Below are 57,450 nucleotides of genomic sequence, written 5' to 3' on the forward strand. Positions count from 1 at the left end.
TCGGCCTCTGGTTTTATGGGCAGGCAGATCAAGAGCCATCCGTTTTTCTGTAGGAGCGAGGGGGACGCCTAGTTCTTGCTCGCGAAGAACCTGAGGGCACCGCGGTGATTCAGGGAGCCAGCGTCATCGTTAACGACCATCGCGAGCAAGCTCGCTCCTACAGGTGGCAGTGGGTCCGCTCTTGCTTTTCACCACTCAGGTCGGCTACCAGGCCGCCGTGCTTTTGCTTTTGCTTTTGATCTAAGGCGCCCCGTTAACCACGATGGCTGAACGCAGGCATTGATCCGTGGGTAAACCGGCAGGACGCCGGTTTAGCCGCGCTGGGCCAAGGATGGCCCATCGCGGCGGCCCACGGAGCAATGCCGGAGTGAAGGCATGCCGAGCCTAGGCGAGGCACCAAGTGGTGGGGCAAGAGCCTTTTGGTTACTTTTGGGCTCTTTTCAAAAGTGACACGCCGTAAGGGCGTAACCCTAAGCCGCCCTGACTAAAATAACGGATATGTACCCAACCCAACCCAACCCAACCCAACCCAACCCAACCCAACCCACAGGGTTTTGCATTAGCATCCGGGAATACTCAAGGCCGATATAAGTGCGCATGACCTGCGCGATACAACGATGACTCGCTGAAACCGTCACTGGCCAACACCCGGCCCACCACAATCAACGCCGTCCGCCTGAACCCCTTGGCCGCTACCTTTTCGGCAATATCCGCCAACGTACCGATAACCCAATCCTGATCTGGCCAGGTTGCACGATGCACCACGGCAATCGGGCAGTCGGGGCCGTAGTGAGGCAGCAGTTCAGCGACGATCTTCTCCAGATGATTGACCCCCAGATGAATCGCCATAGTCGTACCGTGGCTGGCCAGACTACTAAATGACTCTCCCGCCGGCATCGCAGTTTTATCGGCATAGCGGGTCAGGATCACGCTCTGGGCGATATCCGGCAGGGTCAGTTCAGCCTCCAGCAGCGCCGCACAGGCGGCCACGGCTGTCACGCCCGGAATGATCTGGAAGGGAATGCCCAGCTCCCGCAGCCAGCGAATCTGCTCGCCAATCGCACCATACAAGCTAGGGTCGCCGGAATGCACCCGTGCCACGTCCTGGCCGTTTTCGTGGGCGGCCTTGATCAAACCGATGATCTGCTCAAGGTGTAGTTCGGCGCTGTTGATCACCTGTTCGGCCTGATGACCTTCCAGCACGGCGGCCGGTACCAGCGAGCCCGCATAAATGATCACCGGGCAGCTGCGAATCAGCCGCTGGCCCTTGACGGTAATCAGTTCGGGATCGCCGGGGCCCGCACCGATGAAAAAGACGGTCATGACGGTTTCCTATGCAAAAAAACAAGCGTGCAAGGCTTCAGATGAAGATTGCTCATGATCAAGGCTGGCGATTATCGAGATTTTAGCCGCAACTGGCTAACGCAAAGGTGGCCTGGGCGTTTTTCTGACGAGTGATCAGCAGCCTCGCCGACCCCTGGGCCAAGTGTTCAGCCAAGGCCAGGGCGGCACTTTCGGCAACGCCATGGCAGCCCGTATGGGCGAAGGCGATAGCCGACTTGTGGCTCAGCCGGGGTTCATACAATACCAATTGCCCGGCACTGAAAAACTGCAGCGGCAGGTTCAAGGCCTTGGCCAATGCCAACAGCCCTGGTTCATCCTGTTTGAGATCAATACTGGCCAGTGCAGTGATGCGTTGGCGATCGATGCCGCCCTCGTCGAGGGCCTTGTTGAACAGGGCAAGCAGGGTGTCAGTGTCGCAGCCACGCTGGCAACCCAGGCCGACCACCAGGGTCGGCGCTGTGTTGTCAGTGGTCATGCCGAGTATTGATCGTCACGGTTACGGCGAAACAGCCAGGCGCTGATCAGGCCCAGGGCCAGCCAGAAGGCAACGTTGGTCAATTGCGAGGCAATCTTGAACTGCGCTTCCAGCGCTTCAGGAGCCAGCATTGAATGGGCTTCCGGTTGCGGCGCGCCAATCACATGGGGCACCGCCAGGATTGCCACGCCCAACACTTTCAGCAGCCAGTTGCGACCGAACACGATCAACGCAATACCGGCGGCAGTGGAACCGGCCGTGCCGATCCACCAGATTTGCCGTTGCGCCAGGTCAGCCGCAGCAGTGCCCGGCAGTTCCGGTGGCAGGCCAAGGGTTGGCGCGAGGACGAAGGTTGCATAACCCGCCAGGCCCCACAGCAGGCCTTGAGCGGTGCGGGTTGGCGCACGCAAGGTGTAGAGGCCGGCCAGCATCAGCGCGAAGCCGACCGCGACCACCAGGTTGCCGCCCGTGGTGGACAGTACGCGCTGCCAGCCGTTTTCCGGCTCCCAGGCTTCGGCGTCGTGGCTGTGAGCGGCAGCGGTGCCGTTGGCATGCTCATGCACCTGGGTAGCCGCGGGGGCGTTTTCGAAGGTTTCCGCCTGGAGAATCAGCGGCGCGACCCAGAAGCTTTGCAGCAGGGTCAGCAACAGGGCAGCCAACAGGCCAGTGAAACCTGCGGTTTGGGCAATTCGCTTGATCATGTTGGCAGGTCTCAATGGCACGGGAACGCGGCGCTGTGGCGGGTATCGTGGGCGGCGTTGTGCACGGCCTCAATATGGGAGAAACCGGCGAAATACACCAGGCACGCGCCCAGAATCGACGCACCGATGGCGGCGGTCAGGCGTTGGCTCAAGGTGGCGGTGTTGCTTGCGGTATGCGAGGTGCTGCTGATGATCGACATGGCACGTCCCTTTCGAGTGTCAGGGTGAAACGAGCGCATGAAAACCCTGCGAGCCAGGCACGCAGAGTTCTGAACAGCGCCCGCCCACCGCGGGTTTGTTATTTGATTGATCGGGCCGGTCTCCGGGCTTGCGAGGGGGCTCTTGAAAAGAGTCGACCTAAAAGCATCGCCTTCCCATGCCATCTCGGCACAGTGGATCTGATGCTTCGCTCGCTTACCGTTGCGGGGGCAGCACCGGACTGGTCATGGCTTGAGTCAAGCACATGATTTACCGGTTTCCCGTTTCACCCTGTGAAGGGCACCCGAAACAAGATGTGTAGGAGAGCATGGGTGAGGGATGGTAGTCAAATTGACCGAGCCCCTGTAGCCTTGCGCCTTCGAGGTTCTTCGGCCCAGGTCGAAGCTAAGAAGGGAACGCGGTTGATGCCGCGGCTGCCCCCGCAACTGTAAAGGGTTGATCTGACTGCCACGCCACTGCCTGAACAAGGCGGGAAGGCGCAGCCAGCGCCAGTCGCAAGACCGGCAAGCCCCAAGCCAGGAGACCTGCCTCGCTACGATTCTCAACTTTCAACCGGGCGGGGTGATCCGGTGGCGAAATGGGCTTCTGCGCGCCGCCGCAGGGCCAATCGTCCCGTCTGCCCGCCACCTTGCCAAAGGGCATCCGATGAAAACACTGGCCAAACTCCCCGTCACCATCGTTACCGGCTTTCTCGGTTCGGGTAAAACCACCTTGTTGCGCCATATGCTCGACAACGCTCAGGGCCGCCGCATCGCCGTGATCGTTAACGAATTCGGCGAGCTGGGCATTGACGGTGAAATTCTCAAACAGTGCTCCATCGGTTGCACCGAAGAAGAAGCCAACGGCCGCGTGTATGAACTGGCCAACGGTTGCCTGTGCTGCACCGTCCAGGAAGAGTTCTTCCCGGTAATGCGCGAGCTGGTAGCCCGTCGCGGCGACCTCGACCACATTCTCATTGAGACCTCGGGCCTGGCCCTGCCAAAACCGTTGGTCCAGGCCTTCCAATGGCCGGAAATTCGCAGCGCCTGCACCGTTGATGCGGTGATCACCGTGGTCGACAGCCCGGCCGTGGCTGCTGGCACCTTCGCTGCGTTCCCGGATCAGGTGGATGCCCAGCGCAAACTTGACCCGAATCTGGACCACGAATCGCCGCTGCACGAGCTGTTCGCCGACCAACTGGCCAGCGCCGACCTGGTGATCCTCAACAAATCCGACCTCATCAGCGCCGAAGACCTGGCCCGCGTGCGCCTGGAAGTGGCTGAAGAGTTGCCGCCAGCGGTGAAGATCATCGAAGCCAGCAGCGGTCGCGTGCCATTGGACGTGTTGATTGGCCTGGGCGCCGGTTCCGAAGAACACATCGACAGCCGCCACAGCCATCACGATCATCATCACGAAGGTGAAGACGACCACGACCATGACGCCTTCGACTCGATTTCCATCGAGCTGCCACAAGCCGACGAAAGCCTGCTGCTCGATGCCTTGACCCAACTGGTGGTCCAGCACGGCATCCTGCGGGTCAAGGGCTTCGCCGCAGTCCCCAACAAGCCAATGCGCCTGCTGATCCAGGGCGTGGGCACCCGTTTCGACAAGCACTTCGACCGCGCCTGGCGCGCCGATGAGCCGCGCGCCACACATCTGGTGCTGATCGGCCAGGAACTGGACGCCACCTTGCTCGAAGCGCAATTGCGCGCTGCCCTCAGCGTTTAAGCCATGCACCTGCTCAGGACCCAGCCCGGCGGTTTCGTCTCGGATGACAACATTGCCGACCTTGGACAAACCCCCGCCGAACTGGTGATCCTGTGCAGCGGCGACTCCAGCCTGGCGCTGCTGGCCGAAGCTGCCCAGCAGTTGCCCGAGGATTACCCGAGCCTGCGCCTGGCCAACCCGATGCAGGTGCAGAACCACGCCTCGGTCGACCTGTATGTCGATGAGGTGCTGCGCCACGCCAAGGTCATCCTGATTTCACTGCATGGTGGGATCGGTTATTGGCGTTACGGTATCGAGCGTTTGGTGCAGTTGGCCGAGCGCGGTGTGCAACTGATTTTGGTGCCGGGTGACGACCGTCCAGACCCGGAACTCAGCGGCCTGAGTACCGTCAGCGCGCAAGAGCGCGATCGGCTCTGGCACTTCCTGCGCCAGGGCGGCTTGGGCAATGCGCTGGATTTCTATCGCTGCCTGGCCAACGGGTATCTGGGGCGCGACTATGGCTGGTCCGAGCCGCAAATCCTGCCGCGTACGGCGATCTATCATCCCCATAAAGCCAACGCGTGCCTGAGTGATTGGCAGGCCGACTGGCAGCCCGATCTTCCCGTGGCAGCAGTGCTGTTCTACCGCTCCCATTTGCAGGCAGCCAATACCGGCTTTATCGATGTGTTCTGCCAGCGCCTGCAGGCAGCGGGGTTGAACCCATTGCCCATGGCTGTGGCCAGTTTGAAAGAGCCCGGCTGCCTGACGGTGGTCGAGGACTTGCTGGATGAGGTGCAGGCTTCGGTGATTCTCAATACCACCGGTTTCGCCCAATCCAGCCCCGAAGCGCCGCACTTGCGACCGTTTCGCCGCAATATCCCGGTGATCCAGGCCATTTGCGCCCAGGACAACGAACCCGCCTGGCAGGCCAGCGAGCAAGGCCTTGGCCCCCGTGACCTGGCAATGCACATTGCGTTGCCGGAGCTGGACGGGCGGATCATCAGCCGCCCCATCAGCTTCAAGGACCTGGCTTGGCGCAGCGAGCGCAGCCAGTCGGATGTGGTGTGCTACCGGGCGCAACCTGAGCGCATGGACTTCGTCGCTAACCTGGCGCGGCGCTGGGTCGACCTGGCGCGGGTGCCGAATGCTGAAAAACGCATCGCCTTGATTCTCGCCAATTATCCAACCCGTGATGGCCGCATCGGTAATGGCGTAGGCCTCGATACCCCGGCCGCCGCGCTGAATATCCTGCGGGCGTTGCAGATTGAAGGTTATCCGCTGCCGGACGTGTTAGCGCAAAGTGGTACGCAACTGATCCAGGATTTGCTGGGCGGTATCACCAACGACCTCGACAGCCTCGACCTGCGCCCCTGCCATCAAAGCCTGGGCCTGGACGACTACGAGGCAATGTTCAACCGCCTGCCTGAAAGCAATCGGCAGGCGGTGCTCGCACGCTGGGGTTCGCCGCACACCGACCCGATGTTCCGCGACGGCCGCATGATGATCGCCGGGCTGCGCTTGGGCTTGACGTTTATCGGTATCCAGCCGGCCCGGGGTTATCAGGTCGACGCCAGCGCGGTGTATCACGACCCGGACCTGGTGCCGCCCCACGGTTACCTGGCGTTCTACTTCTGGTTGCGCCAGACCTACGGCGCCCACGCAGTGATTCACGTTGGCAAGCACGGCAATCTGGAGTGGTTGCCCGGTAAAGGCGTCGGGCTTTCGGAAAATTGCTGGCCGGATGCATTGCTTGGCCCGCTGCCGAATATCTATCCGTTTATCGTCAATGATCCGGGCGAGGGTGCCCAGGCCAAGCGTCGCACCCAGGCGGTGATCATCGATCACCTGATGCCGCCGCTGACCCGCGCCGAAACATACGGCCCATTGCGTAACCTGGAACTGCTGGCCGACGAGTATTACGAAGCGCAACTGCTCGACCCGCGTCGAGCCAGAGAGCTGCAAAAGGACATCCTCAAGCTGGTGCGGGAAACTCGCATCGACCAAGAGTTGGCGCTGGACGAAAACCTCGACAGCGACGCCGATGCGGCGATCTGGCTGCCGCGCCTGGATACTTACCTGTGCGATCTGAAGGAGTCGCAGATTCGCGACGGCTTGCATATCTTCGGTGAATCACCCGTTGGCCGCTTGCGCATCGACACGTTGCTGGCTTTGCTACGCATTCCCCGTGGCGATGGCCGTGGTTCGCAATCGAGTTTGCTGCGGGTGTTGGCCAAGGCTTTCGAACTGGGCTTCGATCCGCTGGATTGCGCCCTGGCCGAGCCATGGGCCGGGCCTCGCCCCGAGGTATTACACACGATCGATCCACAGTTGTGGCGCACCGCTGGCGACACCCGTGAGCGCTTGGAACTGTATGCCGCGCGCTTGATTGAACAGGCGCTTGAAGGGCCGGTCGAGCAACTTGAAGAGCCCGGCTGGCACGACGTCAAGGCGGTGATCGAAAGCCTGCGCATCGTCGTCGCTCCGCGCCTGGATGCCTGCGGCCCGGCGGAGATGCGCGGCTTGCTGGATGCCCTGAGCGGGCGCTTCGTCCCCGCCGGTCCCAGCGGCGCGCCCAGCCGTGGTCGGTTGGACGTGCTGCCCACCGGGCGTAATTTTTTCTCGGTGGATGTGCGCAACCTGCCGACCACCACCGCCTGGCGCATTGGTTTCCAGTCAGCCAGCCTGATTCTTGAGCGGCACCTGCAAGACCATGGAGACCACCTGCGTCAGCTCGGCCTGTCGGTGTGGGGCACTGCTACCATGCGTACCGGCGGCGATGACATCGCCCAGGCCATGGCGCTGATGGGCGTGCGCCCTGTGTGGGCCACCGGCAGTCAGCGGGTGGATGACTTTGAAATCTTGCCGTTGAGCCTGCTGGATCGTCCGCGCGTTGATGTCACGCTGCGGGTCTCGGGGTTCTTTCGCGATGCCTTCGCCAACCTGATCCGGTTGTTTGATGCTGCGGTGCAAGCGGTCGCCGCGTTGGATGAGCCCGATGATATGAACCCGCTGGCTGCCAAGGTGCGCAGCGAGCGAGAGGCCTTGCGCTTGTCCGGTCTGGATGAAGAAGCCGCTGCCAAGCAAGCCGGCTGGCGGATCTTCGGGGCCAAACCGGGTGCTTACGGCGCTGGCGTGCAGGGCGCAATCGACGGTCGTCTGTGGCAGAGCCGCGAAGACCTGGCCGAGGTGTACCTCAATTGGGGCGGTTACGCTTATGGCGGCTCCGATGAAGGTACCGCCGCCCGCGAACAGTTCGCCCAGCGTCTGAGCCAGGTCCAGGCGGTGTTGCAGAACCAGGACAATCGCGAGCACGACCTGCTTGATTCCAACGATTACTACCAGTTTCAGGGTGGCATGCTCGCCGCCGTGGAAACCCTGAGTGGCGACAAGGCCGCCAGTTATCATGGCGACCACAGCCAGCCGGACCTGCCGAAAATCCGCACCTTGAAGGAAGAGCTGAACCGGGTGATCCGCGCCCGTGCAGCGAATCCCAAGTGGATCGAAGGGGTCAAGCGCCATGGCTATAAAGGCGCGTTCGAGATGGCGGCAACGGTCGATAACCTGTTTGCCTTTGACGCCACCACCGCGCTGATCGACGATCACCAGTACGCGCTGTTGGCCGACGCCTATTTGCTCGACCCTGACACCCGTGCTTTCGTGCAGCAACATAATCCCGACGCCTTGCGCGACATGACCGAACGCATGCTGGAAGCCCAGCAGCGGGGTATGTGGCAGGAGCCTGGGGCGTACCGCGAGGCGTTGGAAAATTTGTTGTTGGATATAGAAGAAGACAACTGAGTCACAGCACTCACCGAGAACTCGCGATGACTGATACCCCTCATTTCCCGCTGTCCGCCGTTGTCGGCGCCGATGACCTCAAGCTGGCCCTGTGCCTGACCGCCATCGACCCGAAAATCGGCGGCGTACTGATCGAGGGCCCGCGCGGCATGGCCAAGTCCACCTTGGCCCGTGGCCTGGCGGACCTGTTGGCCAGCGGTCAGTTCGTCACGCTGCCCTTGGGCGCCACCGAAGAACGGCTGATAGGCACCCTCGACCTCGACGCGGCGCTGGGCGAAGGCCGGGCACAGTTTTCCCCTGGCGTGCTGGCCAAGGCCGACGGCGGCGTGCTTTACGTCGATGAAGTCAACCTGTTGCCCGATCATCTGGTGGATCTGCTGCTGGACGTGGCCGCCAGCGGCACCAACCTGATCGAACGTGACGGCATTTCCCATCGGCATTCGGCGCGCTTCGTGCTGATCGGCACCATGAACCCGGAAGAAGGCGAGTTGCGCCCGCAGTTGCTCGATCGCTTCGGGCTCAACGTGGCCCTGAGTGGGCAAACCCTGCCTGTCGAACGTGGGCAGATCATCCGCCGCCGCCTGGATTTTGACAGCGATCCCCAAGGGTTCTGCGCACAGTGGGCCGATCAACAGGCGGCGCTGCGTGAGCGTTGCACCCAGGCGCGGGCAGTGCTGGAAAGTATTCCCCTGGATGACCGGGCGTTGGCCGAGATCACTGAGCGTTGCTTTGCCGCTGGGGTCGACGGTTTGCGTGCCGACTTGGTCTGGCTGCGTGGCGCTCGAGCCCATGCCGCGTGGCGTGGGGCTGGCGCTATCAGCGTGGAAGATATCGAGGCCGTGGCTGAGTTCGCCCTGCGTCACCGCCGTCAGGAACACTCCCCGCCGGCGAGCCCGCCTACTACAGGTCAATCATCGAAGCCCGCCGACTCATCGCCTGCCCAGGGCCAAGGGCTGTGGGGCGATATGCCTGCGCCCGCATTGTCGGTCGGGGCTCGGCGGGATGTTCCGACCTGGCCAAAAAAGCCCTAGGCATTCGCCCTCGACCTGACGCGGGGGCGGATGCCCGACCCAAGGCGGGTCGATTGGACAAGGGCAGGCAAGGGCAGGCGCGAACCGCCAACCAGGGCTCGATCAACTGGCCGGGTACCTTGCTTGGCGGGCGACCGCAACGCCGCGAGGATTTGCTGTACCGCCTGCGCAACCGCTCACCCCATGAGTTGTGGCTGGTGATTGTCGATGCGTCGGCATCTACTCGGCGGCATCAAGCGCTGAGCGACGCCAAGGGCTTGCTGGCGCAGGTATTTGATGATGCTTATCGCCAGCGCGCCCGGATGGCGTTGCTGACGGTGAGCGGTCAGTTGCCCAAATGGCAGGTGCAGGGGTTGAAGGCGGCGAAAGGGCTGAGCCGGTGGCTCGACGAGCTCGGCGCTGGCGGCGGCACGCCATTGCTGGCGGCACTTGGCGAGGCCGGAGACTGGTTGGTTGCCCGGCGCAAACGCTATCCGGCGGAGCAGCAGCGATTGCTGGTAATCACTGATGGGCGACTTAAGGATGTGATGGGATTAGCGCAGCTCGACTGTCCGGGATTGCTGGTGGATATCGAGCGGGGGCCGATCAGGCTGGGCCGCGCCAAAGAGCTGGCTCTGGGGTTGAATGTGGATTATCGGCATATCGATAGCCTTTAACGGCGGACTCATTGTTCCTTGTAGCTGTCGAGCCTCGCTGGGGCTCGACAACTGCGGGGCCAATTCCAGATCTCATTCAACCAGCACCCGGCACATTCGGCCAAAGGTCTGCCACCAGAAATAACCGCTCGGCTTCCTCCCAATCGCCGACGCTATTTTCAGCCAGTCGTACCAGCAGTTGCGCCGGCGCTATTGGGTCCAGCTGCGCCAGCCAGCCTTGCATCTGCTCTTCATTCCACACCTGATCAGCCGGGTAATGCGCGGGCGCGAGCCAGGCATGGCGGGGCAAAGGCTGCCAGCGTCCAGGCGGGCTTTGTTTGGCAAACCTTGGCCAGTCCCTCTGATGCAACCAACGCCCATTCAAGTGCTGCGGATGCGCACCAGTCGGAGCCTGGGCAATACCAGGCCACGGATACAGCAAGTACCCGCCCAGCCACAAGTGTGCATCAAAGTGCTGGATACCCAGCGCTGCCAGGGCTTCACGGCTTTCCGGGCGGGCAGAAATTGGCAATTGATGCTGCGCCAGGTGAGCCAGCTTGCGGTCCAGCCGATCGTGACAGCCAGGCCCCAGCCATTGCGCTGTATCGCGGCCGTCACCCTCTGCAGGTCCCAGATACAGCTTGATAGCCAGTTCCAAGTGATGCACGCCATCGCGGTCGCGCAGCAACATGTCCAACTCACCGAGGGTATGCCCGGCCTGGCGGATCGGCAGGTTGGCGGCCAGCAGTTCCACTCCCGGCGCGTGCTGCACGGCGAATTGCCACAACCGCTCGTAATACAAGCCCAGGCGCCGTGTTCGGGCCTGGTTCAACCAGTGCTGCAAGGTGCTGCTGTCCTGGTCCAACTGGCGCAGCCATTGTTCCAACTGGTGCGGCGCCTGCACCCAATCGCTGCCTGCCAGCGGATGGCGTTGCGGCCAGGGTGTTTGCGCCAGCATCGGTGGGGCGAGCATCACCCACGCCAGATCGCGTACCTCGGGGTGGCACAACTGGCGGGGCAGGTTCTGTAAATCAGCGAACAGAGTCATGGTCCGAGCATAGCCTTTTACGCGGGCATACGTGGCTGAGAACCGTTGTCGTCTGGCCCTCGCGGCGACAAAGGATTTTGTCTAACGCCGCCTTTCGCCCATAATCGTTCTTTTTTGCCAGACCCCAACCCTGCAGGAGCCCCATGGAGCAATTTCGCAATATCGGCATTATCGGTCGCCTGGGCAGTACACAGGTGCTGGACACCGTCCGCCGGCTGAAGAAGTTTCTGCTTGAGCGCCACCTGCATGTGATTCTCGAAGACACCATCGCCGAGATTCTGCCGGGCCATGGCCTGCAAACCTCTTCGCGCAAGATGCTCGGCGAAGTCTGCGACATGGTCATCGTGGTCGGCGGCGACGGCAGCCTGCTGGGCGCTGCGCGTGCGCTGGCCCGGCATAACGTGCCGGTGCTGGGGATCAACCGTGGCAGCCTGGGGTTTCTCACCGACATTCGCCCCGATGAGCTGGAAGTCGAAGTGGCCAAGGTGCTCGACGGCCATTACCTGGTGGAAAACCGCTTCCTGCTGCAGGCCGAAGTGCGCCGCCACGGCGAAGCCATCGGCCAGGGCGATGCTCTCAACGATGTGGTGCTGCACCCCGGCAAGTCGACGCGGATGATCGAGTTCGAACTGTACATCGACGGCCAGTTTGTCTGCAGCCAGAAGGCCGATGGCCTGATCGTCGCCACGCCCACGGGTTCCACGGCCTACGCGCTGTCGGCGGGTGGCCCGATCATGCATCCCAAGCTCGACGCCATTGTGATCGTGCCGATGTACCCCCATATGTTGTCCAGCAGGCCCATCGTGGTCGATGGCAACAGTGAGCTGAAAATCGTGGTGTCCAAAGACATGCAGATATACCCGCAAGTCTCCTGTGATGGGCAGAACCATTTTACCTGCGCCCCCGGTGACACCATCACCATCAGCAAGAAGGCGCAGAAACTGCGGCTGATCCACCCACTGGACCACAACTATTACGAAGTCTGCCGGACCAAGCTGGGCTGGGGCAGCCGCTTGGGGGGTGGAGGCGACTGATGCTCGATCCCGCGCGTAGCTACGACCTGATTGGTGACGTGCACGGTTGCGCTCATACCCTTGAGCACTTGCTCGACCTGTTGGGTTACCACAAACAGGGCGGCACCTGGCGCCACCCGTCGCGCATGGCCGTGTTCCTCGGCGATATTATCGACCGTGGCCCGCGCATCCGTGAAGCGCTGCATATCGTCCACGACATGACCGAGGCCGGCCAGGCGCTGTGCATCATGGGCAACCATGAGTTCAACGCCCTGGGCTGGAGTACGCCAGCGCCGCCGGGCAGCAGCAAACAGTTTGTGCGCGAGCGCACGCCACGCCACGCCAGGCTGATCCACGAGACCTTGGAGCAGTTCGAACAGCACCCGGCAGACTGGCATGACTTCCTCGGCTGGTTCTACGACATGCCGCTGTTTGTCGATGCCGGGCGCTTTCGCGTGGTACACGCCTGCTGGGACGACGGTTTTATCGCACCCCTGCGTGCGCACTTCCCTGACGGCTGCATTGACCAGCATTTCCTGCAAGCCGCTGCTGTGCCGGGCAGTTTCGCCAGCAATGCCTTCGACCGTCTGTTGCGGGGCACTGACATGCGCCTGCCGGACGGCTTGACGCTGACCGGTGGCGATGGCCTGACACGGTCGTTTTTCCGCACCAAGTTCTGGGAAGACGACCCGAAGACCTACGGCGATATCGTGTTCCAGCCCGATGCACTGCCGGAACCGGTGGCCGCTACGCCGCTGTCTTCCACTGAAAAGAGTTCCCTGCTGCGCTATGGCGTCGACGAGCCATTGCTGTTCGTCGGCCATTACTGGCGCAGTGGCAAGCCGGCGCCAATCCGTCCCAACCTGGCCTGCCTGGATTACAGCGCCGTGCTCTACGGAAAATTGGTCGCTTATCGGCTGGATCAGGAAAGTCGCCTGGACCCGCACAAGTTTGTCTGGGTCGATGTCGAGCGCCCTGAGGTGATTTCATGAGTACCGTTGCAGTATTGCGCTTGCCCTTGACCGTGGACTTGGGTGGTTTCGTCAAACTGTTGCAGCGCATGCAAGTGCCCCATCGCGTCAGTGAGGAAGCGGGGGAGCAGGTGCTGTGGGTGCCTGATGCCATCAGCGAGGATGTGCGGACCCTGTATCAGCGTTTTCCCGCTGGTGATCCGCAGCAGCAACTGGATATTCCAGAAGAGCCAGTCGCCAAGCGCCCTGGTTTTCTCCAGCAACTGCGCCATAGCCCGCTGACCGCAGCAATTTTGTTGCTCAGCCTGATCGTCGGCGCGGTGACCATGCTTGGCGATAACCTGCAAGCCATGAGCTGGCTGACCTTCCTGGACTTCCATGTAGCCGGCGAGTATCTGTATTTCACACCCCTGGCCGACAGCCTGGCGGCGGGGCAGTGGTGGCGGTTGGTGACGCCGATGCTGATCCACTTTGGCATCCTCCACCTGGCCATGAACGGCATGTGGTACTGGGAGCTGGGGCGGCGCATCGAGTCGCACCAGGGCAGTATCAATCTGCTGGGCCTGACCCTGTTGTTCAGCCTGGTCTCCAACTACGCTCAGTACTATTTCGGCGGTCCCGGCCTGTTTGGCGGGTTGTCCGGCGTGCTGTATGGCCTGCTGGGGCATTGCTGGATCTATCAAATGCTTTCGCCAAACCCGGCGTATCGCCTGCCCCGTGGGGTGCTGGTGATGATGCTGGTGTGGTTGCTGCTTTGCTTGTCGGGCCTGGTCTCGATGATCGGTTTCGGCGAAATCGCCAACGCCGCCCACGTTGGCGGGTTGGTAGTCGGTTGCCTGACCGGCTTGTTGGGCGGGCTGTACAGCCGCCGCAAACAAGCCCTTTGAATATCTCCTAATTAGTTAAGGAAGAGTCTTATGTCCTCTTTTGCTGAAATGATCGAAAACATCACCCCGGACATCTACGAGAGCCTCAAGCTCGCCGTGGAAATCGGCAAGTGGTCCGATGGCCGCAAGCTCACCGCTGAACAGCGTGAACTGTCCCTGCAAGCGGTCATCGCCTGGGAGCTGCAAAACCTGCCGGAAGACCAGCGCACTGGCTACATGGGCCCGCAAGAATGCCAGTCGAAGTCGACCACCGTGGAAAACATCCTGTTCAAGTCGGATGCCATCCATTGATTGAGATTGGCCGTGGTGCAGTCAGCAAGATGTCGGCGCAGTTGGGCTCGCCGACCGTTCAATATGCCTTTCGCCTGGGCGATGCCGAGGTGCCGGTCAATCCGTTGATCGGGACTACCGTGCGCCTGGAATACTTGGGCGCGATCCATTGCAGCCATTGCGGACGCAAGACCAAGACCAGTTTCAGCCAGGGTTACTGCTACCCGTGCATGACCAAGCTGGCCCAGTGCGACCTGTGCATCATGAGCCCCGAGCGCTGCCACTTTGACGCAGGCACCTGCCGCGATCCGGCCTGGGGTGAAAAATTCTGCATGACCGACCACGTGGTGTACCTGGCCAACTCGTCGGGGGTCAAGGTCGGTATCACCCGTGCCACCCAGCTGCCGACGCGCTGGCTGGACCAGGGTGCCAGCCAGGCACTGCCAATCATGCGCGTGGCCACCCGTCAGCAATCCGGTTTCGTCGAAGACGTGTTGCGCAGCCAGGTGGCAGACAAGACCAATTGGCGAGCACTGCTCAAGGGCGATGCCCCTGCAGTGGACCTCAAACAGGTGCGTGACGAGCTGTTTGCTTCCTGTGCCGAAGGATTGTTGAGCTTGCAGGAACGCTTTGGCCTACAAGCCATCCAACCTGTGGCTGACATCGAGCCTATCGAAATCCGCTACCCGGTGGAGCAGTATCCCACCAAGATTGTCAGCTTCAACCTGGACAAGAACCCGATTGCCGAGGGCACGCTGATGGGGATCAAGGGCCAGTACCTGATCTTCGATACCGGCGTTATCAATATTCGTAAATACACGGCTTACCAGCTCGCCGTGCATCAGTAGAAGGATTCGACGCATGCGCACCGAACAACCGAAGATGATCTACCTGAAGGACTATCAGGCGCCTGAGTACCTGATCGACGAGACACACCTGACCTTCGAGTTGTTCGAGGACCACAGCCTGGTCCACGCGCAGCTGGTGATGCGCCGCAATCCTGAACGTGGCGCGGGCCTGCCGCCGCTGGTGCTGGACGGCCAGCAACTTGAGCTGCTGTCGGTGACCTTGGCTGACCAGGAACTGACGGCTGCTGACTACCAGTTGACCGACAGCCACCTGACCCTGCACCCGGCCAGCGATACGTTTACCCTCGACACCAGCGTCAAGATCCACCCCGAGACCAACACCGCTCTGGAAGGCCTGTACAAGTCCAGCGGCATGTTCTGCACCCAGTGCGAAGCTGAAGGTTTTCGCAAGATCACCTATTACCTCGACCGCCCGGACGTGATGAGCAAGTTCACCACCACGGTGATCGCCGAGCAGCACAGCTACCCGGTATTGCTCTCCAATGGCAACCCGATTGCCACAGGCCCCGGCGAAGACGGCCGTCACTGGGCGACCTGGGAAGATCCGTTCATGAAACCGGCTTACCTGTTTGCGCTGGTGGCCGGTGACCTGTGGTGCGTGGAAGACACCTTCACCACCATGAGCGAACGCTCGGTAGCCCTGCGCATCTATGTCGAGCCGGAAAACATCGACAAGTGCCAGCACGCCATGAACAGCCTGAAAAAGTCGATGCGCTGGGACGAAGAAGTCTATGGCCGCGAGTACGACCTGGACATCTTCATGATCGTTGCGGTCAACGACTTCAATATGGGCGCCATGGAGAACAAGGGCCTCAATATCTTCAACTCCAGCGCCGTGCTGGCTCGGGCCGAAACCGCCACCGACGCCGCACACCAGCGGGTCGAGGCAATCGTCGCCCACGAATACTTCCACAACTGGTCGGGCAACCGCGTGACCTGTCGCGACTGGTTCCAGCTCTCACTCAAGGAAGGCTTCACCGTATTCCGTGATTCGGGCTTCTCCGCCGACATGAACTCGGCCACCGTCAAGCGTATCCAGGATGTGGCCTACCTGCGCACCCATCAGTTTGCCGAAGATGCCGGCCCGATGGCCCATGCCGTACGCCCGGACAGCTTTATCGAGATTTCCAACTTCTACACCCTGACTGTGTACGAAAAGGGCTCGGAAGTGGTCGGCATGATCCACACCTTGCTCGGTGCCGAAGGCTTTCGCAAAGGCAGCGACCTGTACTTTGATCGTCACGACGGCCAGGCCGTGACCTGCGACGACTTCATCAAGGCCATGGAAGAAGCCAATGGCGCCGACCTGACCCAGTTCAAACGCTGGTACAGCCAGGCTGGCACGCCACGGTTGGCGGTCAGTGAGACCTACGATGCAGCAGCGAAAACCTACAGTCTTACCTTCCGTCAAAGCTGCCCAGAAACCCCGGACAAGGTGGAGAAGCTGCCATTTGTGATTCCGGTTGAACTGGGCTTGCTGGACGGGAAGGGTGCCGATATCGCCTTGCGCCTGGCGGGTGACGCGGCGGCTGGCAGTACGTCCCGCGTGTTGTCTGTGACGCAAGCCGAACAAACCTTCACCTTCGTCGGCATCGCCGAACAGCCATTGCCTTCGTTGCTGCGGGGTTTCTCGGCACCGGTGAAGCTGAGCTTTCCCTACAGCCGCGACCAGTTGATGTTCCTCATGCAGCACGACAGCGACGGCTTTAATCGCTGGGACGCCGGCCAGCAACTGTCGGTGCAGGTGTTGCAGGAGCTGATCGGTCAACATCAGCAAGGCAAGACACTGGTGCTTGATCAGCGTCTGATTACCGCACTGCGCAGCGTATTGAGTGACGAAAGCCTGGATCAGGCGATGGTGGCGGAAATGCTGTCGTTGCCAAGCGAAGCCTACCTGGCGGAAATCAGTGAAGTGGCGGATGTCGACGCCATCCACGCTGCACGCGAATTTGCTCGCAAGCAATTGGCCGATAACTTGTTCGAAGGCCTGTGGCTGCGCTACCAGGCCAACCGCGACCTGTCCAAGCAAACGCCGTACGTGGCCGCTGCCGAGCATTTTGCCCGACGCGCCCTGCAGAACATCGCACTGTCGTACCTGATGCTCAGCGGTAAGTCCGAAGTGCTGGCGGCGACCCTTGAACAGTTCGAGGCGTGCGACAACATGACCGAACGCCTGACGGCACTGGCGGTGCTGGTCAACTCAACCTTCGAAGAAGAAAAGGCCAAGGCCTTGGCGGTATTCGCCGAAGACTTCAAGAGTAACCCGCTGGTCATGGACCAGTGGTTCAGTGTCCAGGCTGGCAGCGGCTTGCCGGGCGGTTTGGAACGTGTCAAGGCGTTGATGCAGCACCCATTGTTCAATATCAAGAACCCGAACAAGGTGCGGGCCTTGGTGGGCGCGTTCGCGGGGCAGAACCTGATCAACTTCCATGCGGCCGACGGCTCAGGCTATCGCTTCCTGGCCGACATGGTGATCCAGTTGAACGCCTTCAACCCGCAAATCGCCTCCCGGCAATTGGCGCCGCTCACTCGCTGGCGCAAATACGACAGCGCTCGTCAGGCGCTGATGAAGGCTGAGCTGGAGCGGATTCGTTCTTGCGGCGAACTGTCCAGCGATGTGTTTGAGGTGGTCAGCAAAAGCCTGGCGTAACCCTCGTCCCCTGGGTCGACCCATTTTGGTGAGTGGGCCGGCCCAGCCCATCACCTTGGGCCACTGCCCGCTACTGACACTTCCTGGCAGGACTCTTTGCTAAGCTGCGCCGTCTCCCTTTCTTCGAGCGTGATGAGTGTGTCGCGGACCAGCCGTCTATTGACCTTGCTACAACTCCTGCGGGGCAAAAAACGCCCGGTGACCGCCGCCGTGCTGGCCATGGAGTTGGAGGTGTCCGAGCGTACGCTTTACCGCGATATTGCTGAATTGACCGCGCTGGGTGCGCCGATCTTCGGTGAGGCCGGCGTCGGGTATGTGCTGCGCAGCGGGTTGTTCCTGCCGCCCTTGATGCTTAACGCCGACGAGACCGAAGCCATCGTGTTGGGCTTGCGTTATGTCGATCAGCGCGGCGATGAGGTGCTGAGCCAGGCGGCTGCGAATGCACTGGCGAAAATCGAAGCTGTCCTCGATCCCATTGCCCAGGAAGCCATGCGCAATCCCACGTTGCTGGCGGGTCCATCGGGCTATGGTTACCCGGAAAATCGCGTGCCATTGAATGTGTTGCGCAACGCCATTCGTAGCCAGGGCAAGCTGTACATCGATTACGCAGATGCCAAGCAGGCGCCCAGTCAACGCTTGATCTGGCCCCTGGCCCTGGGATTTCTCAATGAAGCGCGGGTGATCGTGGCCTGGTGTGAGTTGCGTGGTGCTTATCGCACCTTTCGCACCGACCGAATCGCCGCCGCCAGCGAGCAGGGGGAACGTTATCCCGGACGTCGCAGCGACTGGTTGCGGGCGTGGCGCAAACTGATGGAACAGAATGAATCTGCGCCTTTCACTCCTGACAAGAACTGACACGTGCCTGCTTTAGGATGAGGCCATAAATCACCAACAAGGAGTTGTCACCATGTCCACGCCTACCCCTGAACTGGCCCCGGCGATTGCCGCTTACATTGCTGCCGCCAATGCCGGTGATACATCAGCTGTGCCTCATTTTTTCGCCGACGATGCCAATGTATTCGATGAGGGGGGACACCAGGTTGGCACCGCCGCCATTGCCCGTTGGATGGAAGATACCGGCCGTCGTTACCAGCCCAGGGTCGAAGTGCTCGATGTTCAGCAGCGCACCGGTAAGGTGCTGGTGAGCAACCTGATCACCGGCAGCTTTCCCGGTAGCCCATTGCAATTGCGCTACATGTTTCGGCTCAATGAGCAGGGCAAGATCTCGCGGCTGGATATTTCCCTGTAGTGCGGTCTTCGAGGCATGGCGCCGCCATGGCATACTGCCTCTTATGACTTTCGACTCGCCACTCGCTGCTTATCAACATGCCCTCCATGAAAACGACTTTGTCCCCGACAAGGCCCAATGGCAGGCTGTGCAAGCCCTGCAACACTGTCACGAAGCCTTGCATCAAGGCCGCACGCCCATCACCGGTGTTTATCTGTGGGGGCCGGTCGGTCGTGGCAAGACCTGGCTGATGGATCAGTTTTACCAGAGCCTGCGGGTGCCGGCGCGGCGCCAGCATTTCCATCATTTCATGGGGTGGGTGCATCAGCGCTCGTTCCAGTTGACCGGCACCCATGACCCTTTGCAGGCTTTGGCCAGGGAGTTGAGCCGAGATGTGCGGGTGTTGTGCTTCGATGAGCTGTTCGTCAATGACATCGGCGATGCCATCATCCTTGGCCGGCTGTTTCAGGTGATGTTCGAGGAAGGGGTGGTGATGGTCTGCACCTCCAATCAACCGCCAGACCAACTCTATGCCGACGGTTTCAATCGTGATCGCTTCCTGCCGGGAATTGACGCGATCAAGCGGCATATGCAAGTGGTGGCGGTAGACGGTAGCGAAGACCATCGGCTGCACCCCGGCGCGGCAGTACAGCGTTACTGGGTTGACCAGCCGCAGGCGCTGGTTGAGCTGTTTCAAGGCATGAGCAATGGGCAGCAGTCCAGCGACGAGCCAGTTATTGTTGGCTACCGTTCGATCGCCGTGGTGCAGTTCAGCGACACCGTGTTGTGGTGCCGTTACGCCGACCTGTGCGAACAGCCATTGGCGGCCATGGATTTCATGCTGCTGTGTGATCGATTCAAGGCCATTTTGCTCGGTGAAGTACCTAACCTGAGTGCGCAAAAACGCCCTGGACGAATCGCTCGCGGCACCGAAGACGGCGCCCTGCGTGTGGATGCTGGAGATCGCCAACTGCCCGAGTTATCGGTGCATGACGACAGCGTTCGTCGCTTTATCGCGTTGGTGGATGAGTGCTATGACCGTAAGGTGGCTCTGTATATCGAAGCCAAGGTGCCGCTGGAAGCGCTCTACACCGAAGGGTATCTGGAGTTTGCGTTCCGCCGCACCTTGAGTCGTTTGCAAGAGATGCAGCTACAGCGCTTCGGCCAGCCGTGAAAGAAGACTCCTGCGCGAAGATGTCGTTAATCTCCTTCATCTAATGCCTGCGCCATGTTTACAATCAGGCTTCCCAGGGGAGGTCATCCCCATCAAGCTGTTATCGAGGAAGGAAATGGACGCCGCAGAAATACTGGTGCTGCAAGCAAGCTATAGCAATCCCGTGCATGCCGAGGCCATTGGCCTGGTGCTCAACCACTACGCGCAAGACCCCATGGGCGGTGGCCAGGGCTTGCCTGCCGATCGACTGCTGCAACTGCCGGCCGAGTTGGCCAAGCGCCCTCACGCTTTCAGTGTCCTGGCCTTTGTCGGCGGCGAGCCAGCCGGATTGGTGAACTGTTTCGAAGGGTTCTCGACCTTTGCCTGCCGGCCGTTGGTCAACGTCCATGACGTGGCGGTCATGGATAAATTTCGCGGTCTGGGCCTGAGTCAGAAAATGCTGCAAAAGGTCGAGGAAATCGCCCGTCAGCGCGGCTGCTGCAAGATCACCCTGGAGGTGCTTGAAGGTAATGCAGTGGCTCAGGGGGCGTATCGCAAGTTTGGGTTCGACGACAATATCTTTGATCCGGTCCACGGTCGAATGTTGTTCTGGAGCAAGGCGCTTTAATGAGTGCGCTATAGCCAGGATTAACTTGGCGTTAACACTTGAGTCGTTTGGTCTAGTTGTTAACTGTCAGAAAGACGTTAAAGTTAGTCATATCGACCAGTGGTAATTTCCAGACATAAAAAAAGCGCCCGATTTCGGGCGCCAAGTTGACCTTCACCATCGGAGCACAATGGCGCAGGGTAGTACGGTTAAATCAGCTATTGGGTTGTTGCGCATCGGTAGACTGCTCGGCCGCACCGGTTTTTTTGCTCTTTGCATCGGTGGAGGCGGTCTGCTCTGTCGTACCGTGGGTTTGTTCCTGGATGAAGCTAAAGTTGTTGTAGAACTCCTTCGAGCGCTCGCCGCCGCCTTCTGCAAGGGCAGCGACGGAGGTCAGGCCCATCAGGCCGGCAAGCATCAATGTCGAAAGTTTCATCGTGTGTGTTCCCATTAAGAGTAATCGGTATCCGCTCCGTCCTTGATCAGATTCATGGGCGTACTCTGCAGCACTTGTATTAAGTGGAAGTTAACGTCAGCGAATCCGAAGTTAACGATTTTGTTAACTTCGGATAGAGGGGGCTCAAGTGCGATTAAAGCTTCCAGTCCAGGGCCAGCGTGATGGAGCGCGGGTCGCCCCAATACACGCCATTATAAAAACCAACGCGCTCGTAATACTTTTTATCAAATAGATTGTTGACGTTAACCGATGCTGATACGTGCTCGTCGAACTGGTAACGGGACATCAGGTTGACCACGGTGTAGGCCTGCTGGGTGATCTTGGTACTTTCGGTGACCAGATAGCCTTCGGTATCTCTGACGCCTCCACCGATAGGCCGATTGGCAAAGTCGTAAAAGTCGCTCTGCCAGTTCACTGCGCCGCCAACGGTGAGTGCGCGCCATTCGCCGGGCAGGCGATAGGCAGTGGACACCCGCAGCAGGTTCATCGGCTCACTGGTTCGATTACGCTGTTTGTCGCCATTCAACGAGTGGGTATAGGTGTAGCCAGCGGTCAGGTTCCAGTCCGGGAGCACTTCGCCCGAGACTTCTACTTCGAAGCCGTTGACCTTGTTGCCCTTGCCGCCGGACTTGTAGAACTCTTCCCCTGTTTTCGGGTCTGGCGCTACTGAGTCATCCAGCTCCGCAACGTTGTCCTGTTTGCTCCAGAAATAGGCGGCCGCCAGGTTCAAGCGCTCCTCCAGCAGACTGCCCTTGAGGCCCACTTCATAGTTGCTGCCAACCACCGGTTCCAGGTATTTTTTGCTGGCATCACGCTCGCTCTGGGGCTTGAAGATGTCGGTGTAGCTGGCGTAGACGGTGTACTCCGGGGTCAGGTCGTAAAGGAACCCGGCGTAGGGGGTCAGCATGTCGTTGTGGGTTTGGCTGCTTTTGGAGACTTTGTCCAGGCGTAAATTGTCGTCGTAGCTGTAGGACTTGCGTTCAATTTCCCAGCTGCCATATCGGCTGCCCAGCACAGCGTGCAAGCGGTCGGTCAAACTCAGCCGTGTGGCCAGATAACCAGCCTTTTGGCGGGTACTCCCTTGCGAACCCTTGAGGTCGGTGTCGGTGCCGGCGAACTTGGGGATGCCCCCCATATGTTTCCAGTCGTTAATGTCGGTGTAGCCCTCCGGCATCATGCCATCACGCATGTAGGGCGAAGAGTCGCGTTGCTCGGATTCACCGTAACCGATCATCAGTTCATGCTCGCGGCCCAGTAGTGAGTAGGAGCCTGCCAGGTTGACATCGACCACGTCCATTTTGGAGGTGCCAAGCATCTGGTTAGTCCAGGCCTTCATGCCACTGCGATCATCGTTGGGGAAGCCCGAGCCACCGTAGTAAACCTTGCCGTCGGTGTCACTTTCGCGGTGGGTATAGGCCGCCTTGAGGTGCCAGTCACCGGCCAGTCGCTGGTCCAGGGTGGCAAAGGTGGTCTTGTCCTTGACCGGCCACGAACTCCAGTGCGCCGCCAGGTTGGCGGAGCGGGGCATCTTGGCCTTGCCGCCATTGCTGTTCCAATACGGCAAGGTGCCCCACGAGGTGCCTTGCACATGCTTGTTCTGATAGTCAAAACCTACGGCCAGAACGGTATCGTCTGTCAGGTCGGCTTCGAGAATTCCGTAGCCCACCTCCCGTTGCAGCGCGTAGTTATCGCGAAACGATTTGCTGTCGCGGTAGGCGAGCACGGTGCGTGCGCGCAGTCGCCCGTCGAACGCCAGCGGGCCGCCCACATCCAGGTAGCTGTAGTAGTCGTCATGGCTGCCACCGCTGACCCCGGTCTTGGCCTGCCATTGAGTGGTAGGACGCTTGCGTATCATATTGATAGTGGCTGAAGGATCGCCCGCGCCGGTGGTTAATCCTGTGGCGCCGCGTACCACTTCGATGCGGTCGTAGATGATGGTGTCGGCGTCCGACTTCATGCGCCCGAAGGTGTTGAGCATGCCGTCAATCTGGAAGTTATTGATGTCGTAGCCGCGAGCCGAATAGCTGACTCGGTCAGAGTCGATGTGCTGGACCACTACGCCGGTGGTCTGGCGCATGGCCTCGGTCAAGGTGTTGAGGTGGAAGTCATCCATTTGTTGGCGGGTGATCACCGAAATCGACTGGGGGGTTTCCTTGATCGACAGATTTAGCTTGGTGGCGGTGCTCATGGAGCCGGTGGTGTACGACCCGGTATTTTCGGTGTTGGCACCCAGGTCCTGGGCGGTGACGGCGGTGGCGCCCAATTCCAGGGCTTGAGCGGGCGTTTCCGATGCCTGTTCCGGGTCGTTTTCAGCCAGCAAATCCGGGCTCAGCACCACGCTGAAAAGTCCCAGGGTCAAGGTCATGGAACGGGTAATAGGCGCGAACATCGCGGCGAACTCCTTGTCGTCTATGAAAAAAATGCCATTGGCTCAAAGACGAAAGGGGCAGGGGATCTTTAGGGTCAAACGAGAATAATTGTTATCTTTGTGTTTCGTCGCGCCGGGTTTCACTGCATTGCGCGTGTGAACCCCGGGTGCGTCGGTGCTACTTCAAGACCACCTTGGCCGGGTCGATCTTGGGTTTCATCAGGCTGAAATCGATCAAGGCTTTCTGCTGGCGCTCATACGGATTGCCAATCATCAAGGGCCGCGGCTTGAAGCTGTCGCTGACCAGGCTCCTGCTGCGGTCCAACTCATCGAAACTCAAGCCGGCCATGTCTGCCCAGGTGTGGATCAACTGCGAACTGCTGTAGGGACGCTGCAGGTCGCCTTCGACGTTCCAGTCATGGTTGTTGCGCCACTTGGGCGAGGCCCATGCCATGAACGGAATGGTGTACATCGGCGCCGTCGGCTTACCTTCGTTGCGGCCCAGGGTGCTGTGACCCGCAGAGTCGAACACGTCTTCGCCGTGATCGGAGAGGTACAGCAGGAAGCCATTGGGATCTGTCTTGGCGTAATCCTTGATCAGGCTAGACACCACAAAATCGTTGTACAACACCGCGTTGTCGTAGCTGTTGTAGGTCGGCAACTGGTCATCGCTGATGTCGGCAGGGACGCCCTGGCGATCCGTGAACTTGTCGAAAGTCGGCGGGTAGCGGTACTGGTAGCTCATGTGCGTGCCCAGCAGATGCACGACGATGAACTTGCGCTCGGCGGTGTCGGCCATAGCCTTGGAGAACGGCTCCAATACGTCGCCGTCGTACTGGCGGGCGTTCTGGTTACGGTTGTTATTCAGGTACACCTGCTCGTCGGCCTGTTCGGAGAACGTCGTGAGCATGGTGTTGCGCTTGGTCATGGTCTGCTGGTTGGTGATCCAGAAGGTCTTGTAGCCAGCCTGCTTCATGACGCTGACGATGGACGGGGTCTTGAGGTACAGGTCCGGGTTGTCTTCGTCGGCGAAAGTCAGCACCTGTTGCAGCGCTTCGATGGTGTACGGGCGCGGAGTGATGACGTTGTCAAACACATCCAGCTGATTACGCAGCTTGTCCAGTTCCGGCGTGGTACTACGCGGGTAGCCATACAGGCTCATGCGCTGGCGGTTGGTGGACTCGCCGATCACCAGCACCAGGGTCGACGGCTGGCCGGCCATGCTGTCCTTGAGATTGGTCAGGGGCGCGATCTTGCTGACGTTGTCCAGCATGCCTTGCATGTTGTCCAACTGTTCGGTGTAGCGGCGGTAGGCGACGATCATCTGCCATGGCACTGCCGGCTCGATGCGGGTCTCGAAGCGGTCCATGGCCAATTCCATGGTTTCGCTCTTGGCGATCTGCCTGACCAGCGGGTAGCCGATAACGGCGATCACAATGATGCTGGCAGCCAGCATCGCCTTGCCTCGTGGCAGGTAGACCGCACGCACACGAGTCCAAAGGAAGACAGCAACGGCAGTGTGGGCGATAAAAGCCAGCACAATCCACCAGGCAAAGTATTGGGTGGCGTACTCACCGGCTTCAGAGATGTTCGACTCGAACATGATGAAGATGACGCTTTGGGAGAATTCCTGCTGGTAAATGAAGAAATAACCGAGGCTGGCCATGGAGCAGGCCCACAGCACCACACCAATCAGCGCCGCCAGCAGGCGGGTCCGCTTGGGGAACAGCAACATGGGCGCCAGCCACAGCGCGCTCATGAAGAAGGCTTGGCGGAAACCGCTGAAACCGGAGGTGCCGGTCAGTTGGATCAGCAGTTGGGTAATGCCCGAGAAGTACCAAAAAAACAGGAACATCCAGCCAAGGCCGGCCCAATCAAAACCTTTCGCAGACTTAGTGCTGCGTTCGAACATCGCCATCCAGCGCTCCACCTGATAATTTTTCCATTTGTCGCGCACTGAAGGCGCGCGACAGCGGCCCCCCGTACGGGGTGCGGCTTTATTGCGCGGGATTATCGGGAAGGAGGTGTGAAAACTTTGTGAGTTCTGTCTGGGTGATATTGCCTACAAAGCGGGGTTCAGCAGATCGCGACTTGCCCGTTTGACGGCTGTGTGAACTGGGCTTGCAGGTGCGAGCGCAGACGCATGACTTCCTGTTGCAACTGGTCGCGCTCGTCTTTCAACTGGCGTAACTCATCGCGGCGGATGGTGACATAGAGGGTTTGTGGCGGACGCGTCATGTGTGCAGTGCTCATTGCTTACCTCGCAAATAGCCGGTGTATCGCGGTGCCAGAGCGCTTGAGTCGAGGCTCTCGGCAACAGTCGGGGCAATTCTGATTTCTTTTTCGACGCAATGGAACTTTTTTATTTTTTATTGTCTCTGTGACTTTTTTGCCCGTGATGGTGAAACAGTGGCAACTTTTTGTCATGAAACTATGGTGAATGGCTCTGGACTAACCCTCATTAGCCTCATTGCACGATAAACTGTGCCACACATTTATTATTCGTAGTAAGGAGCATCAGCACATGCAACTGGGGATTATTGGACTAGGCCGCATGGGCGGTAATATTGCGCGTCGCCTGATGCTCAATGGGCACACCACCGTGGTCTACGACCGCAATGAAGCGTTCGTCAAAGGGTTGAGTGAAGAGGGCGCCACCGGCGTTGCTGACCTGGCGGCCCTGGTGGCCGGGCTGCAAAAGCCCCGGGCGGTCTGGGTGATGCTGCCGGCGGGCGATCCGACCGAAACCACCATCCAGGATCTGAGCGAACTGATGGAACCCGGCGATATCATCATCGACGGCGGCAATACCTTCTACAAAGATGACATCCGCCGGGGCAAAACCCTGTCGGAAAAAGGCCTGCATTATGTGGACGTCGGCACCTCCGGCGGCGTGTGGGGCCTGGAACGCGGCTATTGCATGATGATTGGTGGCGATGCCGAGACAGTCAAACACCTGGACCCGATCTTCGCCAGCATGGCCCCAGGCCTGGGCGACATCCCACGCACCAAGGACCGTACCGCCACTGATGACCGTGCCGAGCGTGGCTACATCCACGCCGGCCCAGCCGGCTCTGGGCACTTCGTCAAGATGATCCACAACGGCATCGAATACGGGATGATGCAGGCGTTCGCCGAAGGTTTTGACATCCTCAAGACCAAAAACTCGGAGAACCTGCCTGAAGAGCAGCGTTTCGACCTCAATGTGGCTGACATCGCTGAAGTCTGGCGTCGCGGCAGTGTGGTCTCCTCCTGGCTGCTGGACCTCACGGCCGACGCCTTGGCCACTGACCCCAAACTCGACGGCTATTCAGGCTCCGTCGCCGACAGTGGCGAAGGGCGCTGGACCATCGAGGCGGCCATGGAGCAGTCGGTGCCGGTCCCGGTGCTGTCCAACTCGTTGTTCGCCCGTTTCCGCTCCCGCCAGCAAAGCACCTACGGTGACAAACTGCTCTCGGCCATGCGCTTCGGCTTTGGCGGTCATGTGGAGACTTCAAAAAAATGACTGCCAACGGCAAGAAACTCAAGGCCGAACCCGCTCCACCCACCACCCTGTTTCTGTTTGGCGCCCATGGCGACCTGGTCAAGCGCCTGCTGATGCCGGCGCTGTACAACCTTAGCCGCGACGGTTTGCTGGGCGATGGCCTGCGCATTGTCGGAGTTGATCACAACGCCATCAGCGATGCCGACTTCGCCAAGAAACTTGAAGACTTCATTCGCACCGAGGCCGCCAGCAAGGTCAAGGGCAATGCCGAAAACGCCCTGGACCCAGCCTTGTGGGGCCAACTGGCCAAGGGCATCAGCTACGTCCAGGGCGACTTCCTCGACAACAGTACTTACAGCGACCTGGCGGCGAAAATTGCCGAGAGCGGCACCGGTAACGCAGTGTTCTACCTCGCCACCGCGCCGCGCTTTTTCAGTGAAGTGGTACAACGCCTGGGCCGGGCCAACCTGCTGGAAGAAACCCCTGAGGCCTTCCGTCGCGTGGTGATCGAAAAACCTTTCGGCTCTGACCTTGCCACCGCCGAAGCGCTAAACGCCTGCCTGCTCAAGGTAATGAGTGAAAAGCAGATCTACCGCATCGACCATTATCTGGGCAAGGAAACAGTACAGAACATCCTCATCAGCCGTTTCTCCAACGTGCTGTTCGAAGCGTTCTGGAACAACCATTACATCGACCACGTACAAATCACCGCCGCCGAAACCGTTGGCGTGGAAACCCGTGGCAGCTTCTTCGAACACACCGGCACCTTGCGCGATATGGTGCCCAATCACCTGTTCCAACTGCTGGCAATGATCGCCATGGAACCGCCGGCTGCCTTCGGCGCCGATGCGGTACGTGGCGAGAAGGCCAAGGTGATTGGCGCCGTGCGCCCCTGGTCCCTGGAGGATGCGCGGGCCAACTCGGTGCGCGGCCAGTACACCGCAGGTGAAATCGGCGGCAAGCAATTGCCCGGTTACCGCGAAGAGGCCAACGTTGCCCCCGACAGCAACACCGAGACGTTCGTAGCCCTCAAGGTAATGATCGACAACTGGCGCTGGGTCGGCGTGCCGTTTTACCTGCGTACCGGCAAGCGCATGAGCATCCGTGACACCGAAATCATCATCTGCTTCAAGCCCGCGCCTTATGCGCAGTTTCGCGACACCGGAGTCGATGAGCTCAACCCCACTTACCTGAAGATCCAGATCCAGCCCAATGAAGGCATGTGGTTCGACCTGCTGGCGAAAAAGCCTGGGCCGACCCTGGACGTGGCCAACATCGAGCTGGGCTTTGCCTATAAGGACTTCTTTGAGATGCAGCCATCCACTGGCTACGAAACCTTGATCTACGACTGCCTGACCGGCGATCAAACCCTGTTCCAGCGCGCCGACAACATCGAAAACGGCTGGCGTGCGGTGCAGCCTTTCCTTGATGCGTGGAAGGAAGATGATGGAGTTCAAGCCTATAAAACCGGTGAAGATGGCCCGGCGGCGGCCGATGCGTTGCTGGCCCGCGATGGCCGGACCTGGCGCAGCCTCGGATGAGTGATGCCGCGATCCATCCCATCCGTTTTGTCTTGAGTGATATGGACGGCACCCTGTTGCTTCCGGATCACAGCCTCAGCCAACGCACCATTGACTCGGTCCGTGCCCTGCGCGAAGCCGGGGTGTTTTTCAGCCTGGCCACCGGGCGGCCACCCAAGGCCATGTTGCAGCAGATCGAAGCCTTGGGCGTTGACGTGCCCACGGCGGGGTTTAATGGCGGCACCCTGGTCAATCCGGATGGCAGCATCCTGATTGCTCACTGGTTGCCGGCAGAAGCGGCACTGATCGCGTTGGCGTTGTTCTGCGATCAACCTGATGTGGAAACCTGGGTATTTGCCGATGGCGACTGGATGTTGCGTGATCCGACGGGTCCCATGGTTCCTCGTGAGCAGCATGGCCTGGGGTATGGGCCGGTGGTGGTGGAAAGTTTTGAGCCGTTCCTGGACCGGATCGACAAAATCGTCGCCGCCAGCACCAATACCCAGTTGCTGATTGAACTGGAGGCGCAGTTGCAGCCCAAGGTTGAAGGACTGGCCCAGGTATCGCGCTCACAGCCGGTCTACCTCGACGTGACCGCGATGAAGGCCAACAAGGGTGAAGCGCTGGCGACGTTGGCGGCCCACCTGGGTGTTCCCCTGGAGCAGACGGCGGCCATCGGCGACGGCGGCAATGACCCGGCAATGTTTCATGTGGCCGGCTTGTCGATTGCCATGGGGCAGGCCGAAGAGGCGGTCAAGCGCCAGGCCAACGTGGTCACCGGCAGCAATATCGAGGACGGCGCAGCAGAGGCCATCGAGCGGTTTATTCTTTCGGCGCGCTGAGGCGCAACGCCCTGCGATAAGCTGCCGTCATCCTCACCCAGTTGATCGTTCCCGCGTAAACGGGAACGATCTTCACCGCTAATAACTCCCCGCTAGCCAGTGCTGAGGCATTGTTGTTTGCCTCACTACCAAGCGTCCCATAAAGACACTGGATTGGCTGCTAAACCATGAAAGCTGTTAGTTCTGACAGTTGCGAAAACCCTTTGGCGTTGATTGAATAAGCCGTGACAGCTGTCACTTGCCGACGTGTATGGCTCGGCCATTGTTTTACCCAGAGACGTGTATGTTCGCAAATACCGCAAATGCCTGGTGGCCAGGCGCGTCGGGCGAGCCTGACCTGAGTTTTGGCGAGTCAGGCAAGGCGGCCGTGGTCATGCCTGGGGTTGATTCCTGCCAGGTCAACGGCTTGGCGTTGTGTCCGGACGGCGGTCTGCTGGTGGCGGCTAAAGTCTACCGGGGCCGCACGACGGGCTTGGGGCTGGCCAGGCTTGACGCCACGGGTTCGCTGGATCAGCGCTTTGGTCGGGCGGGCGCGGTGGTCGACTGTTTTGAAGGCCAGGGTGACGCCATGGCTGACAAGGTGATTCAGTTGCCGGATGGGCGAATCCTGTTGGTTGGGCTGCATTACGAATGTCGCCATCAGTTATTACCGGCCTTGGCGATGTTTCACCCGGACGGGCAACTCGACCCAGGGTTTGGTGATGCCGGCAAGCAGGTGGTGCGATTGCCGGGCGGGCTCTCCAGCGGCACTCGCGATACGTGGCTACCGCCAGGAATTCCCGGCGCCGAGGCTTGCGCGGCGTGTGTGCAACCTGACGGTCGAATCCTGCTGGTAGCCAATCATTCTTTTGAACTGGCCAATCATACGGGGCTGCTGATTCGCCTGGAGCCTGATGGTCGCCTCGATACCACGTTCAATGGCCGTGGTTTTGTCATGGTGCGGCGTTCGCTGCTCAGCACTTGGTTGTCCAGCGTCCACCTGCAGTCGGATGGCGCCATCGTTGTGGCAGGCTCCATCGACGTTCCCCAGCAGGCGCTACTGGCCCGTTATCGGGCAGATGGCAGTCTGGATGAAACGTTTGCCGAGCGGGGCTTCGCACGAATCTCGGCGCAAGGGCGAAACGCCCATTTTAGCCAGGTCATCCAGTGCCGCGACGGTCGGTTGCATGGCGTGGGCAGCAGCCGTGAGCCGATCCATGCCATGGCCCTGGCCGTCGATGCCGACGGTGAGGCTGATCCGGCATTCAATCACGGCCAACCGTTACTGACGGCGATTGCCGGCAGCCCGTGCCAATGGCAAGCGGTGGCGGAGCAGGGGGATGGCAAGCTGGTCATGGCTGGCGCAACAATCGGTGGTTTTGCTGCGGATTTTGTTGTTGCCCGGCATCTGCCAGATGGCAGCCCGGACCCGACCTTTGCCAGCGGTCGCGGTTGGGTCCGCACGCGACTGGGGCGTAGCCTGGACACCGCGACGGCACTGGTTCTACAACCAGATGGCAAGATCCTGCTGGCCGGTCATGGGCGGGATGGGGCGTTTCGTGGGGTGGTGACGCGCTACCACGGCTGACAGTTGAAAAGGCGTGCATCCAATCCCGAACAACTGATTTATGTTCTTTGCACGAACAGCTCTTATGAAGTAGCGCAAACGGTGTTCTTTATCGAGGTCGTTAATCGTTAGATCAACCAGGGCCTGGAGTGAGGATCAATGAGACCTCACTCCAGGCTCTGCGAGTCGTTACTCCGGCATTGCCCAGGATTGTAACTGGTAGCCGTTTTTATCAAGTTCGGCTCGCGCTTGCAGCAGCAGAGATTCCAGTTGCTTGGGATCGGAGTATGCGCTGAGGGAGATCTGTTTGCGCCCGATGCGGTTATTGGTGCGGTCGACAACGGACAGGCTGAGTTCGCCATTGCCGTCTTGCGGGGCCCACGCCACACATTGAAAGGGTTCAAAGGCGTGGCCGGCGATCAAGAGTGCTTCGTTGAAACGGAGCGGGGCGTTCATGGGGTCTTCTCTCTAAATGCCCAATCAAAAGATGTGCCGTCGGTTGGGCTTACCGTTCGGCTAGTACCTGTACTGATGCGCGAAGGTGGGGTACGGGTCACATGCTAGAGCAAGAAAATTCAACTTTCCCTGATTAAAGTCATGTAAAACGCGGTTTTGAAAGCTCGTTGAAAGTTTGAACTAGTGGGTTTTTCTATTTATTGGCTGCTCAAGGAAGTATTTGGCAGCAAACTTATAGCGAAACGATACAAGGGGGCGTCAAGATCTTGCTAGGGTTAGCAACAACCTTTCCAAACTGTTGTTTCTAAATAATTTAATGATTTTGACGCCAAGGAATAGTCATGGTTATTACACCTGCCCTGCGTCGTCTGCTTGTGGTCGAGCCCTGTGGTGACTGCGACCGGCTAATACCCGGTTTGCGCATGGCTGGATGGGAGGTTGACAGCTGCGCCCTGGAAGCGGTCGGTGACCGATCCTGTGACGTGGGGCTGCTGCGCCTGCAGCCGTTTCACCTGGAGCAGCCCGAGGCGATCAAGGAGTTGATCAGCCGCAGTGGTACGGAATGGATCGCGGTGCTTAGCCAGGACGTGTTGCGCCTGCAAAAGGTCGGTGACTTTGTCTGCGAGTGGTTTTTCGACTTCCACACCTTGCCGTTTGATGTTTCCCGGGTCCAGGTCACCTTGGGCCGGGCCTTTGGCATGGCGCGGCTGCGCGGTAAAGGCAACGCCCATGTCGATGAACCGGAGCACGAATTGTTGGGCGACAGCCGCCCGATCCGCGAACTGCGCAAGCTGTTGGCCAAACTGGCACCCACTGAGTCGCCGATCCTGATTCGTGGCGACAGCGGCACCGGCAAGGAACTGGTAGCCAAGACCCTGCATCGGCAGTCCCAACGCCATGCCAAGCCATTTGTGGCAATCAACTGCGGGGCTATCCCTGAACACCTGATCCAGTCCGAACTCTTTGGGCATGAAAAAGGTGCGTTTACCGGCGCTCATCAACGCAAGGTCGGTCGTATCGAAGCCGCCCATGGCGGCACCTTGTTTCTCGATGAAATTGGCGACCTGCCAATGGAGCTACAAGCCAATCTGCTGCGTTTTCTCCAGGAGAAACACATCGAGCGGGTCGGCGGCAGCCAGCCGATTCCAGTGGATGTACGGGTATTGGCGGCTACCCACGTCGACCTGGAAGCGGCAATCGAGAAGGGCACCTTTCGCGAAGACTTGTATTACCGGCTCAATGTCCTGCAAGTAGTGACCGCGCCCTTGCGCGAGCGTCACGGCGACGTCGGGATGTTGGCCAACCACTTTGCCCATTTCTATAGCCAGGAAACCGGCCGCCGCCCCCGCAGTTTCAGCGAGGATGCGCTGGTAGCCATGGGCAAACACGGCTGGCCGGGCAATGTACGTGAGCTGGCCAACCGGGTACGGCGCGGCCTGGTGCTGGCTGAAGGGCGGCAGATTGAAGCGCTCGATCTGGGCTTGCAAAGCCAGCATGCAATCGCGCTACCTATGGCTACACTAGAAGATTACAAGCACCGCGCCGAACGTCAGGCGCTGTGCGATGTGCTCAACCGGCACAGCGACAACCTGAGTGTCGCAGCCCGCGTGCTGGGGGTTTCCCGGCCCACGTTCTACCGGTTGCTGCACAAACACCAGATCCGCTAGGGCGGGTAAACAAAAGCCCCGTCGCGACCCTTATCGCGGCGGGGCTTTTCCCTTTGCGGGCTGATCAAAAGTAGTACGGGAATTTCAGGCTGAAGGTGAAGTCCGGCGCATCGTCGGTCATGCCGATGGCCAGGTTGGGCACGATGGTCAGGTTTTCACTGGCCGCAATGGTCATACCGACGTTGAAATAACCGGCGTTGGCATCGCTCGATACCACCGACTGCCAGTCGCCGCCGTCAGGCTTGAGCTTGCTCTTGCGCTGAATCAGGTCCGAGACCGAGAACGACATGCTCATTCTCTCGTTCAACGCAAAGGCGACACCCACGCCTATCTGGAAGCTGTCACCCAGGCGTACCTAGCCACCGACTTTTTCGTTGACCGTGGAGCTGATGTCGTCAAACGAGTCTTCGAAGTTATGGGTGTAGGACAAACTGCCAAACAGCACTGCCGGGTCGAAGGTCTTGACCAGGGAGATGCCTGGCGTAATCGACCAGACGCCGTTGCCGGTGGGCAGGTTTTCTGGCACAAACAGGTTATCGTTATTAGGCGAACGCACCAGCTTGATGCCGAATGGCTCCTCGCCTGTTGGGGCCTTGATCCGCAGTGAAACCACAGCGTCCGGCAGGTTGGGCGTTTCATCAAGGAATTTGTAGGCGACCCCGAAGTTGACGTCGCCAATAGTCGGATCGCGACTGACTGACTCCTCTGAAGTTGCCGTGCCGCTGCCGCCATTGGCGCCACCGGACTGATACGTCGACTCTCGGTATATCACCGGCACGTTCACATCGAACTGCCAGCGATTATCCAGGTTGTAGCGCCCGGTCATGTCCAGGGTCCAGTTATCGGCCTTGATCCGGTCCAGGTTGATATTGCCGAGAAAGATCGAGTCCAGCGCCAGGAAGCCGTTAAGCGTCAACTGACGGGCATCGTAGCGGGCGTAGGTAATGCCGCTTTCGAAGCTGAACTTGCCATTGCCGAAGAAGCCGCTGGCTTCGTCATACAAGTTGCTCACGCTTTGCGCTGGTGCCGAGTCCTCCTTGAGGGACTGCCCATAGGAGCTGCCGCCCGCCGCCGCGCCGGAACCGCTGGCGGCAACGGTGCTGCCGCCTTTCTTGAAATCTGCTGGTGATTTGGCCAGGCGTTTGGGCGCAGGTGTAGCAGGCTGATCTTCGACCTGGCGAACCCGCTGTTCCAGTACCGCCAAGGCTTTTTGCTGTACATCGTAGCGTTGCTTGAGTTCCAAGAGCTCCTGTTTGAGCGTTTCGATATCGGCGTCCGGCGCGGCGTACAGCATGGTCGCGGGCAAGAGCGTACTTAAACAAACAACGGCACGTAGCGATAACGATCGGGGCATGAAATAAGTCGTCCTTTTCTAATGCGTAGATGTCGAGGGTCAGCGTAGTTCAATAACCGAGAGTACGTAGGCCCTTGAGTTGATCGAGATTGCAGTTCAGAGCGCCGCTGTTGAGGCCACTGTTATTCATCACCACATTGAGGGTGGTGGTATTAAGTACCTGGTTGATATTGCCCGTCAGGCGTACGGCTTGTTGCATGCCGCCCTGGGCAATCCTTTGCAGGGAATCGCCCTGGCCGTTGCGGGCCTGGATTGCCATATTGATGCCGCCACCGGCGTTGGAAATGCTGACCTGACCTGCGCCGCTGGAACCGCTGAGGGTGCCTCCGGCCATCAATACCTGGCCTGAGTGCACGACATTGCCCGGAGCCAGGCCGTTTTCACTGATGTTGATGCCGACATTGTTGTAGGCGCTGTTGCCATCCCCTGCCGCGCGTACGCTCTGGGTTACGCCCGTGCCGCTGCCCAGGCCCGCACCGCCGACCACTGTGCCGCTGCCGATGGTTGGATTCGAAGTCGGACCCTTGCCGGAGTCTCCGGTGGCGGAGACATAAAACTGCGGGGTAATGGTGGATGCGTCGATGTTCATGCTGGCTTTGCCGGTAATGCTGTCGCCGGCAGCGTTGGTCCAGGTGCTGCTCATGACAATGCCGAAACTGATGATCCGCCCGGGCATCACAAAACGACCGCGCAGCTCGGCAAGTTCCGAGTCTTTTATTTCTATCGGCTTAAACACCGATGAAGCATAAGCGGGCATCGAGGCTGCCAGGCACATGACCGTCAGCCAACGGAAAGTGTTCATCATTCGCTCCTGGAGCGTCCTGCCCCTTATTGCGCTTCTAGAAGAAGTCGCTCTGGATGAAACCGAAGTCCATCAGCTCTGAATCCCGGACAGGACTGAACTCGTTCAGTTTGTTCTTGGCGGTCAAGGGAGTAGGCGGGTCGAGCAAGGCATTGGCTTTGTCGTAGCCTTCACCGAGCACGGCGAATACGATGCCGTTCCAGCCCTTGATGAAGTCGTCATGGGAATAGCGTTTGTTGCCCAAGACAGAGTCGCCGATATAAACCCAGTCCTTGTCAGCCCGCTGCATCACCACGAAGTGTTTGTAGCCGCGAATTTCCAGCAGCACCACGACGGGGACTCTCACTGTGACCAAGGTTTCTGGCGCTATCCGATAACCTTTCGCACGCATGCCGATGCTTTCGAGGTAGCGCTTCATGTCCAGCATGGAGAAACCCTGGGTTCGCACCAGGTCCTGATCGGCGTTGATCAGCATGCCTTTGATGATGTGAGCCTCATCGACGTCCAGCCAAAAGGCCTGGCGCAGGATGGTTGCCAGTGCCGCGGCACCGCAGCTGAAATCGGTTTTCTGTTCCACCAGGTTGGCGAACCGGCGCTCGCGGATGCTCTCGACCTTCTTGAAGATCACCGCACCGCCGGGCATGGCAGAGATCGCCATTTGCCCTGCCCAAGTCGGGCCGGCGAGCAGTAACAGGAAGGTGAGGGTGGCGAGGCGCATGATCGAATGACCTGATGGACACTGGAATTAAAAAGGGCCTTGTTGCCAAGGCCCTAGTTGGATCAGAAGCTCAGTTTGCTGCCGCTTGGGCATGTAGTGCAGCCGCTGCCCAGAGACAAGGTGTTGCTTTGTTGGTTGCCCGAACCCGCGGCAACGTTGATCCCGATGTTGCCGGAAGCGTTGTTGCCAGAGTTTTGCAGGCTGGCGTTGTTGTTGACGTACTGAGACTTGCCGTAGCCGAAGTAGCCGTACTTGGTAGCCGCTTGGTTTAGGTAGTTGTTGTTCAGCGATTCTTGCTCGGTGTTTGCCACAGAGGCAACCGAGGTGCCATCGGCCACCACGATAGTCAGGTTGTTTTTCTGTTGGTTACCTTGACCGGCTGCGACGTTGACGCCCACGTTACCGGAGCTGTCGTTGGCCGAGTTTTTCATGGATGCATTGTTTTGCGTCCCTTGGTTTACAAAGTTGTTGTGTTGGCTTTGCTGGAAGATATCGGCCTCGGAGAGGACGAACCAGGCTTTCCCGGCACTGCTGGTGATTGCGGCCGCATTGTCTTGCTGGTTGCCGGTGCCAGAGGCCACGTTAGCACCCAGGTTGCCGTTGCTGTCGTTCAGCGATTTGGTAGCTGATGCATCGTTTTCGGTTTTTGTATCACCGAACTTGTTGTTTTTACTGACTTGAGAGTCAGTCACCACCGCAGCGACAACACCACCGGCTGGAGTTGGAGTTGGTTTGTATTTGTTGCTATCCGCTTGTGCAGCAACAGCCATGAGCGCAGCCAGAGCAAAAACCAGTGGTTTAAGAGCCATTGTAGGTTTCATGGTGTATCTCCTTGCTTCTAATTAGTTGGTTAAGTGTTGGTACGGTGTTGCACACAACCATCAGGGGTTACCTGATGTTAACGTTTAGGGTGTTAGCCAATCGGTTCCCCACCCCGGCACTCTGGTTCACCTGAATCACGCCCCGGCTGCCGGTGAAGGCCTGGTCGCTGGTAACGACCTGGCGGCTGCCAGTGGGTGAGGTGAGCCCTGAGTCTGGTAACAGCGTCATGTTCTGTTGCGACAGAACGCTGTCATCGATGCCCTGCGGGCCAGCACTAATGCTGATCCGCACGGCATTGATCATTTGGTTGTTGGCCCCGGCCGACTGGTTGACCCCCAGTACACCGCTGCCATTGCTGAAAGAAGATCCCTGGATCGCCGCCTTGGCATTCAGGGATGGATCGGCCTTGCCGTCGAGTTTCTGGATGAGCGCACCGCCGACCTGGGCATGGGCACCGATGGCGATGGCGCGGCTGTTGATTTGTTGTTGCTGATTACCGGCGGCCTGGTTGACTGAGAGATTGCCGCTGTACTGTTTGCCGGAGTTATCGATCACGGCATTGTTGTTGCTGTCGGCCATGACTGATGAGCAGCCCAATGCGAGAAGAAGCAACCATGAACGGCTCATTGCTGCGCCCCCATCATGCTGCCGATATTGCTCAACGGGGCCATGCCACGCTGGATCGAACCGTTGATTTGCCCGGCGATGCTGCTACCGCCGCCGCCATGACCCGCCGCTGCGCCAGCACCCAAGGTGGACGAACTGGTTCCGTGGGAAGTGCTCAGCCCGGGAAGGTTACCGTTGGGCAGAATGGCGCGAGTGATGGTGGAGCCGCTGCTGACCCCGGCGATATCGTTATCGCTGAGTTCGCCGCCGGTGGCTTGCAGTACTTGTGCAGCGGGGTTGACGTTAACGGTGGTTGGATAAGGGTCGGGAGCGAATGAGGAACGGCCAGCCATATGACCCTGCACGTTGCGACCAGTGACGATGACACCGTCACCCGCGAGGGCCGCAAGACTCACACTGGCGCTAAGTACACAACTGATCAGCAGTAGGCTCATCGAGCCTGTATTGAGAGTGACCACGGCAGCATTCCTTGTTTTTAACGCTGACCCTAAACAGCGTTATCAGGAACAGAGCAGGAGCTGTGCCGCTTTTTATTTTTATATATTATTCAATGAGTTGGCTTTTATCATCGCGATGCGGGCAACCCGTGTGTATCAGCGCTGAGACAACAGTACGTTGATCTGCCCAGTAGCCGCCCCAGCCGGGCATGGGCACGCTGCGGGGCGTTACCTGTATCAGCGATGAAACATGTTGGATAACAAAACAATGAACCCGCAGCCGGTGGACGGTTCAGGCAGGCCCAGTGTCTCAAAAGTGGACACTGTGCCTATGGCGAGGGGTGTGTGCCGCAGGGGCAGCTCAAGTCTTGGGCGCTTTGCCCGGTATCGAGTTGAGCACGGGGTTGCCGTCCTGGTTCTGGGTCAGGTAGACCGGCAGGACCTTGGGCAGCGAGGCGACGAGATTGTTGACTTCATGGATGTTGTAGATCCCGCCAATGCGAATGGCGCCGGTGCTGGCGTCTGCCAGCATCATCGGTTTGCTCAGGTAACGGTTGATCAGCGGCAAGGCATCGGCGAGGGCCAGGTTGTCGAAAATCAACTTGCCCGTACGCCACGCCAGGGCGCAATCGTCTGGCGCGATCGGCTTCACATGAGGGCGGGTGTCGCCATGGTCGTAGCGGGCCTGCATGCCAGGGGACAAGCTCAGGCCACTGTGGCCCACATCGCTGGTGACTTGCACCGAGCCTTCGAGCAACATGATCCGGACCTGGTCTTCGTATTTCCAGACATTGAACTGGGTACCGGTAACCCTGATCCGCCCATCACCGGCCCGGACCACAAAAGGGTGCAGGCGGTCATGGCTGACGTTGAAGAATGCTTCACCTTTTTTCAGGGTGACTCGACGCTCGTCCTTGTAGTTGCTGTAGACCAGTTCGGTGCCCAGGTTCAGCTCCACCTGGCTGCCGTCTTCCAGGGTGACTTGTCGCAGTTCGCCCCCGGCCTCGTAATGTTTATACGAGTTGGGCAACCAGCCGGCTTCCCAGCCCGTGAACGCGGCCAACGGCAACGCCACCAGGCATACCGCAGCGGCTATGGCATAGGTACGCAATAGGCTGCGCGGTGTGATCCGTGCCACCGGCGCTGTTTCGCTGCGAGGCAAATGATCGGCAACGTCCCAGATTTCCAGCATGGCTGCGTATTCGAAGGCATGCAGCGGATGTGCATCATGCCACTGTTCAAAAGCCTGGCGTTCGGCAGTCGTGCAATCGAAAGCATGCAGACGCATACACCAGTGCGCAGCGGCATCGGTGATGGCGTCATATTCGGCTTCTGAAAGGGACTGTTCGGTCATTTGCTCTTCCTGGTTTCCTGCATTCTAACCTTCCCGGCACGGTGCCGAGAACAGCCATCATGGCGAATGAACATCAATGTGGAACTAATTCTTGCCCCAGGCACCCTGAAAATCAGGATCTGTAAGTCATTCTCTCTCAAGCCTGGGAGTCCACCCAGCCCAGGAGTGAGTGGTGTAAAGCCTGCGTTAAATAAACAGCGTTGTACCGAAACGGGTGGTTGACAGGCCACTCGCTCGGCGTTGTTTAATCAAGAGGCTGAATCCAGCAGGCTGTTGCCCCCTCCAATAATTACTCTGGAGCTTCAGATGTCAGCCACGCCCGTTATTGCTGCAAGTGACTCGCAGACTATTGCCTTTCCCGAACTGGTTAGCTTGCTCAAGCAGATTTTCCTCAACCACGGCACCTCGCCTGACGTCGCCGCCGTGCTGGCAAACAACTGTGCCAGCGCCCAGCGCGACGGCGCCCAGAGTCATGGGGTATTCCGCATGCCCGGTTACGTATCGACCCTGGACAGCGGCTGGGTGGATGGCAAGGCCGTACCGATTGTCGAGGATGTCGCCTCGGGGTTTGTCCGGGTAGATGCCTGTAATGGCTTTGCCCAGCCAGCCCTGGCCGCCGCCCGCCCGTTGCTGGTGGAAAAGGCCCGCAGCGCCGGTATCGCAGTACTGGCCATCCGTAACTCACATCATTTTGCGGCGCTGTGGCCCGATGTCGAACCCTTCGCCGACGAAGGTCTGGTGGCCCTGAGCGTGGTCAACAGCATGACGTGCGTGGTGCCCCACGGTGCTGATCGGCCACTGTTCGGTACCAACCCGATTGCCTTTGCCGCGCCACGGGCCGACGGCCCGCCGATTGTCTTTGACCTGGCCACCAGCGCCATCGCCCATGGTGATGTGCAGATCGCCGCGCGCAAGGGTGAGCGTGTGCCGCCCGGTACCGGGGTCGATAGCCTGGGCCAGCCGACCCAGGACCCCAGGGCCATCCTCGAAGGCGGCGCCTTGTTGCCGTTTGGCGGGCACAAGGGCTCGGCGTTGTCGATGATGGTCGAGTTGCTGGCGGCAGCACTGACCGGCGGGAATTTTTCGTTCGAGTTCGACTGGTCCAATCATCCTGGTGCCAAAACGCCGTGGACCGGCCAGTTACTGATCGTCATCGACCCCAGCAAAACCGCCGGGCAAAACTTTGCCGAGCGCAGCCAGGAGCTGGTGCGGCAGATGCATGCTGCGGGGTTGCGGCGTTTGCCGGGCGATCGTCGTCATCGCGCACGGGCGAGGGCCGAGGAGGAGGGGATTGTTATCGAGGTGGAGGAGTTGGCGCGGTTGCGGCGGTTGGTGCAAGGTTAACTCGGCCGACTGTGGAGCGAGCAAACTCGCTCCACAGGGAAAACCTCAGTTACGACGACCCAACAGCAGGCCGACCACCAGGCCGAAGCCTGCAGAAATTGCCACGGTCTGCCATGGGTGACCACCGATATAGGTTTCGGTAGCGTCCACCATTGGCTTGCTGCGCTCACGCACGCTGGACACCGAGTCCAGGGCCTGCTTGAGCTTGAGGGCTACCTGCTCGCGCAGGGTTTCACCTTCTTCGCCCACCAGGGAGGCGCTGCTCTTGAGCAGCTTGTCCGATTCCTCGATCAGCGCCTGGAGTTCGCTGAAGGCTTGATCCTTGATTTGTTCTTCGACGGCTTGCGCGGCAGTTTTGCGGGCCATTGGGTGACTCCTTGCAGGTGAATGTGACAGCGAACAATGGAGTATTCGCCGGCTGAAAAAGTTGCAGCTTTTTTTCCGCTGGCCTGGCCTGAGCAAAATCCAGAGCGGGAAATTTCGACCTACAGTGTAAGATGTCACCTATTTGTACCGCAGGGAATTCCACATGAGCTTCAATCTGGCCAACAAGCCCCTTGCCGAGCGCGCTGAGCTCGAAGATGAAAAGTCCCGTCTGTATGACTTGTGGCAAAGCAACCTGGGCAAGGCCAAGGGCGAGGGCGCCCGCTTGTTCGGCGAGCGCGCCAAGCGCAAGGGCAAATGGGCTGAATGGGTGCGCTCGGAGCTGGACGGCATGTCGCCGCCGGAGTTCGCCAACATGGTGCGTAGTGAAGTCAATCGGTTGATGGCGGCCAAGTAACTCGCTTCATGTAAAACACGCCAGCACCGCGTCCCTTGCCTTGAGCAGCATCGGGTCTAACTGGGCCTGGGTGCGCCAGCCCATTTCCACCGGATAGCGTGGCAAGGCCAGCGGGCAGGGCAGGACTGTCAACCCGGTCATCCGGGCAATGGCTTGGGCTGCGTGTCCGGGAATGGTCGCCACGGCCGCACTGCCCTTGAGCAGTGGCCGCGCTCTATCGCTACATTGCCACGACGGCTTCGCCAGAAATTGCCCAGCGTTATACCCACACCATCGTGACCCATTGCGAAGAGCTACGGACGTTCCTGCACCGAGGGAACCCGCGGGCGATATACGCCCTGGGCTGTGTATCACGAACTATCGCAAGTACTTTTAAAAAAATCGTCTACAGCGCCAATGTCCTAAATGTCCTAAATCTCCTTTTTGGCCAAACGCCCGTAGCGGTCCTCGAAACGTACGATATCGTCTTCGCCCAGGTAAACCCCGGACTGCACTTCGATCAATTCCAATGGCACCTTGCCCGGATTGGACAATGAATGCTTGACCCCCAGCGGGATATAAGTGGATTGGTTCTCGGAAAGGATCAATTCGTTGTCGCCACAGATCACCCGAGCAGTACCAGACACTACAATCCAGTGTTCGGCGCGATGGTAATGTAATTGCAGCGACAGGCATTCGCCTGGCAGCACGCAGATCCGCTTAACCTGATAGCGCTCACCCTTATCAACTGTGTCGTAGTGGCCCCACGGACGATTAACCAGTGGGTGGGTGATAAACTCGGCGCGCTCTTCGACCAGTAGACGCTTCACCACGTCCTTGACCTGCTGGCTGTCGTGCTTGTTGGCGATCAGTATTGCGTCCTTAGTTTCGATGACGATCAAGTCATCAAGACCGACGGTGGCCACTAGACGGTGATGCGATTGCACCAAGCAGTTACGGGTATTAATGGCCATTACGTCGCCTTCAAGGCGATTTTTGTTAACGTCGTGCGGGCCAACATCCCAGATCGCAGCCCAACTGCCAAGGTCGTTCCAACCGGCATCCAGCGGCACCATCAGACCTGTGGCGGTGTTCTCCATCACGGCATAGTCCACCGACTCATCGGCGCACAACGCGAAATGCTCAGCCTGCAAATGCAGGAAGTGGCTGTCAGGTTCGGCGTGTTCCAGAGCAAAGTGGCATGAGGCCAGAATTTCCGGGCGATGCTGCCGCAGTTCGGCCAAGAACACCGAGGCACGAAACATGAACATGCCGCTGTTCCACAGATAAGCACCCGAAGACAGATACTCCTCGGCCATTTCTGGCGAGGGCTTTTCCTTGAAGGCGGCGATAGCGAAACCACCTTGTTCGATGGCAGCACCGCACTGGATGTAACCAAAGCCGGTTTCGGCGTGGGTTGGGGTGATACCGAACGTCACCAAATGCCCTTTCTCCGCATGAACCTGAGCCTGACGCACAGTGTCACGAAAGGATTCTTCGTTATGGATATGGTGGTCGGCAGCGAGTACTAGCAGGATCGGATCGCTGCCGTCGGCAGTGGCTTCCAGCGCAGCCAAAGCAATGGCGGGCGCGGTATTGCGGGCCAGCGGCTCAAGAATGATCCGACGGCTGGTCATCTTCGCTACCCGCAGTTGCTCGGCAACGATGAAACGGTGCTGCTCGTTGCTCACTATGACAGGGGGTGAATACTCCAGGCCTTGCAGCCGAGCCAACGTACGCTGAAACATCGTCCCCTGATCCTGGCCATCGAGGGCAAGGAATTGCTTGGGAAAGCTCTGTCGTGATAAAGGCCAAAGACGCGATCCATTACCGCCAGCAAGGATTACAGGGGTGAGCATAGCAACTCCATTGATATGCCACGTGCGCGCATGGTGGCGCAAGTTGGCTTTTCCACTACAAACGATCAGGAAAGAACCGGCCGGTGCCACCTGGGCCACACAGCTGCTCCTACATTAGGGTGTTGTTACCGGGCAAGGGCGCTGTCGGTGCACGCGAGTGCTGCGGGCTTCCCGACGCCTGGGATGCGGCGGATCTGCACCATGCAACCCTGGCGCACGGTGGCATCGAGCAGCAAGCTTTGCACCGGCATCAGATCGCCGACCAGCAAGTTCTGCAGCAACGGCTTGCCCTGATATTGGTTGTGCCCCAGCACCACGTTGTCGATCCCTTCGACCCGCACTACGGCCTTGCCAATGTTGCCCAGGCGGTTGCCGGTCAGGGCCAGTTCGCCCGGCAGTGGCAGGGCGTTGCGCAGACTGATGGCGTACTCGGGGCTGGTGCTGATGCGGTTATCGAGTATCGACAACGACTGCACTTCACTGCCGTCGATGGCGCTGCCCTGGCTGTTGCTGATCAGGTTGCCAACAATCATCAAGGCGCCGTCTTTGCCGGCCAGGCTGCGCAGTTGAATGCCATTCCCCTTGGAGTCGCCAATTCGGTTGCCGGTGATCAGCAGGGCGCCGTTTTGTTCGTTGACTTCAATGCCGGCCTTGGCGGTGGTGAGGATCAGGTTGTCCTTGACCAATGCACGGGTTTGCCCGCGCACGCGGATGCCACTGTTGTTTTCGACGCCGCGAATACTGTTGCCGACCAGCTGTGCCTGGCTGTTGTTGAGGTCGATGGCGTACTGCTGTTGCTGCTCAAACGTTGAATGCTCGATCTGCGCCCGGGCATGCTGCAGGTTCACGCCCGTGGACAGCTCGGTAAAATGGCTGTTGCGGATCAACACATTGGAGGGTGGCGTGCTGGGCGCCTGTTGGGTGCTGATAGCGGTGCTCAGGCCTTGTGACAGGTTGGCGCTATAGCCCAGGCGGTTGAGGGTGGAGTCCAGGATCTGCGTGGAGCTGCCGGCCCAGGACACCACGAACGGCCGATAGGCACGGTCGGTGTCGCTGGTCTTTCCCCCGGTCCAGCCTTCCAGCCGGGATTGGTTCAGGCTCAGCAAACCCTGATTGATCAGCGCGGTGCCGGAAAAGTTGTACATATAGAGGCTGGTGCCTTCGAGTATCAGCCCGCCACTGGCGGTGATCATCAGCGGGTAGCTCAACAGGTAACCGTCCTTGTGGCGGCGCAGCACGCGCGGGTCGTGCAGGGCGTCGGCCAGTTGCGCCAGGGTGATGCTGCCGCCACTGATTACTACCGCTTGCGGGTGATGCGACTGGTACCCGGCAATGGCGCGGAACAGGCCATTGTTGACGAACGGCTCGAATGGCCAACTGCCTTGCTGGGACGAAAACATCGGTTGCAGGCTGACCTGGGCGCGTCCGGCGGGCCTGCGGATGGTCACGTCGGCCATTTGCACGGCCTGGCGGGTACGGTTCAACAGCTCGGCCTGTTGGTCACGCTGCTGTTGCGCGGGGATCACGCTCAGCGCACGGTCCAGGGGCAACGGTTGGGTCTGGGCCTGGCAGGCCAGGGTGCTGGTCAGCAAGGTGGCGAACAGACCGATACGAATGAATGGCGGCATAGTAGTCATCCTTGGCTCAGTGGCCGATGGAGTACAGCGGCTTGAGCGGGCCGCCGAGCTGGCTGTAGTTATCGACGTCACCGTCCAGCGAGTCATACAGTTTGCGAGACAGCTCATGCTGCGGGCTGCGCTGCAGAAACGGGATCAACCATGCCATCTTGTAGGGGGCGATGTCGGCCTGGGACTGGCCTTGCAGCTCTGGCAAACCATGGGGGTCGAGCACGCTACGGGCGGCGAAATTGGCCAGCAGCTCTAGGCGCGACTGGTCATCGGCTGACCAGCTCAGGTTGTTGCTGCGCGCGGTCTCGGCCAGCATCACCAAGGGCACCATGGCGTACTGGCTGTAGCTAGCGGCCAGCTTGCCGCGGGCCACCTCAAGCGGCAGGTAGGCGTAGTCACCCGCGCTGGACAGCGTGGCCTGCTGTAAGCCACGGCGCAGATTGCCGTCGCCCCAGCGGATGAAGTCGTCGCGCTGGATCAGCATGCCGGTAGCTGACACGGCCCAGCCAGCCCAGTAGTCGTGGTTATTGAAGAAGGCAAAGCCTGGCGCATGGCGGGGTTGGTACTCTTCGATGATCAGCGCGCCGAGGCGGGCGAGCCAGTCTTTCTGCACCGGCGACAGCACGAGTTTTTTGTCCGCCATGGCCTCAGTCATCAGCAGGGTGCCACTGATGGCAGCCACCGCCCACTTGCGCGCGGCCATACCGCTGCCGCTGGCGTCTCGGTTGAGCAGGGCACCGGCTTTAGCCCAGGTTTCCAGCCACTGGTCCTGGCAGGCCAGGGCCATGTTCGCCTGTTGCGGGCTTTTGGCCCGTTCGAACTGTTTGGTGGCGTAGATCAGCCCACCAATGAAGGCCTTGACCTGTTTGCCGACCTCCTCGGTGCCCTGGTTGGGGTTGGTGGCCAGAGTCGATTTGCTGGCGTCGCTCTGGTCGTACTTGCTTTTGAGCTGCAGACTGCCAGTGTAGGGCGGTGGCGGTTCCTTCACACAGGTAAGGGTGCGGTAATCGGCAATCATCGCCGAGGTGGCTGTGGCCCGTGCCGGCCAGATCGAGATGGTGGCGCTAGCAGCGGCCAGGTGCAGGCAACCAGCGGTGCTGAGCAAAACCAGCAGCAAGGGCTTCAAAGGCATAATCTGGTGTCCACTTGGGTCGCGCCACTGGAAGGTTTGGTCGGCTCCATGAACACCGACAGCAGGTTGGCGCCCTGAAACTCCTTGGCTTTGCTCAATTCCAAGTAGTACTGGCCACCAGTCACGGCTGCTTCACGGCGGAACCAGACCTTGTCGCGCAGGCCATTGTCGTAATACACAATGATGTAGAAGTCTTTGACGTTCTTGTCGCTGATCTTGATGTCCAAGAAACCTGTCGGGCCCTTGAGGTTACTGCGGTTTTCGCCGGCATTGCTCAGCAGTTCGATACGGTCGCTGACCTTCAGCGCTGGGTGGTCCAGGCGATTGCTCAGCAGCGTTTGCGAGGTGGCACAGCCGCCCTTGATCGCCGGCACCAACTGCCGGTACATCTGCGGCGACTCCAACTGGTAGTTGGCTGGCAGTTCCCAGATCACCACCTTGGGCGGAGCCGCGGGTTTGTAGCTGTCCGACAGCAGGTACTCCAGCAACGAGCCGTCCTGCCCGGCGCCGGGCAGGGCGAAGTTGAGGATGTCCACGTCCAGGTACTGCTTGAGGTAACCGTCGAAGTTGAACTGCTTGCTTTCGTCTTCCCGAGCAGCGGCGTTACTGTCGCCCACTAGGATCACTTGCGAGTCGGGCGTTTCGTTAAACAAGGCGTCGGCGCTATTGGCCATTGGCACCGTCTGGTAGCCGCGCACGTATTGCATGCCAAAGTTGTTACCACACAAATAGGTCAGCCCCAGGTTCATGGTGCCGTCCTTGGGCACCACCACGCCGGGTTCGGTGCGGTATTGCGTTTTGGTCAGACCTGCATAAAACGGCTGGCGGCGTATTTCGTCGGCCACTACTTGGGCTGTGGCCTGGGCGCCGGCCGGGGTCCAGTGGTGGTCGCGCCGAAAGAAGTATTCGCCGGCTGGCGGCTTGGCCACCAACTGCATCACGTCGGGCACTACCGCGCCGCCTGCGCGCATCTGTTGCAGGTAGGCACTGAGGTTGCGATTGGCGCGGGCAAACTCAAAGCCCATTTCCTGGCCGGGGCGCAGTTTGTCGCGGTGCATCAGCCCGCGGGTCGGCTGGATGGCCATGACCACGTGGATGCCCTGGCGCGCGAAGGCCGCCATCAGCCGTGCGTATTCGCTGCGCATGTTGGCCGGGATGCCGAAGTCATTGGTCAGATCGACCTCGGAGCGAAACAGCCAACGGTCCTTGCCGGGTACGATCTCGCGCAGCAGTTTCATGCGCCCCTCGGCGTAGTTTTGCTGGTCCTTGAGCGCCGGGCAGATCAGGCAGTCCAGGCCTGTGCATGCGGGGGCGTTCTTGGCCGCGACAGGCTGGGCTTGGGCGGCGAGCGCGGGCAGGCCGAACAGCGAGAGCAATACGGCGAAGCCGAAATGTAAGGGTATCTTCATGGGCGCAAACTTCATCATCCTGTTGATTGGGGCGTGCGAGCTACCGGTGCAACGCGTCCTCACTCGGTGGGGTCGATGCCGTTGGCCAGGCTCATGCTCTTGTAGCCACTGCCCTGAGGCAGCAGCACGTAGCTGTAGGAGCGGCCTTTTTTCAGGAACAGCTCGTCAAAGTTGGCCACGTTCTGTTCACCCACGTAGGCGGCAAAGCCGATCTTGATCTCGTTGACCATGCGGCTGCCGGTCTGGTCTTTGCCCAGCGGGTCGACGATCAGGTGCTTGCCGTCCACGGTTTTCAACGCAGCCTGGGTCGACGTCAGGTTGTAGAACGCCACCTGGGCTTTCTTCGGCTCGTTGACGTATTTGTCGGCGATCAGGTTCAGGGTCTTGCCGTCGTATACCACCGTGCTGGCGGCATTGGCCGCAAGGGTCGGCTGGATAGACTGGCCGGCCACGGCGATGCTGTGCTTGCCCGGGGTGGTGAAGCGGTAGCCGCTCAGTTGCCCGGCGGCGACTTTCTGCGGGTTGGTCTTGCCGCTCAGGCTCACGTCGATGCCACTGTTACTAAGGTTCAGCACCCGCACAAAGGTCGAGTCGGCCGGGGCCACAGCGTCGTATAAGTCGGCATTGCTTTCGGCGGCCAGCGCGTGTGCGGTGATCAGCAGCAGGCTGGCGCCGCCGAGTAGACGTTGGATCAGGGTAGAGGCAGTCATGGTTCACTCCTTAAACTTAAAAATGGACAGATAGAGTAGGCAGGCTGGATGAGCTGGCGCGGTGGGCCAATACGGTTCGCAGCGGGAATTCCCAAATCACCGTGTCCAGGCTGTCGTTGGTCAGTTGGTCGCTTTTGAGGAACTCATTCATCGCCTCAAACGGACCACGGGCTTCCACCGCCACGCTGAACAGGTCGGTGCTCAGGGCTTCTTTCAAAAAGCCGCTGAAATTCCAGTCATCAATCTTTGTGTAGCTGGTGCCCACCAGGGCGATGCGCTGCGGCTCGTCGCCAAAGAGGCTGGAATCGCTGACGGCCTGACTGGCCTTGAGGGTCTCAAACAGCGCGATGGTGCTGGCGCCGTACGCCGGCGGCTCGTTGCGCTGGTCGAACTGGATGTAGTTCATCAGGTCGCCCTTGATGGTTTTCTGCGCCACGGACTGGGAGGCATAGGCCGTGCTGCCGATCAACTCCGGGTGCTGGAGGGCCAACTCACGGGCGGCTTCTCGGGCGCCCTGTGGGGTCCAGTGAGTGTCGGACTTGAGGAACAGCGGCACCTCGTTTCGCACGGCCATAAAACGTGCGCGTAGTGGCACCACGGTTACTTTTTGCTGTTGCAGTTGCTCGACAAAACGGTCGTACAGGCTTATGGCTCGCAGGTCTGCAGCGCGCAGAGTGTGCTCGGCGTAGATGTCCAGTTTCATCGGCAACGGCAGCACGATCAGGCGCTTGTTGTGGGCCATTAGGCGCGCCTGCACTTCGCCGATCTGTGCCAGTTGCAGGCTCAGGTTGTGCTCCAGGTTGTTCGGCACGCGGTATTCCTGATTGGTGAACAGCCAGCCATCACGACCCAGCACCACTCCGCTGGTGCCTTCATGAAACAGCTGGTACTGGACATCGGCCCACAGCTCAATCGAAGGTTCGCGCAGGAAGAAGCGCTTGTCGTAGACCTGTTCAAACTTGCGTAACAGCTTGCCATCCATGAACAGTGAGTAGGCGTCGGACTGGCTCTTGCCGAAGCTGAACACCACTGGCAGCGAGTACCCGAACATGCCCAGCAGCAACACGCAGAACAGCAGCCCATTGAGTTTGCTCGCCGAATTCATCACGGGGTACATGGGTGCCTCCTAGAACTGAAAGTACAGAAACGGTGAAAAGGAATGTGCGGCCAGGCTGCTCAGCGACAAGGCAAAGCCTGCCCAGAGCAAGAGCATCTTCATGCCGCCCACATGACGCATGAAATACTGCTGCTTGTTGCCGGCATAGAAACGCACGTTGTTGATGCCAGAGAGGATCAGCCACGCCACCGCGACCAAGGCGAAGGCCATGGCCATTTTCGAGGCGCCCAGCACGTACAGATCCAGGCTTCCGGTACCGTTGAAACCGAGCATCGCCTTGTAGATTTCAAGGCTATGGGTCAGGTTGCTGGTGAAGAACAGTGGCATGCTCAGCGTGATCAGAAAGACGGTGCGCAAGTTGCGCAGCAGCTTGTAGGGGGTGGTGATCTTGGTCGCGATGCCCAGCTTGCGCTCAGTCACCATGGCCAGGCCGAAGAACAGCCCCCAGCAGATAAAGGCAAAGCTTGCGCCGTGCCACAGGCCCGACAGCAGCATGGTGTAGACCAGCGCGGGCATGGCGCCGGCAATGCGCTTGCGCACCAGCGGCATATATACGTAGTCGCGCAGAAAGTGCGCCAGGGTCATGTGCCAGCGGGCCCAGAACTCTGTGACGCTCTGGGACACATACGGCTGGTTGAAGTTTTCCGGAAAGCGAAAGCCCATCATCAGTGCCAGGCCCAGCGCCATGTGGCTATAGCCGGCAAAGTCGAAGTACAACTGCAGCGTCGACACCACCAGGCCGAACCAGGCATCGCCCATCTGCAAGGTGCCTTCGCTGATGAACAAACTTGCGATGGGAGCCAACTGGTCGGCGATCAGCACCTTCATGATAAACCCGAGCATGAATCGGCACACACCCAGGCTGAACAGCTCCAGGGAGTGTTCGCGATGGCGAAGTTGCGGCGCGAGTTGGCTGTAGCGCAGGATCGGCCCGGCCACCAGATGCGGGAACAATGCAACGAAGGCGGCGAAATCGATGAAGCTATTCGTCGGTGTTGCGTCCTTGCGATAAATGTCGACGATGTAGCTCAGTGCGTGGAATACGTAGAACGAAATACCCAGGGGCAGGAAAATCGTTTCCAGGGTGAAGGTGTTGATGCCCAGCGGTGCCAGCAGGGTGGCGAGCACATCGGCGCCGAAGTTGGCGTATTTGAAGTAGCCCAGCGTCGACAGGTTGCCGATGATACCGATCCACAACAGGCGAAATGCCCAGCGCTTGTCGCCCGCCTCGAGTCGCGCCTTGATGCGCAGGCCGAACCAATAGTTCCAGTAAGTGATACCGACGAACAACAGCAGGAAGTCCGGGCGCCACCAGGCATAGAACAGGTAGCTGGCGGCGACGATCACCGTGGACCGCCATTGCGGGCGCGACAGAAAGTACACCAGCAGGAACACCGGCAGGTACAGAAACAGGAACACGTTGGAGGCGAAAATCATGGGCAGTCCCGTCCTTAGTAACTCATCACGACGCCAAACGAAATCTGGTAGTCGTCGCCGCTGGTCAGCGCGTTACCGGCGTTCAGGTAGCTGGCGGTGATCAAACCATTGACGTCGAAACGCTTGCCTTCATAGGCCAACGGAAACATCCTCCAATAGTAATTGACGTCATACATTTGCCCCACAGAGCGCCCGCCGGTATTGCCGCCGCTGTTGATCTGGGCGTTACGCTTCGAACGCTGGTCTGCGTCGATACGAATCGGCAGCGTACCGTTCTGGTCACGCAACTTGAGGTCGGTGACGCGAAAGTCCAGGTTGCTGCGCGCAGTGGGGCGGGTTTCCAGGGCCGCGCCGTAGTACTGCAGGTTGCGCAAATCCAGGCTGACGAAGGAGCTGACCAACCGGGTACTGTATGAACCGGGTTGTGTGATGCGGTCGGACTGGATGGCATTCAGGCGAAAGCCGTCGGTGTCGTCGTCGGTCTTGTCCGTCAGACCACCGCGCAAGGCCACGCGTGGTGTCCAGGCCAGGTTATCGAAGCGCTTGCCGACCTCGCCTAGCACGGCCCAACCGTTGCTGTGGTTATTGTGCGTGGTGATTTTCGACGACGGGTCCCTGGAGTTGGTCAGGCTGGTGCGGTCCATCTTGCCGTTCAGCGAAACCATTTCCAGGTGGTAGTCGCTCAGCAGCGGCGTGAACGTCAACTGGTCGCCCTTGAAGAACAGGCCACTGCGCACGCCCGTAAAATCGTAACGGTCGTTGATGTCGTGGTTGCTCTTGTCGTCCTCGTACATCAAACGCGCGCCCGCCCAGTTGTGCTCACTCCAGCGGTAGGCGTATTCGCCCATCGCATAGAAGGTGTTTTTCTCGGTGTCGTCCAGCGTATTGATGTCGGTGTTGTAGTTGTGGAATTTCTGCGCCACGGCGACAAAACCGTGGGAGAAGGTGTCGGTGTAGTTGAAGCGCACCGACTCGATGCTGTCGTCCCACCAAATGCCGTACTTGTCGCTGAAGCGCTGGCGCCCGGCCGACGCCGAGAAGCGCGGGTCGTCCCAAAGCAGGTTGCGCTTGACGTACAGTTCGCGGAACTCGGCGTAAAAGCCTTCGGCCTGTTTGCGGCCGCTGGCGTTGTTCTGATTGGTTTCGTTCTGCACCAGGCTGGCCGATTGGCTGGAGTCGTAGTCCAGCCAAACGCGGCCGTACACCTGCCACTTGGCCCAGCGTTTTTCCGGCGAGTACCAGACGAACGAAGGCTCGTAGCGCAGGCTGTAGAACGACTCGCGGCCGTTGCCGATTTCGGAGTTTTCCGGGCCGTAGCCACCTTGCAGGGTCAGCTTATTGAAGAACTCCGAGGTAATCGGCGGCTGGCTGCCGTCGGCCGGGGCAATGCGTACCGGCTCGCTGCTGTCGGCCTCAGGGCCGGTCACTTCTTCGGCTGCAAGGGCCGCGCCGTTGCAGGCCAGGATCAGTAGGGCGCTGTACAGAGGTGGGCAGGGCTTCACAATTGAGCTTCCTTCATGAGGTCGGCGCGGGCCACCTGGGCCCGGTCGATGTCGTCCTTGTTCAACACCCGGTCCAGGCGCTTGATCAGCCCGCGTGCGCGGTTTTCACCCAAGTCCACGGCCACTTGGGCATAGGCATAGGCCTTGACCTGGTCATGGCACAGCGCACGGGCGCGGAAATAGAGGGTTGCGATGCGGTAGTAGGCGGCGGTGGAGCCCAGGCGCGCCTGCTCCTGGTAGATCTGCAGAGCTTTTTCCTGATCGGGCTGGTCTAGGCCGCCCTTGCTGTACAGCTCACCCAGCAGCAACTGTGCGTCGCGGTAGCGCACCTCGATCAGCTCGTTGATCAGTACCTGGGCCTTTTCCGGGTCCAGGGTCAGCCAGTTGGTGACCATGTAGAACGACGCCTGCAAGGCCTTGGCCCGGGTCGGGTCGAGGGCCTGCACGCGGTTGATCAGGGCCTGGGTTTCTTCGGCATTGTGTTCGGTAGGGTTGCTGACCATGAAGTTGACCTTCGACACCAGTGCCGGTACGTAGCCGCGCTCGGCAGCGTTGTCGAACCAGCCTTGTACGCGGGCGGTGGCGGCAGCCATGGCCTTGTCGGCGGCGATCTGTTCGGGCGTCGGCGGTGCTTTCACAGCCTTTGGGCCCATGCCGCTGGCCAGGCGATCGTCCTTGTCGGCCTCTTCGTCGATTCGCTGCAGGCTGGTGATGCTGTCGAGCAGCGCTCCGATGCGATGCACGATCTCCACTGGTAGGCTGGCGCGCTGCGGTTCGAGCGTCAAGGCGAAGGCCTGGAACAGGCTGTCCTGCTGCTCACCGAGGAAGCGGTAGTAGCGGTCCACTGCGCGCACATCGAGTTTAACCGCCGCCTGGTAGTGACGGTCAGCCTCTCTGCGGTTGCCTTCGCGCTCGGCTAGCACCGCCTGGTACAGATCGAAGTGGCAGTTAAGCAGGCAGGATTGCTGGTACAGGCTGAGCAGTTGCCGGGCATCGGCCACGCTGAAGTCCCGGGGGTACACCAGGAACACTTCGAGGGTGGTGTTCAGCGTACGCGGGTCCTGGGCGTGGGGGTAAAGCGTCAGCGCCCGGGTCACGTAGCCGTGCTGTTGATCGCGCAGACGCGGGTTGCGATCGAGCAGGCGGGCCATCGAGGTCAACGCCAGGATTTCACCGGTGCCGTCGGCAAAGGCGTCCTTGTACAGGCCCAGCACTTCGTCGAAGTTGACCGTTTCCGAGTTCGAGAGAACGTCACCCAGCAGTTGCTTGGAGGCGCGGTCACCCCGTGCTGACAGCTCGCGCAGGTCGGCCACGACGTTGGTATTGGGGTCCTTGTACAGGGCGTATCGTACCTGTTCCAGGCTTTGCCCGGCGTAAACCGGGCTGGCCAGCCACAGGGCCAGCAGCAACAATGACGGGCGCGTCGGCAATTTCATCGCGGCATCCTTACAGCGACAGGTTGAACGGCAGGCCCAGGTACAGGTCCACCGCCACAGGCTGTTGGTAGGCTGAACGGGGCAGCGGGCTGTCGGGCTGGATCGTCAACTGCAGGTTGTGGTTGTTCTCGTCCACCTCGGAGCCGACGACCTTGCCGCTAAACGGCTGCTCGATACCGAACACCTGCATGTTCACCGAACGCACCCGCGAAATGTCGGCTAGGCGCGCGAACGGCACATTGGCCTTCACGAACAAGCCTTCATCACTGGGTAGCAGATGCACCAGCGGTGCTTGCTTATAGGCGTAGCCGTCGAGCGGCTTGCTTGGGAAGTAGACTTCGCAGCTGCACGGGCTGGCGATCACGGTCTCGATGGTTGCGCGGCCCAGCAGGGTCTGCAGATCACCGGGCGAGAGGTCTGCCACGGCCTTCATGTCGGCCGGGCTGGTAAAACTGGTGGCCAGTTGCGTAGACACTGTGGCAACGGGCTCGCCGACGCTCACCTGTGTCTGCCCCGGCTTGAGCATGAACTTCAAGTAGCCGTTGTCGGGCATGCTAATGACTTGCGCGTTGGCGCTCACTAGGGCCTGGTCTGCGGGGATGCGGAAGAACAACATGTAGCTCTTGTAGGCCACGAACGCCACGGCCGCCAGGCCCAGCACCAGCCACGCCAGTGTGCCGATCACCGCGCGCAGGCGGTCCAGCGAGCCACGGGCGATGGCGTATTTGTGCTTGCGTTCCTTGATGTAGTTTTCGCGCTGCATCACGTTGAACAGGCCATTGATGTCGGCGATCTCGCCAGACATGTAGGCCGAGATGATGTAGCGCAAGATGTCGCGTTTCTGCGAATCCAGTTCGACGAACTCGGCGCCCACGTTTTCGCCGCGCTGGGAGACGATCTTGATCTTGGCGTCGATCGCCAGGTCCATCTGGTTCAGTCGCAGCTTGATCGATGCGTTGTAGAGGCTGCCAATCGTCAACGGCTCGGCATGCAACAGGCCGAGGCCGCCCAGGGAAATGTCCTGGATATCGCTCTCGAACGGAGGCTGGCTACTGCCGTCGAGCTTGACCTTGGCGTTGATCTTGGTGCGCACGTACTGGCGTTCGTCGATCGCTTCATGGACCACATTGGCCGGGAGTACAGATGTCGGTGAGCTACTCATGGCAGGCGCCTTTCCTTTAACGTTGCGTGAGTTCGAGCAGAACTGAAATGACCCCGAAGAACACCGCGATGGAAGAAAACATCATCGCCTTCGAGGACCAGCGGTTCATGGCGGCATCGAAGTTGACGCTGCCGTTGCTGAGAGTGGTTTTTTGACGGGTCCAGCTCTGTTGGTCCATGTGAAACATCGCGTACACCTTCATCACCGAGCCAACGATCTGGTTGTAATACAGAACGAAGGGGTAGGCCGGGCTTACCGGGTGGCCGGAGAATATGAACATCAGCGTCACCAGGGTTCGCGACAGCAAGACCCAGAACACGTACACCAACAGGTACTGCATGCCGAAGATCAATCCTGCGAACACCGAGGCGGTCAGTCCCATCAGGCAAGTCCACATCGATACCCGCTGGTCGTACAGCACGTACAGGGTGAACAACCCCAGGTGTGCGCGGCCCAGCAGGGTGGTGGCACGGAAGTTCTGGCGTAGCGAGTTGCCGTACCAACGGAACATCAGTTGCCGAGTAGCCCGAAAGAAGTTGCTGTCGGGCGGATGCTCCACCGTCAGCGTATGGCTGTCAGGCACGTAGAAGGTGTCCCAGCCGGCGCGCATCAGGCTCAACCAAGACGACTTGTCATCACCGGTAAGGAACTGGAAGCGGCCCAGGCGCCAGTGATCGAGAAAGTCGGCCTCCACGTCCTTGATGAAGTCGGGGTCGATCATCACGCTGGCGCGGAAAAACGACAGCCGCCCGGTCAGGGTCAGCACGCGGTGTGACAGGGCCATCGAACACATGTTGATGTGCCGCTGCACGAAGCGCATCGAGTGCCACTCGCGCATCAGCGTGCTACCTTCCACCTCGCAGTATTCGTTGGTGGTCAGGCCGCCGACGTTGGGCAGGGCGGCGAACAGCTTGACCGCGCGCTCCACACAGTGGGGCAGCATCATGGTGTCGCCGTCGACCACGCCCACTACCGAGTTTTCCAGTGGCATCTGCCGCGACAAGGCTCGGAACGCATGGGCCAGGCCATCGCGCTTGCCGGTGCCGCGGGCTCGTACGATGATCAGCTTGATGTCGTCTCGGCTCTGCACCTCGTTGCGCATGATGGTTTTGATGAACTGCTCGTCACCCTTTTCCACGATCGAAGCGATCACCGTGCAGGGCACGTTGAGCCGCTTCACTTCCTGGAACACCGACTGGTAGACCTTGAAGGTGGTGTGGGTGGGGATGCGAAAGCTGGTCACTACCATGTACATGTGGTCCGGCAGCGCCGCGTCCCCCATGCGGTCCACTAGGCGGCGCAGGCGCGGGAACTTCCAGTACAGAAAGTACATGCCGCGCAAGTAGTGGACGATAGCATTGCCATAACGCCACATACCGATCGTACCAATGATGAAAATGAACTTGGCGTGGTCCGGATTCAGGTACTCGGGCGCGATCATTTCTGAGGCCAGTGCAATCAGGGCGAACAGGCACGCCCAGGCGCAGAAACGTGCAAAGGACGGCTTGTTGAAAACCCCACTGACCGCACTGCTAGCGTGTCGATCCATCTGCTGTTGACTCCTTAAATATATATTTGCCGACCGCCTGACCGCTTCACGCGCTTACACTGCCAGCCTGGGCTTGTGCCTGGGGTGATCAGTTATGTGGGCGTGACGCAGACAGTCAGTCCTTGGGGTGCTTCACCACGAACGGGTGAATTACCAGCAAATCCCTTCCTGGGTGTCGTTGGTGCGATGGCTCATGAAGCCCACCAGGTCGACGATCTGTTTGTCGTCGTTGCCATCCAGCACATCGGCGAAGTGAGGGTCGTTGTTGCCCAGGATCAACAACTCAGCGCCCTCCACCACGCGGGCAAGGTCGGCGCACAGCAGCGATGACACGTGGGGGATCTTCGATTCGATGTATTCCTTGTTCGAACCGAATACGCGGGCGTATTCGACGTTGGCATCATAGATGCTCAGCTCGAAGCCCTTGCCAATCAGCATCTCGGCCAGCTCCACCAGAGGGCTTTCGCGCAAATCGTCGCTGCCGGCCTTGAAGCTCAGTCCCAGCAGACCGATCTTGCGCTTGCCATAGCCACTGATGATGTCAAAGGCGTTCTGCACCTGGCTGCGGTTGCTGTTCATGATCGAGGCGAGCAAGGGGTGCTCGACGTCCAACTGGCTGGCACGGTAGGTGAGGGCGCGCACATCCTTGGGTAGACAGGAGCCGCCGAAGGCAAAGCCTGGGCGCAGGTAGTAACGTGAAAGGTTGAGCTTGTGGTCCTGGCAGACCACGTCCATCACTTCGCGGCCGTCCACGCCCGAGGCCTTGGCGATGTTGCCGATCTCGTTGGCGAAACTGACCTTGGTGGCGTGCCAGACGTTGCAGGTGTACTTGATCATTTCAGCGACTTCAATCGACTTGCGGATCACCGGCGCATCCAGGTCGTGGTACAGCTCTTCGAGCATGTCGCCAGACAGTGCGTCAAACTCACCGATGACCGTCATGGCCGGGAAGTCGTAATCCTGGATCGCGGTGCTTTCGCGCAGGAACTCAGGGTTGGTAGCCACGCCGAAGTCTACGCCGGCCTTTTTCCCCGAGGCCGCCTCCAGCAGTGGGATGACCACGTTTTTCACGGTGCCCGGCAACACGGTGCTGCGCACGACCACGGTGTGGCGGTCGGTCTTGTCACGCAGCGCCGCGCCGATTTGCTCGCATACCGCTTCAATATAGACCAAGTCTAGGTCGCCGTTTTTCTTGCTTGGAGTGCCGACGCAGAGCATCGACAAATCACTGTCCAGTACCGCCTGGGCAACGTCGGTGGTGCCGCGCAACAACCGAGTGGCAATACCTTTGGCAAGCAGTTCGCCTAGGCCCGGTTCGACGATGGGCGACTGGCCCTTGTTGATCATGTCAATCTTGCTTTGCGAG

Annotated in this window: 50 protein-coding genes, 2 pseudogenes and 2 riboswitches (1 of these 54 cut by a window edge); of the genes and pseudogenes, 21 read left to right on the plus strand and 31 right to left on the minus strand. The window is 59.7% G+C overall.

What is annotated here, in order from left to right; genetic code table 11:
* Positions 1–576: 576 nt before the first annotated feature.
* From cobM to ACZRKZ_RS05170, 4 genes are all read right to left on the minus strand, one after another.
* Positions 577–1,323: a precorrin-4 C(11)-methyltransferase gene (cobM, locus tag ACZRKZ_RS05155; protein ID WP_463980919.1), complete on the minus strand. Its 747-nt coding sequence runs from the start codon at positions 1,321–1,323 to the stop codon at positions 577–579.
* 82 nt (positions 1,324–1,405) lie between these two features.
* Positions 1,406–1,819, minus strand: coding sequence for a cobalamin biosynthesis protein (locus ACZRKZ_RS05160; RefSeq protein ID WP_463980920.1), 414 nt, complete (start codon positions 1,817–1,819; stop codon positions 1,406–1,408).
* A complete protein-coding gene (locus ACZRKZ_RS05165; protein ID WP_463980921.1) occupies positions 1,816–2,520 on the minus strand; it encodes a CbtA family protein in 705 nt (234 codons plus the stop codon). The genes ACZRKZ_RS05160 and ACZRKZ_RS05165 overlap by 4 nt, the downstream gene beginning before the upstream one ends.
* Positions 2,521–2,531: 11 nt before the next feature.
* Entirely contained in the window at positions 2,532–2,720 is a 189-nt protein-coding gene (locus ACZRKZ_RS05170) for a CbtB domain-containing protein (protein ID WP_149414599.1), read from the minus strand.
* Positions 2,721–2,816: 96 nt separating this feature from the next.
* Positions 2,817–3,041, minus strand: a riboswitch (cobalamin riboswitch).
* Positions 3,042–3,083: 42 nt separating this feature from the next.
* Positions 3,084–3,285, plus strand: a riboswitch (cobalamin riboswitch).
* 99 nt (positions 3,286–3,384) lie between these two features.
* Here ACZRKZ_RS05170 and cobW point away from each other — a divergent pair.
* Genes cobW through ACZRKZ_RS05190 form a run of 4 tightly spaced genes read left to right on the plus strand, consistent with a single transcriptional unit; the run spans position 3,385 to position 9,910 of the window.
* Entirely contained in the window at positions 3,385–4,446 is a 1,062-nt protein-coding gene (gene cobW / locus ACZRKZ_RS05175; protein WP_463980922.1) for a cobalamin biosynthesis protein CobW, read from the plus strand.
* Positions 4,447–4,449: 3 nt separating this feature from the next.
* Entirely contained in the window at positions 4,450–8,223 is a 3,774-nt protein-coding gene (gene cobN, locus ACZRKZ_RS05180; protein ID WP_463980923.1) for a cobaltochelatase subunit CobN, read from the plus strand.
* 26 nt (positions 8,224–8,249) lie between these two features.
* The gene (locus ACZRKZ_RS05185) at positions 8,250–9,254 is read left to right on the plus strand and encodes an ATP-binding protein (RefSeq protein WP_463980924.1); all 1,005 of its coding nucleotides are present in this window, start codon (positions 8,250–8,252) and stop codon (positions 9,252–9,254) included.
* A gap of 53 nt (positions 9,255–9,307) precedes the next feature.
* Entirely contained in the window at positions 9,308–9,910 is a 603-nt protein-coding gene (locus ACZRKZ_RS05190; protein ID WP_463970478.1) for a vWA domain-containing protein, read from the plus strand.
* A gap of 76 nt (positions 9,911–9,986) precedes the next feature.
* Here ACZRKZ_RS05190 and ACZRKZ_RS05195 read toward each other — a convergent pair whose 3' ends face one another.
* A complete protein-coding gene (locus ACZRKZ_RS05195; RefSeq protein WP_463980925.1) occupies positions 9,987–10,937 on the minus strand; it encodes a DUF1853 family protein in 951 nt (316 codons plus the stop codon).
* A 143-nt stretch (positions 10,938–11,080) separates the two neighbouring features.
* Between ACZRKZ_RS05195 and ACZRKZ_RS05200 the strand changes: the two genes are divergently transcribed.
* The 10 genes from ACZRKZ_RS05200 (at position 11,081) to ACZRKZ_RS05245 (ending at position 20,606) form a co-directional block, all read left to right on the plus strand.
* Positions 11,081–11,971 (plus strand): NAD(+) kinase, encoded by an 891-nt coding sequence (locus tag ACZRKZ_RS05200; RefSeq protein WP_463970476.1) that lies wholly within the window; start codon positions 11,081–11,083, stop codon positions 11,969–11,971.
* Positions 11,968–12,942 (plus strand): metallophosphoesterase, encoded by a 975-nt coding sequence (locus ACZRKZ_RS05205; protein WP_178114542.1) that lies wholly within the window; start codon positions 11,968–11,970, stop codon positions 12,940–12,942. The genes ACZRKZ_RS05200 and ACZRKZ_RS05205 overlap by 4 nt, the downstream gene beginning before the upstream one ends.
* Complete coding sequence (locus tag ACZRKZ_RS05210; RefSeq protein WP_463980926.1) at positions 12,939–13,808, plus strand: rhomboid family intramembrane serine protease; 870 nt, start codon at positions 12,939–12,941, stop codon at positions 13,806–13,808. The genes ACZRKZ_RS05205 and ACZRKZ_RS05210 overlap by 4 nt, the downstream gene beginning before the upstream one ends.
* A 30-nt stretch (positions 13,809–13,838) precedes the next feature.
* Entirely contained in the window at positions 13,839–14,099 is a 261-nt protein-coding gene (locus tag ACZRKZ_RS05215) for a YeaC family protein (protein ID WP_133103236.1), read from the plus strand.
* On the plus strand, positions 14,096–14,926 hold the full coding sequence (locus ACZRKZ_RS05220; RefSeq protein ID WP_463970473.1) for a DUF2797 domain-containing protein: 831 nt from the start codon (positions 14,096–14,098) through the stop codon (positions 14,924–14,926). The genes ACZRKZ_RS05215 and ACZRKZ_RS05220 overlap by 4 nt, the downstream gene beginning before the upstream one ends.
* 13 nt (positions 14,927–14,939) lie before the next feature.
* Positions 14,940–17,597: an aminopeptidase N gene (gene pepN / locus ACZRKZ_RS05225; protein WP_463980927.1), complete on the plus strand. Its 2,658-nt coding sequence runs from the start codon at positions 14,940–14,942 to the stop codon at positions 17,595–17,597.
* 138 nt (positions 17,598–17,735) lie between these two features.
* On the plus strand, positions 17,736–18,452 hold the full coding sequence (locus tag ACZRKZ_RS05230; RefSeq protein WP_463970518.1) for a helix-turn-helix transcriptional regulator: 717 nt from the start codon (positions 17,736–17,738) through the stop codon (positions 18,450–18,452).
* Positions 18,453–18,504: 52 nt separating this feature from the next.
* Positions 18,505–18,846: a nuclear transport factor 2 family protein gene (locus ACZRKZ_RS05235; RefSeq protein ID WP_463970471.1), complete on the plus strand. Its 342-nt coding sequence runs from the start codon at positions 18,505–18,507 to the stop codon at positions 18,844–18,846.
* Between the two features lie 43 nt (positions 18,847–18,889).
* Entirely contained in the window at positions 18,890–19,999 is a 1,110-nt protein-coding gene (gene zapE / locus ACZRKZ_RS05240) for a cell division protein ZapE (RefSeq protein WP_463980928.1), read from the plus strand.
* Positions 20,000–20,114: 115 nt separating this feature from the next.
* Positions 20,115–20,606, plus strand: a complete 492-nt coding sequence (locus ACZRKZ_RS05245) for a GNAT family N-acetyltransferase (RefSeq protein ID WP_133103241.1) — start codon at positions 20,115–20,117, stop codon at positions 20,604–20,606.
* 193 nt (positions 20,607–20,799) lie between these two features.
* Here ACZRKZ_RS05245 and ACZRKZ_RS05250 read toward each other — a convergent pair whose 3' ends face one another.
* The 4 genes from ACZRKZ_RS05250 to ACZRKZ_RS05265 all read right to left on the minus strand — a co-directional run bounded on the left by ACZRKZ_RS05250 (position 20,800) and on the right by ACZRKZ_RS05265 (position 25,663).
* The gene (locus ACZRKZ_RS05250) at positions 20,800–21,021 is read right to left on the minus strand and encodes a hypothetical protein (RefSeq protein ID WP_463970469.1); all 222 of its coding nucleotides are present in this window, start codon (positions 21,019–21,021) and stop codon (positions 20,800–20,802) included.
* A gap of 154 nt (positions 21,022–21,175) precedes the next feature.
* Positions 21,176–23,431 (minus strand): TonB-dependent siderophore receptor, encoded by a 2,256-nt coding sequence (locus ACZRKZ_RS05255; RefSeq protein WP_463980929.1) that lies wholly within the window; start codon positions 23,429–23,431, stop codon positions 21,176–21,178.
* Positions 23,432–23,588: 157 nt separating this feature from the next.
* Positions 23,589–25,328, minus strand: a complete 1,740-nt coding sequence (locus tag ACZRKZ_RS05260) for a phosphoethanolamine transferase CptA (RefSeq protein ID WP_463980930.1) — start codon at positions 25,326–25,328, stop codon at positions 23,589–23,591.
* A 158-nt stretch (positions 25,329–25,486) separates the two neighbouring features.
* Entirely contained in the window at positions 25,487–25,663 is a 177-nt protein-coding gene (locus tag ACZRKZ_RS05265) for a DUF6026 family protein (protein WP_463980931.1), read from the minus strand.
* A 247-nt stretch (positions 25,664–25,910) separates the two neighbouring features.
* Here ACZRKZ_RS05265 and gnd point away from each other — a divergent pair, with 247 nt between their 5' ends.
* The 4 genes from gnd (at position 25,911) to ACZRKZ_RS05285 (ending at position 30,823) form a co-directional block, all read left to right on the plus strand.
* Positions 25,911–26,915, plus strand: a complete 1,005-nt coding sequence (gene gnd, locus ACZRKZ_RS05270; protein WP_463970517.1) for a phosphogluconate dehydrogenase (NAD(+)-dependent, decarboxylating) — start codon at positions 25,911–25,913, stop codon at positions 26,913–26,915.
* Positions 26,912–28,435, plus strand: a complete 1,524-nt coding sequence (gene zwf / locus ACZRKZ_RS05275; RefSeq protein ID WP_463980932.1) for a glucose-6-phosphate dehydrogenase — start codon at positions 26,912–26,914, stop codon at positions 28,433–28,435. Before gnd ends, zwf begins: the two co-directional genes overlap by 4 nt.
* Positions 28,432–29,256 carry an HAD family hydrolase gene (locus tag ACZRKZ_RS05280; protein ID WP_463980933.1) on the plus strand — a complete coding sequence of 275 codons (825 nt, stop codon included), beginning with the start codon at positions 28,432–28,434 and terminating at the stop codon, positions 29,254–29,256. The genes zwf and ACZRKZ_RS05280 overlap by 4 nt, the downstream gene beginning before the upstream one ends.
* A gap of 283 nt (positions 29,257–29,539) precedes the next feature.
* The gene (locus ACZRKZ_RS05285) at positions 29,540–30,823 is read left to right on the plus strand and encodes a hypothetical protein (protein ID WP_463980934.1); all 1,284 of its coding nucleotides are present in this window, start codon (positions 29,540–29,542) and stop codon (positions 30,821–30,823) included.
* A gap of 168 nt (positions 30,824–30,991) precedes the next feature.
* On the opposite strand, the gene ACZRKZ_RS05290 is transcribed toward ACZRKZ_RS05285, so the two are convergent.
* A complete protein-coding gene (locus tag ACZRKZ_RS05290) occupies positions 30,992–31,258 on the minus strand; it encodes a hypothetical protein (RefSeq protein ID WP_463970462.1) in 267 nt (88 codons plus the stop codon).
* 341 nt (positions 31,259–31,599) lie between these two features.
* Here ACZRKZ_RS05290 and ACZRKZ_RS05295 point away from each other — a divergent pair, with 341 nt between their 5' ends.
* The gene (locus ACZRKZ_RS05295) at positions 31,600–32,925 is read left to right on the plus strand and encodes a sigma-54 dependent transcriptional regulator (RefSeq protein ID WP_463970461.1); all 1,326 of its coding nucleotides are present in this window, start codon (positions 31,600–31,602) and stop codon (positions 32,923–32,925) included.
* A 64-nt stretch (positions 32,926–32,989) separates the two neighbouring features.
* On the opposite strand, the pseudogene ACZRKZ_RS05300 reads toward ACZRKZ_RS05295, so the two are convergent.
* The 7 genes and pseudogenes from ACZRKZ_RS05300 to ACZRKZ_RS05330 form a co-directional block, all read right to left on the minus strand.
* Positions 32,990–34,279, minus strand: a pseudogene (locus ACZRKZ_RS05300) (hypothetical protein).
* Between the two features lie 49 nt (positions 34,280–34,328).
* The gene (locus tag ACZRKZ_RS05305; RefSeq protein ID WP_463980935.1) at positions 34,329–35,081 is read right to left on the minus strand and encodes a hypothetical protein; all 753 of its coding nucleotides are present in this window, start codon (positions 35,079–35,081) and stop codon (positions 34,329–34,331) included.
* A 37-nt stretch (positions 35,082–35,118) separates the two neighbouring features.
* Positions 35,119–35,799: a C39 family peptidase gene (locus ACZRKZ_RS05310; protein ID WP_463980936.1), complete on the minus strand. Its 681-nt coding sequence runs from the start codon at positions 35,797–35,799 to the stop codon at positions 35,119–35,121.
* A gap of 62 nt (positions 35,800–35,861) precedes the next feature.
* Positions 35,862–36,620 (minus strand): hypothetical protein, encoded by a 759-nt coding sequence (locus tag ACZRKZ_RS05315; protein ID WP_463980937.1) that lies wholly within the window; start codon positions 36,618–36,620, stop codon positions 35,862–35,864.
* Positions 36,621–36,687: 67 nt separating this feature from the next.
* Positions 36,688–37,248, minus strand: a complete 561-nt coding sequence (locus tag ACZRKZ_RS05320) for an adhesin (RefSeq protein ID WP_463980938.1) — start codon at positions 37,246–37,248, stop codon at positions 36,688–36,690.
* On the minus strand, positions 37,245–37,706 hold the full coding sequence (locus ACZRKZ_RS05325) for a hypothetical protein (protein WP_463980939.1): 462 nt from the start codon (positions 37,704–37,706) through the stop codon (positions 37,245–37,247). Before ACZRKZ_RS05325 ends, ACZRKZ_RS05320 begins: the two co-directional genes overlap by 4 nt.
* A gap of 340 nt (positions 37,707–38,046) precedes the next feature.
* On the minus strand, positions 38,047–39,039 hold the full coding sequence (locus tag ACZRKZ_RS05330; RefSeq protein WP_463980940.1) for a FecR family protein: 993 nt from the start codon (positions 39,037–39,039) through the stop codon (positions 38,047–38,049).
* Between the two features lie 306 nt (positions 39,040–39,345).
* Between ACZRKZ_RS05330 and ACZRKZ_RS05335 the strand changes: the two genes are divergently transcribed.
* Positions 39,346–40,383, plus strand: coding sequence for an Ldh family oxidoreductase (locus tag ACZRKZ_RS05335; RefSeq protein ID WP_463969992.1), 1,038 nt, complete (start codon positions 39,346–39,348; stop codon positions 40,381–40,383).
* A gap of 45 nt (positions 40,384–40,428) precedes the next feature.
* On the opposite strand, the gene ACZRKZ_RS05340 is transcribed toward ACZRKZ_RS05335, so the two are convergent.
* The gene (locus tag ACZRKZ_RS05340; RefSeq protein ID WP_350615579.1) at positions 40,429–40,749 is read right to left on the minus strand and encodes an ElaB/YgaM/YqjD family protein; all 321 of its coding nucleotides are present in this window, start codon (positions 40,747–40,749) and stop codon (positions 40,429–40,431) included.
* A 163-nt stretch (positions 40,750–40,912) separates the two neighbouring features.
* Here ACZRKZ_RS05340 and ACZRKZ_RS05345 point away from each other — a divergent pair, with 163 nt between their 5' ends.
* Positions 40,913–41,164 carry a hypothetical protein gene (locus tag ACZRKZ_RS05345; RefSeq protein WP_133103269.1) on the plus strand — a complete coding sequence of 84 codons (252 nt, stop codon included), beginning with the start codon at positions 40,913–40,915 and terminating at the stop codon, positions 41,162–41,164.
* A gap of 6 nt (positions 41,165–41,170) precedes the next feature.
* On the opposite strand, the pseudogene ACZRKZ_RS05350 reads toward ACZRKZ_RS05345, so the two are convergent.
* The 13 genes and pseudogenes from ACZRKZ_RS05350 to ACZRKZ_RS05410 all read right to left on the minus strand — a co-directional run.
* Positions 41,171–41,368, minus strand: a pseudogene (locus ACZRKZ_RS05350) (LysR family transcriptional regulator); the annotation flags it as partial.
* A gap of 206 nt (positions 41,369–41,574) precedes the next feature.
* A complete protein-coding gene (locus tag ACZRKZ_RS05355; RefSeq protein WP_463980941.1) occupies positions 41,575–43,002 on the minus strand; it encodes a mannose-1-phosphate guanylyltransferase/mannose-6-phosphate isomerase in 1,428 nt (475 codons plus the stop codon).
* A gap of 125 nt (positions 43,003–43,127) precedes the next feature.
* Positions 43,128–44,630, minus strand: a complete 1,503-nt coding sequence (locus ACZRKZ_RS05360) for a right-handed parallel beta-helix repeat-containing protein (protein WP_463980942.1) — start codon at positions 44,628–44,630, stop codon at positions 43,128–43,130.
* A 16-nt stretch (positions 44,631–44,646) separates the two neighbouring features.
* Positions 44,647–45,762 carry a polysaccharide lyase gene (locus ACZRKZ_RS05365; RefSeq protein WP_463980943.1) on the minus strand — a complete coding sequence of 372 codons (1,116 nt, stop codon included), beginning with the start codon at positions 45,760–45,762 and terminating at the stop codon, positions 44,647–44,649.
* Positions 45,753–47,171 carry an alginate O-acetyltransferase AlgX-related protein gene (locus tag ACZRKZ_RS05370; protein ID WP_463969996.1) on the minus strand — a complete coding sequence of 473 codons (1,419 nt, stop codon included), beginning with the start codon at positions 47,169–47,171 and terminating at the stop codon, positions 45,753–45,755. Before ACZRKZ_RS05370 ends, ACZRKZ_RS05365 begins: the two co-directional genes overlap by 10 nt.
* A gap of 59 nt (positions 47,172–47,230) precedes the next feature.
* A complete protein-coding gene (locus tag ACZRKZ_RS05375; RefSeq protein WP_463969997.1) occupies positions 47,231–47,881 on the minus strand; it encodes an alginate O-acetyltransferase AlgF in 651 nt (216 codons plus the stop codon).
* A 16-nt stretch (positions 47,882–47,897) separates the two neighbouring features.
* A complete protein-coding gene (locus ACZRKZ_RS05380) occupies positions 47,898–48,998 on the minus strand; it encodes an alginate O-acetyltransferase (RefSeq protein WP_463980944.1) in 1,101 nt (366 codons plus the stop codon).
* A 9-nt stretch (positions 48,999–49,007) separates the two neighbouring features.
* A complete protein-coding gene (locus ACZRKZ_RS05385) occupies positions 49,008–50,435 on the minus strand; it encodes an MBOAT family O-acyltransferase (protein ID WP_463969999.1) in 1,428 nt (475 codons plus the stop codon).
* Positions 50,436–50,449: 14 nt separating this feature from the next.
* Positions 50,450–51,937: an alginate export family protein gene (locus ACZRKZ_RS05390; RefSeq protein WP_463980945.1), complete on the minus strand. Its 1,488-nt coding sequence runs from the start codon at positions 51,935–51,937 to the stop codon at positions 50,450–50,452.
* Positions 51,934–53,373, minus strand: coding sequence for an SEL1-like repeat protein (locus tag ACZRKZ_RS05395; protein ID WP_463980946.1), 1,440 nt, complete (start codon positions 53,371–53,373; stop codon positions 51,934–51,936). The genes ACZRKZ_RS05390 and ACZRKZ_RS05395 overlap by 4 nt, the downstream gene beginning before the upstream one ends.
* Before the next feature lie 10 nt (positions 53,374–53,383).
* Positions 53,384–54,535, minus strand: coding sequence for a PilZ domain-containing protein (locus tag ACZRKZ_RS05400; RefSeq protein ID WP_463970002.1), 1,152 nt, complete (start codon positions 54,533–54,535; stop codon positions 53,384–53,386).
* 16 nt (positions 54,536–54,551) lie between these two features.
* A complete protein-coding gene (locus ACZRKZ_RS05405) occupies positions 54,552–56,084 on the minus strand; it encodes a glycosyltransferase (RefSeq protein ID WP_463970003.1) in 1,533 nt (510 codons plus the stop codon).
* 150 nt (positions 56,085–56,234) lie between these two features.
* Positions 56,235–57,450: the 3' portion of a nucleotide sugar dehydrogenase gene (locus ACZRKZ_RS05410; RefSeq protein ID WP_463970004.1), read on the minus strand. The gene runs 92 nt beyond the window's last position; the window shows 1,216 of its 1,308 coding nt (coding positions 93–1,308); the start codon falls outside the window, past its right edge — the gene reads right to left on this strand; the stop codon is at positions 56,235–56,237.

The organism is Pseudomonas sp. c313, from assembly GCF_055407145.1.

Bases quoted from the DNA above. Each gene is read 5' to 3' on its own strand.
- cobM (WP_463980919.1), bottom strand. From the start codon at position 1,323: ATGACCGTCTTTTTCATCGGTGCGGGCCCCGGCGATCCCGAACTGATT.
- ACZRKZ_RS05160 (WP_463980920.1), bottom strand. From the start codon at position 1,819: ATGACCACTGACAACACAGCGCCGACCCTGGTGGTCGGCCTGGGTTGC.
- ACZRKZ_RS05165 (WP_463980921.1), bottom strand. From the start codon at position 2,520: ATGATCAAGCGAATTGCCCAAACCGCAGGTTTCACTGGCCTGTTGGCT.
- ACZRKZ_RS05170 (WP_149414599.1), bottom strand. From the start codon at position 2,720: ATGTCGATCATCAGCAGCACCTCGCATACCGCAAGCAACACCGCCACC.
- cobW (WP_463980922.1), top strand. From the start codon at position 3,385: ATGAAAACACTGGCCAAACTCCCCGTCACCATCGTTACCGGCTTTCTC.
- cobN (WP_463980923.1), top strand. From the start codon at position 4,450: ATGCACCTGCTCAGGACCCAGCCCGGCGGTTTCGTCTCGGATGACAAC.
- ACZRKZ_RS05185 (WP_463980924.1), top strand. From the start codon at position 8,250: ATGACTGATACCCCTCATTTCCCGCTGTCCGCCGTTGTCGGCGCCGAT.
- ACZRKZ_RS05195 (WP_463980925.1), bottom strand. From the start codon at position 10,937: ATGACTCTGTTCGCTGATTTACAGAACCTGCCCCGCCAGTTGTGCCAC.
- ACZRKZ_RS05200 (WP_463970476.1), top strand. From the start codon at position 11,081: ATGGAGCAATTTCGCAATATCGGCATTATCGGTCGCCTGGGCAGTACA.
- ACZRKZ_RS05210 (WP_463980926.1), top strand. From the start codon at position 12,939: ATGAGTACCGTTGCAGTATTGCGCTTGCCCTTGACCGTGGACTTGGGT.
- ACZRKZ_RS05215 (WP_133103236.1), top strand. From the start codon at position 13,839: ATGTCCTCTTTTGCTGAAATGATCGAAAACATCACCCCGGACATCTAC.
- pepN (WP_463980927.1), top strand. From the start codon at position 14,940: ATGCGCACCGAACAACCGAAGATGATCTACCTGAAGGACTATCAGGCG.
- ACZRKZ_RS05235 (WP_463970471.1), top strand. From the start codon at position 18,505: ATGTCCACGCCTACCCCTGAACTGGCCCCGGCGATTGCCGCTTACATT.
- zapE (WP_463980928.1), top strand. From the start codon at position 18,890: ATGACTTTCGACTCGCCACTCGCTGCTTATCAACATGCCCTCCATGAA.
- ACZRKZ_RS05245 (WP_133103241.1), top strand. From the start codon at position 20,115: ATGGACGCCGCAGAAATACTGGTGCTGCAAGCAAGCTATAGCAATCCC.
- ACZRKZ_RS05250 (WP_463970469.1), bottom strand. From the start codon at position 21,021: ATGAAACTTTCGACATTGATGCTTGCCGGCCTGATGGGCCTGACCTCC.
- ACZRKZ_RS05255 (WP_463980929.1), bottom strand. From the start codon at position 23,431: ATGTTCGCGCCTATTACCCGTTCCATGACCTTGACCCTGGGACTTTTC.
- ACZRKZ_RS05260 (WP_463980930.1), bottom strand. From the start codon at position 25,328: ATGGCGATGTTCGAACGCAGCACTAAGTCTGCGAAAGGTTTTGATTGG.
- ACZRKZ_RS05265 (WP_463980931.1), bottom strand. From the start codon at position 25,663: ATGAGCACTGCACACATGACGCGTCCGCCACAAACCCTCTATGTCACC.
- zwf (WP_463980932.1), top strand. From the start codon at position 26,912: ATGACTGCCAACGGCAAGAAACTCAAGGCCGAACCCGCTCCACCCACC.
- ACZRKZ_RS05280 (WP_463980933.1), top strand. From the start codon at position 28,432: ATGAGTGATGCCGCGATCCATCCCATCCGTTTTGTCTTGAGTGATATG.
- ACZRKZ_RS05285 (WP_463980934.1), top strand. From the start codon at position 29,540: ATGTTCGCAAATACCGCAAATGCCTGGTGGCCAGGCGCGTCGGGCGAG.
- ACZRKZ_RS05290 (WP_463970462.1), bottom strand. From the start codon at position 31,258: ATGAACGCCCCGCTCCGTTTCAACGAAGCACTCTTGATCGCCGGCCAC.
- ACZRKZ_RS05295 (WP_463970461.1), top strand. From the start codon at position 31,600: ATGGTTATTACACCTGCCCTGCGTCGTCTGCTTGTGGTCGAGCCCTGT.
- ACZRKZ_RS05305 (WP_463980935.1), bottom strand. From the start codon at position 35,081: ATGAACACTTTCCGTTGGCTGACGGTCATGTGCCTGGCAGCCTCGATG.
- ACZRKZ_RS05310 (WP_463980936.1), bottom strand. From the start codon at position 35,799: ATGCGCCTCGCCACCCTCACCTTCCTGTTACTGCTCGCCGGCCCGACT.
- ACZRKZ_RS05315 (WP_463980937.1), bottom strand. From the start codon at position 36,620: ATGAAACCTACAATGGCTCTTAAACCACTGGTTTTTGCTCTGGCTGCG.
- ACZRKZ_RS05320 (WP_463980938.1), bottom strand. From the start codon at position 37,248: ATGAGCCGTTCATGGTTGCTTCTTCTCGCATTGGGCTGCTCATCAGTC.
- ACZRKZ_RS05330 (WP_463980940.1), bottom strand. From the start codon at position 39,039: ATGACCGAACAGTCCCTTTCAGAAGCCGAATATGACGCCATCACCGAT.
- ACZRKZ_RS05335 (WP_463969992.1), top strand. From the start codon at position 39,346: ATGTCAGCCACGCCCGTTATTGCTGCAAGTGACTCGCAGACTATTGCC.
- ACZRKZ_RS05340 (WP_350615579.1), bottom strand. From the start codon at position 40,749: ATGGCCCGCAAAACTGCCGCGCAAGCCGTCGAAGAACAAATCAAGGAT.
- ACZRKZ_RS05345 (WP_133103269.1), top strand. From the start codon at position 40,913: ATGAGCTTCAATCTGGCCAACAAGCCCCTTGCCGAGCGCGCTGAGCTC.
- ACZRKZ_RS05355 (WP_463980941.1), bottom strand. From the start codon at position 43,002: ATGCTCACCCCTGTAATCCTTGCTGGCGGTAATGGATCGCGTCTTTGG.
- ACZRKZ_RS05360 (WP_463980942.1), bottom strand. From the start codon at position 44,630: ATGCCGCCATTCATTCGTATCGGTCTGTTCGCCACCTTGCTGACCAGC.
- ACZRKZ_RS05365 (WP_463980943.1), bottom strand. From the start codon at position 45,762: ATGCCTTTGAAGCCCTTGCTGCTGGTTTTGCTCAGCACCGCTGGTTGC.
- ACZRKZ_RS05370 (WP_463969996.1), bottom strand. From the start codon at position 47,171: ATGAAGATACCCTTACATTTCGGCTTCGCCGTATTGCTCTCGCTGTTC.
- ACZRKZ_RS05375 (WP_463969997.1), bottom strand. From the start codon at position 47,881: ATGACTGCCTCTACCCTGATCCAACGTCTACTCGGCGGCGCCAGCCTG.
- ACZRKZ_RS05380 (WP_463980944.1), bottom strand. From the start codon at position 48,998: ATGTACCCCGTGATGAATTCGGCGAGCAAACTCAATGGGCTGCTGTTC.
- ACZRKZ_RS05385 (WP_463969999.1), bottom strand. From the start codon at position 50,435: ATGATTTTCGCCTCCAACGTGTTCCTGTTTCTGTACCTGCCGGTGTTC.
- ACZRKZ_RS05395 (WP_463980946.1), bottom strand. From the start codon at position 53,373: ATGAAATTGCCGACGCGCCCGTCATTGTTGCTGCTGGCCCTGTGGCTG.
- ACZRKZ_RS05400 (WP_463970002.1), bottom strand. From the start codon at position 54,535: ATGAGTAGCTCACCGACATCTGTACTCCCGGCCAATGTGGTCCATGAA.
- ACZRKZ_RS05405 (WP_463970003.1), bottom strand. From the start codon at position 56,084: ATGGATCGACACGCTAGCAGTGCGGTCAGTGGGGTTTTCAACAAGCCG.